This window comes from Azospirillum agricola, assembly GCF_017876095.1.
Classification (GTDB): Bacteria; Pseudomonadota; Alphaproteobacteria; order Azospirillales; family Azospirillaceae; genus Azospirillum; species Azospirillum agricola.
The window spans coordinates 56905-111413 of the sequence record NZ_JAGINM010000008.1 but is presented as its reverse complement, the minus strand read 5'-3'; the positions used below and the strand labels follow the sequence as shown (position 1 = coordinate 111413).

Annotated in this window: 57 protein-coding genes (2 of these 57 only partly in view); 37 read left to right on the top strand and 20 right to left on the bottom strand. The window is 71.7% G+C overall.

Annotation, left to right across the window (positions count from 1 at the left end; all coding sequences use genetic code 11):
* Positions 1–147, top strand: partial view of a ferritin-like domain-containing protein gene (locus J2847_RS13855; RefSeq protein WP_209779527.1) — the end only. It extends 762 nt beyond the left edge of the window; the window shows 147 of its 909 coding nt (coding positions 763–909); the start codon falls outside the window, past its left edge; it ends in the stop codon at positions 145–147.
* Positions 148–160: 13 nt separating this feature from the next.
* Complete coding sequence (gene mog, locus J2847_RS13850; RefSeq protein WP_209779526.1) at positions 161–706, top strand: molybdopterin adenylyltransferase; 546 nt, start codon at positions 161–163, stop codon at positions 704–706.
* A gap of 15 nt (positions 707–721) precedes the next feature.
* Here mog and ubiV read toward each other — a convergent pair whose 3' ends face one another.
* The 4 genes from ubiV to J2847_RS13830 all read right to left on the bottom strand — a co-directional run bounded on the left by ubiV (position 722) and on the right by J2847_RS13830 (position 4041).
* Positions 722–1645, bottom strand: a complete 924-nt coding sequence (ubiV, locus tag J2847_RS13845; protein ID WP_209779525.1) for a ubiquinone anaerobic biosynthesis protein UbiV — start codon at positions 1643–1645, stop codon at positions 722–724.
* Between the two features lie 15 nt (positions 1646–1660).
* A complete protein-coding gene (ubiU, locus tag J2847_RS13840) occupies positions 1661–2647 on the bottom strand; it encodes a ubiquinone anaerobic biosynthesis protein UbiU (RefSeq protein WP_209779524.1) in 987 nt (328 codons plus the stop codon).
* 4 nt (positions 2648–2651) lie between these two features.
* Positions 2652–3329 (bottom strand): ubiquinone anaerobic biosynthesis accessory factor UbiT, encoded by a 678-nt coding sequence (gene ubiT / locus J2847_RS13835; protein WP_233474509.1) that lies wholly within the window; start codon positions 3327–3329, stop codon positions 2652–2654.
* A 163-nt stretch (positions 3330–3492) separates the two neighbouring features.
* Positions 3493–4041 (bottom strand): DUF2249 domain-containing protein, encoded by a 549-nt coding sequence (locus J2847_RS13830; RefSeq protein WP_233474508.1) that lies wholly within the window; start codon positions 4039–4041, stop codon positions 3493–3495.
* Between the two features lie 173 nt (positions 4042–4214).
* Between J2847_RS13830 and J2847_RS13825 the strand changes: the two genes are divergently transcribed.
* Complete coding sequence (locus J2847_RS13825) at positions 4215–4937, top strand: Crp/Fnr family transcriptional regulator (protein ID WP_209779523.1); 723 nt, start codon at positions 4215–4217, stop codon at positions 4935–4937.
* Between the two features lie 9 nt (positions 4938–4946).
* Here the strand turns inward: J2847_RS13825 and J2847_RS13820 are convergent, their stop codons facing one another.
* A complete protein-coding gene (locus J2847_RS13820) occupies positions 4947–5942 on the bottom strand; it encodes a 3-hydroxyacyl-CoA dehydrogenase family protein (protein WP_209779522.1) in 996 nt (331 codons plus the stop codon).
* Between the two features lie 325 nt (positions 5943–6267).
* Between J2847_RS13820 and J2847_RS13815 the strand changes: the two genes are divergently transcribed.
* The 10 genes from J2847_RS13815 to J2847_RS13770 all read left to right on the top strand — a co-directional run bounded on the left by J2847_RS13815 (position 6268) and on the right by J2847_RS13770 (position 15572).
* The gene (locus J2847_RS13815) at positions 6268–7002 is read left to right on the top strand and encodes an SDR family NAD(P)-dependent oxidoreductase (protein ID WP_209779521.1); all 735 of its coding nucleotides are present in this window, start codon (positions 6268–6270) and stop codon (positions 7000–7002) included.
* Between the two features lie 24 nt (positions 7003–7026).
* Positions 7027–7887, top strand: coding sequence for a branched-chain amino acid ABC transporter permease (locus J2847_RS13810; RefSeq protein ID WP_209779520.1), 861 nt, complete (start codon positions 7027–7029; stop codon positions 7885–7887).
* Complete coding sequence (locus tag J2847_RS13805; protein ID WP_209779519.1) at positions 7884–8897, top strand: branched-chain amino acid ABC transporter permease; 1014 nt, start codon at positions 7884–7886, stop codon at positions 8895–8897. The genes J2847_RS13810 and J2847_RS13805 overlap by 4 nt, the downstream gene beginning before the upstream one ends.
* Positions 8894–9604, top strand: a complete 711-nt coding sequence (locus J2847_RS13800; RefSeq protein ID WP_209779518.1) for an ABC transporter ATP-binding protein — start codon at positions 8894–8896, stop codon at positions 9602–9604. Before J2847_RS13805 ends, J2847_RS13800 begins: the two co-directional genes overlap by 4 nt.
* Positions 9601–10299 carry an ABC transporter ATP-binding protein gene (locus J2847_RS13795; protein ID WP_209779517.1) on the top strand — a complete coding sequence of 233 codons (699 nt, stop codon included), beginning with the start codon at positions 9601–9603 and terminating at the stop codon, positions 10297–10299. Before J2847_RS13800 ends, J2847_RS13795 begins: the two co-directional genes overlap by 4 nt.
* A 106-nt stretch (positions 10300–10405) precedes the next feature.
* On the top strand, positions 10406–11617 hold the full coding sequence (locus J2847_RS13790; protein ID WP_209779516.1) for an ABC transporter substrate-binding protein: 1212 nt from the start codon (positions 10406–10408) through the stop codon (positions 11615–11617).
* 35 nt (positions 11618–11652) lie between these two features.
* Complete coding sequence (locus J2847_RS13785; protein ID WP_209779515.1) at positions 11653–12435, top strand: SDR family NAD(P)-dependent oxidoreductase; 783 nt, start codon at positions 11653–11655, stop codon at positions 12433–12435.
* A gap of 32 nt (positions 12436–12467) precedes the next feature.
* On the top strand, positions 12468–13658 hold the full coding sequence (locus tag J2847_RS13780; RefSeq protein WP_209779514.1) for a 3-hydroxybenzoate 6-monooxygenase: 1191 nt from the start codon (positions 12468–12470) through the stop codon (positions 13656–13658).
* 33 nt (positions 13659–13691) lie between these two features.
* Positions 13692–14750: a gentisate 1,2-dioxygenase gene (gtdA, locus tag J2847_RS13775; RefSeq protein WP_209779513.1), complete on the top strand. Its 1059-nt coding sequence runs from the start codon at positions 13692–13694 to the stop codon at positions 14748–14750.
* A gap of 111 nt (positions 14751–14861) precedes the next feature.
* A complete protein-coding gene (locus J2847_RS13770; protein ID WP_209779512.1) occupies positions 14862–15572 on the top strand; it encodes a fumarylacetoacetate hydrolase family protein in 711 nt (236 codons plus the stop codon).
* 21 nt (positions 15573–15593) lie between these two features.
* Here the strand turns inward: J2847_RS13770 and putA are convergent, their stop codons facing one another.
* Both putA and proC read right to left on the bottom strand, forming a co-directional pair.
* On the bottom strand, positions 15594–19370 hold the full coding sequence (gene putA / locus J2847_RS13765) for a trifunctional transcriptional regulator/proline dehydrogenase/L-glutamate gamma-semialdehyde dehydrogenase (protein WP_209779511.1): 3777 nt from the start codon (positions 19368–19370) through the stop codon (positions 15594–15596).
* Positions 19371–19470: 100 nt separating this feature from the next.
* The gene (proC, locus tag J2847_RS13760) at positions 19471–20331 is read right to left on the bottom strand and encodes a pyrroline-5-carboxylate reductase (RefSeq protein ID WP_209779510.1); all 861 of its coding nucleotides are present in this window, start codon (positions 20329–20331) and stop codon (positions 19471–19473) included.
* A gap of 758 nt (positions 20332–21089) precedes the next feature.
* Between proC and J2847_RS13755 the strand changes: the two genes are divergently transcribed.
* On the top strand, positions 21090–21335 hold the full coding sequence (locus J2847_RS13755; RefSeq protein WP_209779509.1) for a DUF1178 family protein: 246 nt from the start codon (positions 21090–21092) through the stop codon (positions 21333–21335).
* Between the two features lies 1 nt (position 21336).
* Here J2847_RS13755 and J2847_RS13750 read toward each other — a convergent pair whose 3' ends face one another.
* Positions 21337–22251, bottom strand: a complete 915-nt coding sequence (locus J2847_RS13750) for a peptidoglycan-binding domain-containing protein (protein WP_209779508.1) — start codon at positions 22249–22251, stop codon at positions 21337–21339.
* Positions 22252–22471: 220 nt separating this feature from the next.
* Between J2847_RS13750 and J2847_RS13745 the strand changes: the two genes are divergently transcribed.
* Positions 22472–22729: a hypothetical protein gene (locus J2847_RS13745; RefSeq protein ID WP_209779507.1), complete on the top strand. Its 258-nt coding sequence runs from the start codon at positions 22472–22474 to the stop codon at positions 22727–22729.
* Between the two features lie 6 nt (positions 22730–22735).
* On the opposite strand, the gene J2847_RS13740 is transcribed toward J2847_RS13745, so the two are convergent.
* Positions 22736–23158: a hypothetical protein gene (locus tag J2847_RS13740; protein WP_209779506.1), complete on the bottom strand. Its 423-nt coding sequence runs from the start codon at positions 23156–23158 to the stop codon at positions 22736–22738.
* Positions 23159–23267: 109 nt separating this feature from the next.
* Positions 23268–24725, bottom strand: a complete 1458-nt coding sequence (locus J2847_RS13735; protein WP_209779505.1) for a GH1 family beta-glucosidase — start codon at positions 24723–24725, stop codon at positions 23268–23270.
* Positions 24726–24945: 220 nt separating this feature from the next.
* Between J2847_RS13735 and J2847_RS13730 the strand changes: the two genes are divergently transcribed.
* From J2847_RS13730 to J2847_RS13690, 10 genes are all read left to right on the top strand, one after another.
* Complete coding sequence (locus J2847_RS13730) at positions 24946–25287, top strand: hypothetical protein (RefSeq protein ID WP_209779504.1); 342 nt, start codon at positions 24946–24948, stop codon at positions 25285–25287.
* A gap of 5 nt (positions 25288–25292) precedes the next feature.
* On the top strand, positions 25293–25424 hold the full coding sequence (locus J2847_RS34635) for a hypothetical protein (protein ID WP_263300730.1): 132 nt from the start codon (positions 25293–25295) through the stop codon (positions 25422–25424).
* A gap of 15 nt (positions 25425–25439) precedes the next feature.
* Positions 25440–26147, top strand: a complete 708-nt coding sequence (locus J2847_RS13725; RefSeq protein ID WP_209779503.1) for a hypothetical protein — start codon at positions 25440–25442, stop codon at positions 26145–26147.
* Positions 26148–26208: 61 nt separating this feature from the next.
* On the top strand, positions 26209–26403 hold the full coding sequence (locus J2847_RS13720; RefSeq protein WP_085552966.1) for a twin transmembrane helix small protein: 195 nt from the start codon (positions 26209–26211) through the stop codon (positions 26401–26403).
* Between the two features lie 7 nt (positions 26404–26410).
* Positions 26411–27007 (top strand): cob(I)yrinic acid a,c-diamide adenosyltransferase, encoded by a 597-nt coding sequence (locus tag J2847_RS13715; RefSeq protein ID WP_209779502.1) that lies wholly within the window; start codon positions 26411–26413, stop codon positions 27005–27007.
* A gap of 138 nt (positions 27008–27145) precedes the next feature.
* A complete protein-coding gene (locus J2847_RS13710; protein ID WP_209779501.1) occupies positions 27146–27895 on the top strand; it encodes an electron transfer flavoprotein subunit beta/FixA family protein in 750 nt (249 codons plus the stop codon).
* Between the two features lie 17 nt (positions 27896–27912).
* Positions 27913–28860, top strand: coding sequence for an electron transfer flavoprotein subunit alpha/FixB family protein (locus J2847_RS13705; RefSeq protein WP_209779500.1), 948 nt, complete (start codon positions 27913–27915; stop codon positions 28858–28860).
* Positions 28861–28920: 60 nt separating this feature from the next.
* Entirely contained in the window at positions 28921–29799 is an 879-nt protein-coding gene (locus J2847_RS13700) for a 3-hydroxybutyryl-CoA dehydrogenase (RefSeq protein ID WP_209779499.1), read from the top strand.
* A gap of 209 nt (positions 29800–30008) precedes the next feature.
* A complete protein-coding gene (locus J2847_RS13695) occupies positions 30009–31394 on the top strand; it encodes a tyrosinase family protein (protein WP_209779498.1) in 1386 nt (461 codons plus the stop codon).
* Positions 31395–31478: 84 nt separating this feature from the next.
* Entirely contained in the window at positions 31479–31937 is a 459-nt protein-coding gene (locus J2847_RS13690; protein ID WP_209779497.1) for a hypothetical protein, read from the top strand.
* 37 nt (positions 31938–31974) lie between these two features.
* Here the strand turns inward: J2847_RS13690 and J2847_RS13685 are convergent, their stop codons facing one another.
* Entirely contained in the window at positions 31975–32352 is a 378-nt protein-coding gene (locus J2847_RS13685) for a hypothetical protein (RefSeq protein ID WP_209779496.1), read from the bottom strand.
* A gap of 203 nt (positions 32353–32555) precedes the next feature.
* On the opposite strand from J2847_RS13685, the gene J2847_RS13680 reads away from it, so the two are divergent.
* The 3 genes from J2847_RS13680 to J2847_RS13670 are packed head-to-tail and all read left to right on the top strand — an operon-like array spanning position 32556 to position 34968.
* Positions 32556–32885 carry a PepSY domain-containing protein gene (locus J2847_RS13680; RefSeq protein WP_209779495.1) on the top strand — a complete coding sequence of 110 codons (330 nt, stop codon included), beginning with the start codon at positions 32556–32558 and terminating at the stop codon, positions 32883–32885.
* A gap of 5 nt (positions 32886–32890) precedes the next feature.
* A complete protein-coding gene (locus J2847_RS13675; RefSeq protein WP_085552975.1) occupies positions 32891–33550 on the top strand; it encodes a response regulator in 660 nt (219 codons plus the stop codon).
* The gene (locus tag J2847_RS13670; protein ID WP_209779494.1) at positions 33547–34968 is read left to right on the top strand and encodes a sensor histidine kinase; all 1422 of its coding nucleotides are present in this window, start codon (positions 33547–33549) and stop codon (positions 34966–34968) included. The genes J2847_RS13675 and J2847_RS13670 overlap by 4 nt, the downstream gene beginning before the upstream one ends.
* A gap of 21 nt (positions 34969–34989) precedes the next feature.
* On the opposite strand, the gene J2847_RS13665 is transcribed toward J2847_RS13670, so the two are convergent.
* Positions 34990–35610 carry a response regulator transcription factor gene (locus J2847_RS13665; RefSeq protein ID WP_209779493.1) on the bottom strand — a complete coding sequence of 207 codons (621 nt, stop codon included), beginning with the start codon at positions 35608–35610 and terminating at the stop codon, positions 34990–34992.
* Positions 35600–37369: an MASE1 domain-containing protein gene (locus J2847_RS13660; RefSeq protein ID WP_233474507.1), complete on the bottom strand. Its 1770-nt coding sequence runs from the start codon at positions 37367–37369 to the stop codon at positions 35600–35602. The genes J2847_RS13665 and J2847_RS13660 overlap by 11 nt, the downstream gene beginning before the upstream one ends.
* Before the next feature lie 226 nt (positions 37370–37595).
* Here J2847_RS13660 and J2847_RS13655 point away from each other — a divergent pair, with 226 nt between their 5' ends.
* The 8 genes from J2847_RS13655 (at position 37596) to mnhG (ending at position 45344) form a co-directional block, all read left to right on the top strand.
* The gene (locus tag J2847_RS13655) at positions 37596–38432 is read left to right on the top strand and encodes a universal stress protein (protein ID WP_209779492.1); all 837 of its coding nucleotides are present in this window, start codon (positions 37596–37598) and stop codon (positions 38430–38432) included.
* 136 nt (positions 38433–38568) lie between these two features.
* On the top strand, positions 38569–39057 hold the full coding sequence (locus J2847_RS13650; RefSeq protein ID WP_209779491.1) for a PTS sugar transporter subunit IIA: 489 nt from the start codon (positions 38569–38571) through the stop codon (positions 39055–39057).
* A 151-nt stretch (positions 39058–39208) separates the two neighbouring features.
* Positions 39209–42196 carry a monovalent cation/H+ antiporter subunit A gene (locus tag J2847_RS13645; protein WP_209779490.1) on the top strand — a complete coding sequence of 996 codons (2988 nt, stop codon included), beginning with the start codon at positions 39209–39211 and terminating at the stop codon, positions 42194–42196.
* A complete protein-coding gene (locus J2847_RS13640; RefSeq protein WP_085552981.1) occupies positions 42196–42540 on the top strand; it encodes a Na+/H+ antiporter subunit C in 345 nt (114 codons plus the stop codon). Before J2847_RS13645 ends, J2847_RS13640 begins: the two co-directional genes overlap by 1 nt.
* The gene (locus J2847_RS13635; protein ID WP_233474506.1) at positions 42537–44177 is read left to right on the top strand and encodes a monovalent cation/H+ antiporter subunit D; all 1641 of its coding nucleotides are present in this window, start codon (positions 42537–42539) and stop codon (positions 44175–44177) included. The genes J2847_RS13640 and J2847_RS13635 overlap by 4 nt, the downstream gene beginning before the upstream one ends.
* Entirely contained in the window at positions 44174–44662 is a 489-nt protein-coding gene (locus J2847_RS13630; RefSeq protein ID WP_209779489.1) for a Na+/H+ antiporter subunit E, read from the top strand. Before J2847_RS13635 ends, J2847_RS13630 begins: the two co-directional genes overlap by 4 nt.
* Entirely contained in the window at positions 44659–44940 is a 282-nt protein-coding gene (locus J2847_RS13625) for a K+/H+ antiporter subunit F (protein WP_209779488.1), read from the top strand. Before J2847_RS13630 ends, J2847_RS13625 begins: the two co-directional genes overlap by 4 nt.
* Positions 44937–45344: a monovalent cation/H(+) antiporter subunit G gene (gene mnhG, locus J2847_RS13620; RefSeq protein ID WP_209779487.1), complete on the top strand. Its 408-nt coding sequence runs from the start codon at positions 44937–44939 to the stop codon at positions 45342–45344. Before J2847_RS13625 ends, mnhG begins: the two co-directional genes overlap by 4 nt.
* On the opposite strand, the gene J2847_RS13615 is transcribed toward mnhG, so the two are convergent.
* From J2847_RS13615 to J2847_RS13585, 7 genes are all read right to left on the bottom strand, one after another.
* Positions 45304–46461: a CaiB/BaiF CoA transferase family protein gene (locus tag J2847_RS13615; RefSeq protein WP_209779486.1), complete on the bottom strand. Its 1158-nt coding sequence runs from the start codon at positions 46459–46461 to the stop codon at positions 45304–45306. The two genes, mnhG and J2847_RS13615, sit on opposite strands and share 41 nt — an antisense overlap.
* A 14-nt stretch (positions 46462–46475) precedes the next feature.
* Positions 46476–46811 carry a hypothetical protein gene (locus J2847_RS13610; RefSeq protein WP_209779485.1) on the bottom strand — a complete coding sequence of 112 codons (336 nt, stop codon included), beginning with the start codon at positions 46809–46811 and terminating at the stop codon, positions 46476–46478.
* 17 nt (positions 46812–46828) lie between these two features.
* Positions 46829–47818: an NADPH:quinone oxidoreductase family protein gene (locus J2847_RS13605; RefSeq protein ID WP_209779484.1), complete on the bottom strand. Its 990-nt coding sequence runs from the start codon at positions 47816–47818 to the stop codon at positions 46829–46831.
* Positions 47815–48675, bottom strand: coding sequence for a MaoC/PaaZ C-terminal domain-containing protein (locus J2847_RS13600; protein WP_209779483.1), 861 nt, complete (start codon positions 48673–48675; stop codon positions 47815–47817). Before J2847_RS13600 ends, J2847_RS13605 begins: the two co-directional genes overlap by 4 nt.
* Before the next feature lie 3 nt (positions 48676–48678).
* Positions 48679–50244, bottom strand: a complete 1566-nt coding sequence (locus tag J2847_RS13595) for an AMP-binding protein (protein ID WP_209779482.1) — start codon at positions 50242–50244, stop codon at positions 48679–48681.
* A 107-nt stretch (positions 50245–50351) separates the two neighbouring features.
* On the bottom strand, positions 50352–51593 hold the full coding sequence (locus J2847_RS13590; RefSeq protein ID WP_209779481.1) for an ABC transporter substrate-binding protein: 1242 nt from the start codon (positions 51591–51593) through the stop codon (positions 50352–50354).
* Positions 51594–51640: 47 nt separating this feature from the next.
* A complete protein-coding gene (locus J2847_RS13585) occupies positions 51641–52699 on the bottom strand; it encodes an amidohydrolase family protein (RefSeq protein ID WP_211114724.1) in 1059 nt (352 codons plus the stop codon).
* Between the two features lie 450 nt (positions 52700–53149).
* On the opposite strand from J2847_RS13585, the gene J2847_RS13580 reads away from it, so the two are divergent.
* Positions 53150–54509 carry the 5' portion of an AMP-binding protein gene (locus tag J2847_RS13580; protein WP_209779480.1) on the top strand. It continues 269 nt past the right edge of the window, so 1360 of the gene's 1629 nt are visible here — the first part of the coding sequence; it begins with the start codon at positions 53150–53152; the stop codon falls past the right edge of the window.

The following is a 54509-nucleotide window of genomic DNA, read 5'->3' as shown; positions in this document are numbered from 1 at the left end:
ATCGCCATCACCGAGCGGCTGGCCGAAAGCTTCGCCGACGTCGCCGCGACGGCGACCGACGAGGCGGTGCTCGGCCGCGCCCTCACGCTCCAGGAGACCAGCATCCGCCACCTCGCGCGGCTGGCGTCTCCCCATCATTCCTCCTGAAGGACAACGCAGCATGAGCATCACCCCGACCGGCCCCGTGCGGATCGGAATCGTCACCGTCTCCGACCGCGCCAGCCGGGGCGTCTACGAGGACAAGGGCGGCCCCGCCATCCGCGACGAGCTGACGCGCATCATCGCCTCCCCCTGGGTCGCCGAGGCGCGCGTCATTCCCGACGACCGCGACGGCATCGCCGCCACCCTGACGGAGCTGTGCGACGTCGCCGGCTGCGCTCTGGTCGTCACCACCGGCGGCACCGGCCCGGCCCCGCGCGACGTCACGCCGGAGGCGACCGAGCAGGTCTGCGAAAAGATGATGCCGGGCTTCGGCGAGCTGATGCGCAAGGTCAGCCTGGAGGTGGTGCCGACCGCCATCCTGTCGCGCCAGACGGCGGGGATCCGCGGCTCCAGCCTGATCGTCAACCTGCCGGGCAAGCCCTCGGCGATCCACGACTGCCTGATGGCGGTGTTCCCCGCCATCCCCTATTGCCTGGACCTGATCGGCGCCGGCCGGATCGAAACCGACCCGGCGGTCTGCCGCGCCTTCCGTCCCGGCGGCTGAGGGGGGACGGACCGGTCAAACCGCCGCCCCCGTGACATAGGACGCGCCGACCGTGTCGTGGAAGAAGCCGTTCGCCACCGGGGCGTCGACCAGCGCGCGGATCTCCGCCGCCGCGTCGGCGCCGTCGCGCTGCCCGTCGAGGACGCCGCGGAACGCGTCGATCACCCGCACCATGTCGGTGTCGTGCGGCGACAGCCGGAAGCGGCCGACGCCCATCGCCGCCAGCCGCTCCAGCTCCGCCGTCAGGCACAGATAGCCGTGCGAGAGCGTCTGCGTGCCGTTGACGGTCAGGAAGGACTGACCGTCCAGCGTCTCGACGGCCAGCCCGTTCGAATCGTTGCCGCAGACGAACTGGCAGCCGTCCTTGTGCAGCCCGTGCGCCCGCGCGTGGTAGCAGCGGGCCGAGATGGCGAGCGGGGCGCGGCCGAACACCTGCACCTCGACCTCGACCCCCAGCTCCCGCCCGGCCCCGGCCAGCGCCGCCACCGAGGCCGCCGGCAGTTCGGCCGGCAGCGACACCGACACCGCGCCCCGCCCGGCCAGCCACGCCAAGGTCGCCTCGTTGTAGAGGTTGATGAAGGGGCCGACCGCGTGGCGCCGGCCGTCGAGCAGAGCCAGCGCCCCCATGTCGTTGGCCTCGACCGTCAGCGGCGCGTCGGCCACGAGGTCGCGCATCGCCGCGCGCTCGCGGTCGCCGCCGACCAGGATCGGGCTGGCGAGCCAGACCTCCTTGCCGGCGGCCAGCAGCCGGGCGACGGACTCCTCCAGCGCGTCGGCGATGAAAGGCGCCCGCTTGAAGCAGACGATCTCGCCGAGGATGACGGTGTCGACCGCCGCCTCGTCGGCGATGCGGGCGTAGAAGTCGCGCCAGCGCTCGGCCGGCCAGTTGAACAGCACCGGGCCCAGGGTCAGGTGGGGGGAAGCGGCGGGAGACGTCATGATGCGGATCCTCTCTCAGCGCCACGCGCGCGTGTAGGCGCCGGTGGTCTGGGCGCCGCCCTCGACCATCGCGTCGAGGTCCGGCCTCGGCACCGGCCGGCCGGCCGCGAAGGCGTCGAGCGCCGCGCGGTAGGCGCCGACGACGGCGGCGATGTAGGCCTTGCTGCGCTGCCGGCCCTCGATCTTCAGGGCGCGCACCCCGGCCTTCTTCAGATCCGGCAGCAGTTCCATCGCGTTGAGGCTGGTCGGTTCCTCGAACAGGTAGCCGGCGCCGCCGCCGGCGACGAAGCGGCCCTTGCACAGGGTCGGGTAGCCGGCCGGCTCGCCCTCCGCGAAGAGGTTGATGGTGAAGTCGCCGAGCCGCGAGGCCAGCGCGCCGTCGCGCGGCTCGTAACGGACATGGCTGGCCGGCGAGCAGACGCCCTGCTTGTTGGGCGACAGCCCGGTCGCGTAGGAGGACAGCGAGCAGCGCCCCTCCGCCATCGGACAGAGCCCGCCGAAGACGAAGACCTCGGTCTCGACGTCGGTCTCGGCGTTCAGCCGGGCGATCTCCGGCACGGTCAGCACGCGCGGCAGCACGACGCGGCGGACGCCGAAGGCGTCGCGGTAGAGCCGGATCGCCTCGGCGTTGGCCGCCGACGCCTGCACCGACAGATGCAGCCGCAACTCCGGATGATGCCGCGCCGCGTGGTCGAGCAGCCCGAGGTCGGCGAGGATGACCGCGTCGGCCCCCAGCCGCGCCGCGTCGTCGACGGCGCGCCGCCAGGGCTCGGGGTTGCCGGCCTGCGGGTAGGTGTTGATGGCGACATAGACCTCGACCTTGCGCGCGTGGGCGTAGGCCAGCCCGGCGGCGAGGTCGTCGCGCGAAAAGTTCAGTCCGGGGAAGTTCCGCGCGTTGGTCGCGTCGCGGAAGCCGAGATAGACGGCGTCGGCCCCAGAATCCACGGCGGCCCGCAGCGCGGCCGGGTTGCCGGCCGGGCAGATCAGTTCGAAGCTGTCCATGGCCTCACGCCCCCCCGAGCCGGCCGGAGAGCCGGCCGGAGAGCCGCCGTTCCAGCGCGGCCAGCCCGCGCTCCAGCGGTTCCGGCAGGGCACGATGCACGCCGTCCATCAGGCCGAGCAGCCGTCCGGCCGCCCGGCGCGCCGGTGGCAACGCGCGGCCCAGCGGCCCCGCCATGCCGGCGGCGGCGGCGAACAGGTCGATCTCCTCGCCGTCCAGCGTGTTGCGCAGGGCCAGGATCAGGGCGGTGTCGCCCTCGATGACCAGCTCGCGGCGGAAGAACAGCGCGTCGCCGTCGATCCGTCCCTCGAACAGGTCGAGCAGCCGGGCGCAGGGGCTGCGCACCGCCGCCTCGGCCGGTTCGTTCCGTTCGCAGAGGCGGAGCGACAGGCTCGGCCCGACCCGCAGCATCAGCGCGGCGGGCGCGTCCTGCGGGTCGATCAGCAGCCGCGCCTCCGGCAGCTCGGCCAGCGCCGCGAAGGCGCGCGGGTGGCGCTCCGCGAGGCTCCGCATCAGCCGGTCGAACAGGACGCCCTCGGCCTCCCGGCCCAGCCGGTTCCCTCCCAGCCGGTGGGCGAGGCCCAACCCCAGCCGGGTCATTCCCGCCTCGATCCGGCGGAGGCGGTCCTCCGCCACTTGGCCGTCCATTGACCGGCCATCCGTCGTGAAGGTGGGATCATTCATGCGCCGTTCCTCCCGCTGCCGCGTGGGGAGGACGTTCGCCCTCCCTGTTGGCGGCAACTTGAGCGGCCCGGCGCGAGCGTGGCCTTGACGGTCGTCAAGCGGCGCCCGTCGAAGGGCGGCTATCAAGGCGCCATCACGACCACGGCGATGGTCCGCCGCACGCTCAGCCGCCGCACATGCCGCCGCAGCAGGAGCCGTTGCGGCGGGCGACCAGCCGCTCGAAGGGAATGCGCCATTGGCCGGCCGGCGGCACGACGCCCCGCATCAGGTCGATCACCGTCTCCGGCGACATCGCCGGCGGACAGTCGGTCACGTCGCACACCAGCGCCCCGCCGGCCGCCGGCCCGATCTGCGCGTCCGCAGCGGCGAGCGTCACCCCGCCGTCCTGGGCGATGCGCAGACGGAAGGCGGCGGGCGGCACGGGCTGCAAGGGACGGCTGATGCGGACGCGCCACACCGCCGGACCGCGCTCCAGATACTCCCAGGCGATGGCCTCGCCGAACAGCGTCTCGAGCTGGCGGTGCAGCGGGCGCGGGTCGTGGTCGTTCACCAGGGAGAAGCCGGCGCCGGGGGCCAGCGCCTGCACGCGCTGGAAGATCAGCGGGTGGCGCTCGTAGGGCGGGATGGACTGAACGTCGACGACCGGCTCGTCGGCGACGGAAGACGCGTCGACGGTGGACATGGCAACGGAGGACGGGAGGGTGCTGTGCATGATGGTCCGGGGTCCCATGCGATGGAGGGGGCGTTGAACCCGCGATCCATAGCGGTCCGCAGGGCGGCGAACGTTGTCGCCGCGCAAACTCCGCGACGGTCCGGCGCTTGGCGGTTGCGCGGCGGGCGGCGGGCCGACAGGATGGCGGGACGCCCACGGGGGACGCCGGTCCGATGACACACGCGCTCGATCCCGCCGCCCTGCGCGGCCTGCGGCTGTTCGCCGGGCTGGACGAGCCGGCGCTCGCCGACGTGGCGGCGGGCGCGCAGAGCCGGCGCGTGGCGCGTGGATCCCGCGTCTTCGCCCAGGGCGACCCGGCCGACGCCTGCCACGCGCTGATCGACGGGCGGATCAAGATCGTCCAGACCGGCCCCGACGGGCAGCAGATCGTCGTCCGCTTCATCGGCCCCGGCGAGATGTTCGGGACGGTTCCCATGTTCACCGGCGGCGGTTATCCCGGCGACGCGGTGGCGATGGCCGACTGCGTGGCCCTCCTGTGGCCGGCCCCGGCGATGACCGCCCTGATGCTGCGCCATCCCCGGATCGGGCTGAACGCGCTGGGCATCGTCGGCGGGCGGTTGCAGGAGATCCAGAACCGGCTGCGCGAGGTGTCGACCGAGCGCGTCGAGCGCCGCATCGCCCACGCGCTGCTGCGCCTCGTCCGGCAGGCCGGACGGCGGATCGAGGGCGGGGTGGAGATCGCCTTCCCGCTGTCGCGCCAGGATGTCGCCGAGATGACCGGCACCACGCTGCACACGGTCAGCCGCATCCTGAGCGGCTGGGAGGGCCAGGGCATCATCGAGAGCGGCCGTCTCCAGGTGACGATCCGCAAGCCCAGCGCGCTGCTCGCCATCGCCGAGGATCTGCCGCAGGCGGAGGAGAACGGCGAAACCTGACGCACACTCTCAGCCGGCCCCGCCCTCCCCGCCCCGCCCCGGCGCGAGCGGACCCGGCGCCAACGGCCCCGGCGCGCGCAGCACCGCCAGCAGGGCCTCGTTGCGCATGCGCAGCAGCGCCTCGCGCCCGCCGACCGACTCCTCCAGCGCCTCGGCCCCGGCGACCAGCCTGCGCTTGCTGGCCTCGTCGAAGACCGGGGTGCCGAGATCGTCCCACCAGGAGCGGATCGGCGCGTCGAACACGTCGAGAAAGCGTCCCAGCCCGCCCGCGCCGCCGCCGAGATGGTAGGACAGCCCCTGCCCCAGCACCGCCCAGCGCGGCCCCGGCCCGGCGGCGATGGCGCGGTCGATGTCGTCGAGGTCGCACACCCCCTGCTCCACCAGATAGACCGCCTCGCGCCACAGCGCCGCCACCAGCCGCGTCGCCAGATGGCCGGCGATCTCGCGGCGCAGCACCACCGGCACCTTGCCGACCGCGCGGTAGACGGCCTCGGCCGCCGCCACCGCGTCGGGCGCGGTCAACCGTCCCGGCACGATCTCGACCAGCGGCAGCAGGTGCGGCGGGTTGAAGGGGTGGCCGATCAGGATGCGCTCCGGATGGCGTGCCCCCTCCTGGAGGTCGCTCGGCATCAGGCCCGACGTGCTGGAGGCGATCAGGGTCTCCGGCCCCACCACCGCCTCGATCGACGCGTAGATTCCGCGCTTGGCGGCCAGCGATTCCGGCCCGTTCTCCTGCACCAGATCGACGCCGGCCAACGCGCCCCAGTCGCCGCCGGCGGCGGTCAGCCCGTCCCAATGGTCGCGCGGGTCGCCGGCGCCGAGCGCCGCCAGATCGCCGGCCACCGCCTCGATGGAGAGGCGCAGGCGCGCCATCGCCTGCGGGTCGGGATCGACCACCGTCACCCGCCGGCCGGTGGCGAGGAACAGCGCGGCCCAGCTCGCCCCGATGGTGCCGGCCCCGACGACGCCGACCGACGCGGCCTCCCGGCTGAACGCGCGCTGCATGGGGGATCTCCTGTCGTGTTGGGGATGCGTCGATCCTAAACGCCGCAGGGTCGATCCGCCGCATTGACAATTCGCGTTGCCGATCTTCGAAAAAGCTGATTGACAGTACACATACTGACAGATAGCTTTTTGACAGCGTACTTACAAAACAAGCCGACAAGGCACGGCGGCCGAAAGGCGGCCGGGAACGGCGCAACAGAGACAAGCGGACGGACGAAAAGGAAGAACGGGGCCGTTTCCCCGAGCGCGCCGGCACGGCCGGACGCCGGTGGTCCGCACCCGTCCCGCGTCCGGATCCCGCCAAAAAACGGAGAGAGGGAGGGACATGACCACTCCATTCGATTTGACCGGCAAGCGCGTCCTTATCACTGGTGCTGCCGGCGGCATCGGTTCGGCCACGGCACGGGCCTGCGCCCGGCTGGGCGCCGAACTGGTGCTGACCGACATCCGCGACTGCTCCGCCCTGGCCGAGGAGCTGACGGCCGGCGGCGCCAAGGCCGCCGCCCACGCCTGCGACGTCCGCGACCGCGCCGCCATCGACGCGCTGGCCGAAACGGTCGGCGGCGTCGACGGGCTGGTGCTGAACGCCGGGGCCATCGCCTTCGACGATTGGGATTCGCTGGAGTGGGAGGATTCCTTCCACGAGATCATCCACGTCAACCTGCTGGCGCCGATGCAGTTCGCCCGCGCCTTCCTGCCGGGCATGCGGACGCGCGGCGGCGCGCGGATCGTGCTGGTCGGCTCGGTCGCCGGCTGGACCGGCGGCACCATGTCGACGACGGGCGCGCATTACGTCGTCTCCAAGGGCGGCGTCCACGCCTTCACCCGCTGGCTGGCGCGCCGCGCCGCGCCCGACGTCGGCGTCAACGCGGTCGCCCCCAGCGCCACGGCGACGGCGATGATCGCCGGCCAGCCGGCCCCGGCGGTGGCGGCGCAGCTGGTGCCGCGCGTCGCCTCGCCGGACGAGATCGCCTGGCCGATCGCCTTCCTCTGTTCGCCCGCCGCCTCCTTCCTCAGCGGGGTGGTGCTCGACATCAACGGCGGCGCGTACCTGCGCTGACCGGCATCGAAGGGATCCCCCAAGATGGCGAACGCATTGCTGATCCAGATTCTCAACGGCCTCGTCTACGGGGGCCTGCTCTTCATCGTGTCGGTCGGGCTGGTGCTGATCTTCGGGCTGCGGCGGGTGGTCAACTTCGCCCATGGCAGCCTGTTCATGATCGGCGCCTATGTCGGCTTCAGCATCGCCACCGTCGCCGGATTCTGGGCCGGGCTGGTCGGGGCGGCCGTGGTGCTGGCGGTGGCCGGCGCCCTGCTCGACGTGACGGTGTTCCGGCCGCTGCGCCGCCAGGATCCGATCACCACCGTGCTGGTCACCTTCGGGCTGCTGCTGATCCTGGAGGATCTCGCCCACACCGTCTGGGGCAAGGAGACCCGTTCCCTGCCGCTGCCGGAGATGCTGTCGGGCAGCGTCGACATCCTGGGCGAGCCCTTCCCGGCCTACCGGCTGCTGGTGATCGCGGTCGCGGCGGCGGTCGGCATCGGGCTGGCGCTGTGGCTGCGCTTCAGCCGGGTCGGGCTGTTCGTCCGCGCCTCCAGCGTCGATCCGGTGACGACGGCGGTGCAGGGCGTCAACACCGACCGGGTCAGCGCGCTGGTCGTCGCCGTCGGCACCGCGCTGGCCGGCCTGTCGGGCACCATCGCCGCCCCGCTGCTGGCGCTGTCGCCGTCGATGGGCGGGTCGATCCTGATCGAATCCTTCATCGTCGTCGTGGTCGGCGGCCTCGGCAGCTTCTCCGGCGCGCTGATCGCGGCGCTCGCCATCGGCCAGATCCACAATCTCGGCATCATCTACGTCCCCTGGGCGGCGACGATGATCCCCTTCCTCCTGATGGTCGCGGTCCTGGTGTGGCGGCCGACCGGTTTCGCAGGGAGCCACGTATGAGCCGCGCGACCATGAACCTCGCCCCCACCCGCGTCGCGGCGCCACGGCTGTCGCACCTGTCCTGGCTCCTGCTCGCCGTGGCCTTGGCCGCCGGCTTCGGTTTGCCGGGCGTGGTCGCCTCGGTGCTGGTGCTGACGCTGCTGACGCAGGCGGTGATCGGCGGGATGCTGGCGGTCGGCGTCGGCTTCCTGATGCGGCAGAACGGCGTCGTCAGCTTCGGCCACGCCGCCTGGTACGGGGTGTCGGCCTATTGCCTGGGGCTGCTGCTGCGCCACGAGGTGGTGCCGGCGGAACTGGCGCTGCTGCTGGCGCTCGGCGTGCCGACGCTGATGGCCTTCCTGCTCGGGCTGGTCATCGTGCGGGTTCCGGGCGTCGCCTTCTCGATGCTGACGCTGGCGGTCGGGCAGGCCTTCCACGAATTCTCGATGAAGGCGCAGGGGCTGACCAACGGCGACGACGGCTTCGCCATCCCGCTGCCCGACAGCCTGTTCGGCCTGCCGATCTCGGTCGTGCAGCAGCCGGAGACGATGTTCGTCCTGTGCTGGAGCCTGCTGGCGCTGGTGATCTTCGGCCTCTACGTCACCGTGCGCAGCCCCTTCGGCCGGCTGACCGAGGCGATCCGCGAGAACGAGGAGCGCGCCCGCTTCATCGGCTACAAGACCGTGCTGCCGCGCGCCGCGACCTACGCCATCTCGGCCTTCGTGGCGGCGCTCGCCGGGCTTCTCTTCGCGCTCTACAACGGCTTCGTCTCGCCCGAGGTGCTGCATTGGAGCCTGTCCGGCTCGGCGCTGATCATGGCGGTCATCGGCGGCTCGCGGCTGCTGTGGGGGCCGGCGCTGGGGGCGGTGATCTTCTTCTTCCTCAAGGATCTGGCCGGGAACCTGACCGAGCATTGGCCGGCGATGATCGGCGTCACCGTGATCGTGGTGACGGTGCTGATGCCGGCCGGCATCGCCGGCACGCTGGCCGAACTCTTCGGACGCCTGCGCAAGGCGGGAGGTGGAGCATGAACGGCGCCTACGCCATCGAGGGGACCGCGCTGACCCGGCCCTATGGCGGCTTCTTCGCGGTGAACAAGGTCGACATCGCGGTGCCGCACGGCGAGATCCGCGGCCTGATCGGCCCGAACGGGGCCGGCAAATCGACGCTGATCGACGTGCTGTCGGGCCGCGCCGCCGTCTGGTCGGGGCAGGTCAGGATGGACGGCCGCGACATCGGCGCGCTCGGCGCGCAGGAGCGCCGCCGCCAGGGCATGGCCCGCTCCTTCCAGAAGACCAACATCTTCCCCGAGCTGTCGGTGCGCGAGCAGCTCGACATCGCCGCCCGCAAGGCCGAGAAGCCGAACGTCGAGGAGGTGATGGACGAGCTGGGCCTCGGCAGCCTCGGCCAGGCGCGGGCGCGCGACATCGCCTATGGCGAGCAGCGGCGGCTCGATCTGGCGCTGGCGCTGATCGGGCGGCCGCGCGTGCTGCTGCTCGACGAGCCGGCGGCGGGTCTGTCGATGCGGGAATCGCTGGGGCTCGCCACTTTGCTGCGCGATCTGGCGCAGCGCTGGAAGGTCACGGTGCTGCTGGTCGAGCACGACATGGAGGTCGTCTTCTCCATCTGCGACCGCATCACCGTCCTGCAACTGGGCCGCGTCCTGGCCGAGGGCACGCCGGACGAGATCCGGCGCTCGCCCGAGGTCGTCACCGCCTATCTCGGGAGCGCGGCATGAGCGAACTTCTGGCCTTCCGCGACGTCGTCGCCGGCTATGGCGGCGCCCGCATCCTGCACAACCTCGACGTCCGGGTCGAGGCGGGGGAACGGGTCGCCGTGCTGGGCCGCAACGGCGTCGGCAAGACGACCATCGTCAACGCCTTCCTCGGCATCGCCCGGCGCATGCAGGGGGAGATCCGCTTGGCCGGCAAGGCGGTCGGCGACATCCGCCACTTCACCGCGGCGCGCGCCGGCATCTCGGTGGTGCCGCAGGGGCGCTGCATCATCCCCAACCTGACGGTGCGCGAGAACCTGATCCTCGGCGCCGCCGTCCGCCGCAAGGGCGCCTGGACCATCGAGAAGGTCTTCGCGATGTTCCCGATCCTGGAGGAGCGGGCCGACACGCCGGGCACCGCGCTGTCGGGCGGGCAGCAGCAGATGCTGGCGATCGGCCGCGCCCTGATGGCCAACCCGCACCTGCTGGTGCTCGACGAGCCGAGCGAGGGGCTGGCCCCGGTGATCGTGGATGAACTCGCCGAAAACCTGCGCCACGTCGCGGCCGGCGGCACCAGCCTGCTGATCATCGAGCAGAACTACAGCCTCGTCCGCCGGGTGGCCGAACGCTACTACGTGCTGTCCAAGGGCGAGGTGGCGGAACAGGGCGCCATGAGCGGCCTGACCAAGGAAAGCCTGAAGAAGCACATCGCGGTGTAGCTCTCCTTCCCCGTCTCTCCCGCGTTCTTCCCCCTCTCCCCGGGGGGGAGAGGGGGAAGAACGCGGGAGAGACGGGGCATCAACGAACAAAACCATGGAGGAAACGATGACCAGGACGAACAGCCTCAAGCTCCGCGCCCTCGGCGCCGCCAGCGCGCTGGCCCTCTCCTTCACCCTTCCCGCTCTCGCCCAGGCACAGGAGGTGCTGAAGATCGGCGTGCCGACCGCCATGTCCGGCACCTACGCCGACCTCGGCAACCAGGCCAAGCGCGCCATCGAGTTCGCCATCGCCGAGGCCAACGCCAAGGGCGGCGTCGCCGGCCACAAGGTCGAGGCCAAGATCCTCGACACCGAGGCCAAGCCCGACCTCGCCCGCAAGCAGTCCGAGCGGCTGGCGCTGGAGGGCTACAAGGTGCTGACCGGCGTCATCGCGTCGGGCGAGGCGCTGGCCATCGCGCCGATGCTCGACCGCTGGGACGCGCTCTACGTCGCCACCGTCACCAAGAGCGACAAGATCACCGGTGATTCCTGCGTCCGCCGCGCCTTCCGCGTCAACCACCAGGACGCGCAGGACGCGGCGGTGGTCAAGCCCTGGCTGGCCGGGCGCAAGGAACAGAAATGGGCGATCATCGGCATGGACGGCGCCTGGGGCCGCGGCTCGGGCGCCGGCTTCAAGGAGGCCGCCACCGCGCACGGCAAGACGGTCGTCGCCGAACTCTACCCGCCGCTCGGCGCCACCGACTACGCCGCCTACATCCAGCAGATCAAGGCGTCGGGCGCCGAGGGGCTGTGGGTGGCGCTGGCCGGGCGCGACGCCGTCAGCTTCGCCACCCAGGCGCACCAGTTCGGCCTGCTCGCCAACGTCTTCACCGCCGGGGTCAGCTTCGTCACCGACAACACGGTGCAGGCGATGGGCGAGACCGCCAAGGGCATCCACGGCATCATCAACTACAGCTCGACCCTCGACACGCCGGAGAACAAGAGCTTCGCCGCCGCCTGGGCCAAGCACTACAACGGCGACCAGCCGTCGAACTTCGAGGGCGAGACCTACCTCGGCATGCAGGTGATCTTCCAGGCGGTCGAGAAGGCCAAGAGCGTCAAGCCGATCGACATCGCCCGCGCGATGAGCGGCGGCAGCTTCGAGACCATCCTCGGCAAGCTCGCCTTCCGGCCGGAGGACAACCAGCTGATCCTGCCCAACTACTTCGGCCACGTCGCCGAGGCGGACGGCAAGCTGCGCCCGGTGGTGACGATGTCCTTCCCGGCCGAGCAGGCGACCCCGGCCCCGACGGGCGCCTGCAAGCTCCAGAAGCTCTGATCCCCTCCCCATCCCCCACCGACAGGAGCCGGCGCATGTCCGCTCAGGCCTTTCTGGAACGCCGCTTCGGGCTCGGCGGCTCCGTCTTCCTCGTGACCGGCGGGGCCGGCGGCATCGGCTTCGCCGCCGCCCGTGCCGCCGCCGAGGCCGGCGCCCGCGTCGCCATAAACGACCTCGACGCCGACCGCGCCGAACAGGCCGCCGCCACCCTGCGCGACGAGGGGCTGGAGGCGATGGCCGTGCCCTTCAGCGTCACCGACACGCAAGCCGTGCGGGCCGGCGTCGCCGCCATCCTCGACCGCTGGGGCCGAATCGACAGCCTGTTCAGCAACGCCGGCAACCAGAACCGCAAGCCGTTCCTGGATTACCGGCCGGAGGAATGGGCCTCGCTGTGGCGGACCCACGTCGACGGCGCCTTCAACCTCTGCCAGGCGGTGCTGCCGTCGATGGTGGAGCGGCGCAGCGGGCGCATCGTGCTGATGTCGTCGGTCTCGGCCTTCGGGTCGCGCGGCACCATCAGCGCCTACGCCACCGCCAAGGGCGGGCTCGCCGCCATGACGCGGGCGCTGGCGGTCGAATACGGGCCGCAGGGCATCGCCTGCAACGCCATCGCCCCCGGCTTCGTCGCCACCGGCTTCACCACGGCGATGCAGGAGAACGAGGCGTTCCAGCGCTACATCGAGAGCGACGTGCCGGCCCGCCGCTGGGGGACGCCGGAGGACATCGCCGGGGTGGCGGTCTTCCTGGCCGGGCCGGCCAGCGGCTTCATCAACGGGCAGGTCATCCCGGTGGACGGCGGGCTGCTCGCCACCCTGTGACCGACCGATTTGCCAAAAGGAACACCCAATCCATGCCTGACCGTCCCATCCTGATCGCCGGAGGCGGCATCGGCGGTTTGGCCGCCGCGCTGGGGCTGGCCCGCAAGGGCTTCCGCTCGATCGTGCTCGAACAGGCCCCCGAGCTGGGGGAGATCGGCGCCGGCATCCAGATCGGCCCGAACGCCTTCCATGCCTTCGATTACCTCGGCGTCGGCGACGCCGCGCGGGCCAAGGCCGTCTACATCGACCATCTGGTGCTGATGGACGCCATCCGCGACGAGCGCGTCGCCGCCATCCCGCTCGACGAGCCGTTCCGCCAGCGCTTCAAGAATCCCTACGCCGTCGTCCACCGCGCCGACCTGCACATGGTGCTGCTCGACGCCTGCCGGGCCAGCGACCTCATCGAGCTGCGCACCAGCGCGTCGGTGGAGCGCTACGAGCAGGACGGCCTGACCGTCACCGTCACGCTCGGCAACGGCGAGCGGCTGACCGGCTCCGCCCTGATCGGCGCCGACGGGCTGCGGTCGAAGGTGCGGGCGCAGGTGGTCGGCGACGCGCAGCCGCGCGTGTCCGGCCACACCACCTTCCGCTCGGTCATCCCGACCGAACAGATGCCCGAGGATCTGCGCTGGAACGCGGCGACGCTGTGGGCCGGGCCGAAATGCCACATCGTCCATTACCCGCTGAAGGGCGGCAAGGTCTTCAACCTCGTCGTGACCTGCCACAACGACGCCGCCGAGGCGGTGGCCGGCGTGCCGGTGACCAAGGACGTGGTCTACAAGGGCTTCGAGCACATCGCCGACCGCCCGAAACAGATCATCGAGCGCGGCGAGAACTGGAAGCTGTGGGTGCTGTGCGACCGCGACCCGACGCCCAACTGGATCGACGGCCGCGTCGTGCTGCTCGGCGACGCCGCGCACCCGATGCTGCAATATCTCGCGCAGGGCGCCTGCATGGCGCTGGAGGACGCGGTCAACCTCTCCCACCACATGGCCGAGGCCGGCGGCAATCTTGAGACCGCCTTCCCCGCCTACAACCGCGACCGCTTCGCCCGCACCGGCCGGGTCCAGCTCAATTCCCGCCTGATGGGCGAATACGTCTACCACCCGGCCGGCGGACAGGCTGCCCTGCGCAACGCCATCCTCGGCCACTCGACCCGCGAGCAGCATTACGACCGCGTGGCGTGGCTCTACGGCGTGACCGGCCTCGGCGCCGCCGTCTGACACGCGGCCGTCTGACAGAAAGGATCGAATCCCATGTCCATCTCCGGACCGCCCGCCGACACGCCGGAGCGGCAGGCCTATTACGACAAGATCAGCAAGCGCAACCTGAACCCGCTGTGGTCGGTGATGAGCGCCATCATCACCCGCGAGCCGCGCAGCGCCTGCGTCCCCCATCTGTGGAACTTCGCCGAGATGAAGGAGCTGCTGCTGGAGGCGGGCTCCCTCATCACCGCCAAGGAGGCCGAGCGCCGCGTGCTGATGCTGGAGAATCCGGGCATGCCCGGCCAGAACCGCATCACCACCTCGCTCTACGCCGGGCTTCAGTTGGTGTTGCCGGGCGAGGTCGCGCCGGCCCACCGCCACAGCCAGTCGGCGGTGCGCTTCGTGCTCGACGGGGCCGGCGCCCACACGGCGGTGGACGGCGAGCGCACGATCATGCAGGTCGGCGATTTCGTCATCACGCCGCCGCGCGCCTGGCACGACCACGGCAACCACAGCGACGAGCCGATGATCTGGCTCGACGGGCTCGACATCCCGACCGTGTCCTTCTACGACGCGTCCTTCGCCGAATCCTACCCGGAGGACGAGCAGCCGGTGACCCGCCCGGTCGGCCATTCGCTGGCCCGCTTCGGCGCCAACATGCTGCCGGTCGATTACGAGCCGGCCGAGCACGCCTATCCGATCTTCAGCTACCCCTACGCCCGCACCCGCGAGGCGCTGGAGGCGATGCGCCGCCAGCAGGAGTGGGATCCCTGCCACGGGCTGAAGATGCGCTTCGTCAACCCGGTGGACGGCGGCTCGCCGATGCCGACCATGTCGGCCTTCATGCAGCTTCTGCCGAAGGATTTCCAGACCAGCGCCTACCGCAGCACCGACGCCACCATCTTCGCGGTGGTCGAGGGGCGCGGCACCACGACCATCGACGGCCAGCCCTTCGCCTGGGGGCCGAAGGACGTCTTCGTCGCGCCGAGCTGGAAATGGGTGACGCACCACGCCGACGAGGATTCGGTGATCTTCAGCTACTCCGACCGGGTGGCCCAGCAGAAGCTCGGCCTGTGGCGGGAGGACCGGGGGAACCGGGTGCGGGAGTGACCTTCTCCACCCCTACCGTCTTCCCTCTCTCCCCCCGGGGAGAGGGGACGGAGACCGGAAGCGGTGGGCGCCACCCCCAAAAAAACCATGTCAGAACCAAGGAACCGCATCATGCCGAGCTGGGTCTTCCCGCCATCCCCCACCGTCGCCGTGCCCGTCGCTGGCAGCGACGCCGCCTTCCCCGTGCGCCGGGTGTTCTGCGTCGGGCGCAACTACGCCGCCCACGCGCGCGAGATGGGGCGCGATCCCGACCGCGAGGCGCCCTTCTTCTTCACCAAGCCGGCCGACGCCGTCATCCCCGACGGCAGCGCCGTCCCCTACCCGCCGGAGACCGCCAACTTCCAGTACGAGATCGAGCTGGTCGTCGCCATCGGCAAGGACGGAACCGACATCCCGGCCGAGCGCGCGCTCGACCATGTCTTCGGCTACGCCGTCGGCAACGACCTGACCCGCCGCGACCTCCAGTTGGAGGCGCGCGACAAGGGCCGCCCGTGGGACTGGGGCAAGGCGTTCGACAACTCGGCCGTGATCGGCCCGATCCGCCCCGTCAGCGAGATCGGCCATCCGGAGAAGGGCCGCGTCTGGCTGGCGGTCAACGGCGCGGTCAAGCAGGACCAGGACATCGCCGACCTGATCTGGAGCGTGCCGGAGATCATCGCCATCCTGTCGCGCTCGATGACCATCCGGGCCGGCGACCTGATCTACACCGGCACCCCGGCGGGCGTCGGCCCGATCGTTCCCGGCGACCGGGTGACCGGCGGCGTCGACGGAATCGGCGGCCACGCGATCACCATAACCGATCCGCGCGCCGCCGACCTGTAGGCCGCCGGCATCCGACCGGCCTCAGCTCACCGCCACCAGGCTGGCGTTGCCGCCGGCCGCCGTGGTGTTGACGCTGACCGAGCGCTCGTTCAGCAGCCACGCGATCTCGATCGCCTCGCGGCCGCTGGTCAACCCCTCGCTCGACAGGCCCTGGGTCAGGACCAGCGGGCCGGGAAGCTCGGCGATGCGGCGGTTGATGGCGGTCAGCCGCTCGGCGTCGCCCTCCACCAGCGCGCCGGCCAGCGCGCCGCCCGACAGCCAGTCCGGCGTCACGCGGACACGGGCGGCGAGGTCGGCCGGCAGCGAGCCGAGACGGCCGACGAGATGGGCCGGCGCATCGACCAGCGCGTCGTTGCCGGTGGCGAACACCGCGCCCAGCATCAGCAGCAAGCCCTGCTCGGTCTGCGGCAGCAGCAGGATCCGGCCGCGCCGGTGCAGGCTGTAGAGGTTGCGCTCGCCGACCGGGCCGGCCAGCTCGGCGCAGCCGCCCAGCGGCGACCGGTCGGTCAGCGCGCGGCACCAGGCCGCCTCGGCGGTCCGGCCCTGCCCCTTCAGCCAGTCGGCGAAGGCGCGGCCGGACACCCGGTCGCCGTCGGAGCCGCGCAGGTCGGTCCCGCCGACGTCCGACGACAGCGGCGGACGCCGGCTGAGCAGCCGCGTCATGTAGAGCGGCCCGCCGGCCTTCGGCCCGGTGCCCGACAGGCCGTGGCCGCCGAAGGGCTGCACGCCGACCACGGCGCCGATGGTGTTGCGGTTGACGTAGAGGTTGCCGGCCTCGACGCGGCCGGTCACGCGCTCGATGGTGGCGTCGATGCGGGTGTGCAGGCCGAAGGTCAGCCCGTAGCCGGTGCCGTTGATGGCGTCGACCAGCCCGTCGAGATCGTCGCGGCGGTAGCGCAGGACGTGCAGCACCGGGCCGAACACCTCGCGCTCCAGATCGGCGATGCCGTCGATCTCGATGATCGTCGGCGCCACGAAGGTGCCGTGGGCGGTCTCCGGCGGCAGGGCCAGCGAATCGACCCGGCGGCCCTTGGCGCGCATCGCCTCGATGTGGCGGTCGATGCCGGCGCGCGCCTCCTCGGTGATGACCGGGCCGACGTCGGTGGCCAGACGGTCGGGGTTGCCGATGCGCAGCTCGTGCAGCGCCCCCTTCAGCATGGTCAGCGTGCGGTCGGCGACATCCTCCTGGAGACACAGGACGCGCAGCGCCGAGCAGCGCTGGCCGGCGCTGTCGAAGGCGGACGCGATGACGTCGCCCACCACCTGCTCGGCCAGCGCCGAGCTGTCGACGATCATGGCGTTCTGGCCGCCGGTCTCGGCGATCAGCGGGATCGGCGCGCCATCCGGCGACAGCCGGTCGGCGAGCTGGCGCTGGATCAGCCGCGCCACCTCGGTCGAGCCGGTGAACATCACCGCCCGCGTCGCCGCGTCGCCGACCAGCGCCGCGCCGACCGCGCCGGCGCCGGGCAGCAGCTGCACCGCCGCCGCCGGCACGCCGGCCTCGCGCAGGATGCGGACCGCCTCGGCGGCGACCAGCGGGGTCTCCTCGGCCGGCTTGGCCAGCACCGGGTTGCCGGCGGCGAGCGCCGCCGCGACCTGACCGGTGAAGATGGCGAGCGGGAAGTTCCACGGGCTGATGCAGACCACCGGCCCCAGCGGGACGTGGGTGCCGTTGGCGAAGCGGTCGCGGGCCTGGGCGCCGTAGTAGCGCAGGAAGTCGATGGCCTCGCGCACCTCGGCGATGGCGTTGGACGCCGACTTGCCGGCCTCGCGGATGATCAGGCCGAGCAGGGTCGGCAGCCGCGCCTGCATGGCGTCGGCGGCGCGGAACAGGCAGGCGGCGCGCTCGGCCGGCGCGGTGGCGGCCCAGGCGGCGGCCCCGGCCTCGGCGAAGCGGACGGCCTCGGCGACGATGTCCGGCGTGGCGTCGGTGGCGTGACCGACGACGTCGCGCCGGTCGGCCGGGTTCAGCACCGGCTGTGTCCGGCCCGACCGCTCGCCGTCGGCCAGCAGCGGGGCGGCCGTCCAGTTCCGCCGGGCGCTGTCGCGCAGCGCCTCGGACAGGGCGAGCAGCGCGTGCTCGTTGGCGAGGTCGAGGCCGGCCGAGTTGGGCCGCTCGGCCCCGAACAGATCCTTGGGCAGCGCGATCAGCGGATTCGGCGCGCCGACCGGCAGGGTGGCGCGGGCGATCTCCACCGGGTCGGCGACGAGGCTGTCGATCGACACGCTCTTGTCGGCGATGCGGTTGACGAAGGAGCTGTTGGCCCCGTTCTCCAGCAGGCGGCGGACCAGATAGGCCAGCAGCGTCTCGTGCGTGCCGACCGGGGCGTAGACGCGGCAGGGCCGCTTCAGCGGGCCGACCACCTCCTTGTAGAGCGGCTCGCCCATGCCGTGCAGGCACTGGAACTCGTACTTGCCGACCTGGAAGTCGTCGCCGGCCATGCTGTGAATGGTGGCGAGCGTCTGGGCGTTGTGGGTGGCGAACTGCGGGAACACCGCGTCGGGGGCGGCCAGCAGCTTGCGCGCGCAGGCGACGTAGGAGACGTCGGTGTGGAGCTTGCGGGTGTAGACCGGGAAATCCTCCAGCCCGTCGACCTGGGCGCGCTTGATCTCCGAATCCCAGTAGGCGCCCTTGACCAGCCGGATCATCAGCCGGTGGCCGCTGCGCCGGGCGAGGTCGACCACGAAGTCGATCACGTAGGGACAGCGCTTGCCGTAGGCCTGGATGACGAAGCCGATGCCGTCCCAACCCGCCAGATCGCGGTCGAAGCACAGCGCTTCCAGCAGGTCGAGCGACAGCTCCAGCCGGTCGGACTCCTCGGCGTCGATGTTCAGGCCGATGTCGTAGCCGCGCGCCAGCTTGGCCAGCGCGGTCACGCGCGGCAGCAGCTCGGCCATCACGCGGTCGGCCTGGGCACGGCTGTAGCGCGGGTGCAGGGCCGACAGCTTGATCGAGATGCCCGGCCCGTCATGGATGCCGCGCCCGGCCGAGGCCTTGCCGATGGCGTGGATCGCCGTTTCATAATCAGCGAAGTAGCGGTCGGCGTCGGCCGCCGTGGTCGCCGCCTCTCCCAGCATGTCGTAGGAGTAGCGGAAGCCCTCGGCCTCCATCTTGCGGCTGTTGGCCAGCGCCTCGTCGATGGTCTGGCCGGTGACGAACTGCTCGCCCATCATCCGCATGGCGAAATCGACGCCGCGGCGGATCAGCGGCTCGCCGCCGCGCAGGATCAGCCGGGTCAGCGCCGAGGACAGCGCCCGCTCGCTGAGCGCCCCGCCGCCCAGGACACCCGCCAGGGCGTTGTTGCCGAGCACGCCCGTCACCTTGCCGGTGACAAGCAGGCCCCAGGTCGCGGCGTTGACGAACAGCGACGGGCTGTTGCCGAGATGCGCACGCCAGTCGCCGCCGGCGATCTTGTCGCGGATCAGCGCGTCGCGGGTGGCGCGGTCGGGGATGCGCAGCAGCGCCTCCGCCAAGCACATCAGAGCGACGCCCTCCTGGCTGGACAGGCTGTATTCGTGGATCAGCCCCTCGACCCCACGCCCCTGCGGCTTGGCGCGCAGGGCGGCGATCAGCGTGCGCGCCGTCGCCTCGGCGGCGGTCGTCACCGAGGCCGGCAGGGTCGCCTGCCCGACCAGCCACGCCACGCACTCCGGCTCCGGCCGGCGGTAGGCGGCGGTGATCGCCTGCCGCAGATCCGTCGGCGGACGGACCGGCGTGGCGAAGGCCGAAAAGGGGCCGGCGCCCGTCCGGTTGGCCGTTTCAACGGTGGTGGCGGTCGAAGCGCTCGGGCCGATCATGGGATCCGTCCTGTGGTTCATCGGGGGTTGGGGCTCTGTTCGGTCGGCCCGAGCGATCCGGGCGCTGGGTGAAAGGGTCGTGGTCGAACGTCCGCGCCGCTCAGGCGCCGGTGGAGGGAGCGGCGACGGCCGGAGCGGCCGGGGCGGTGCCGCCCAGTTCGCGCGCCCGCGCCGCCGCCGCCCGCACGGTGTCCGACAGCAGCGCCTGCATCGTCCCGCCGGCCATCAGCACCGACAGGCCGGCCTGGGTGGTGCCGCCCGGCGAGGTCACGTTGCCGCGCAGGTCCGCCGCCGGCTGGCCGGTGGCGCCGAGCATGGCGCCGGCCCCCTCGACCGTGGCGCGCGCCAGGCGCTCGGCGATCCCCGGCGGCAGGCCGGCCTCGGTGCCGGCGCGGGTCAGGCATTCCACCATGTAGAAGACATAGGCCGGGCCGGAGCCGGAAACAGCGGTCGCCGCGTCGACCAGCGCCTCGTCCTCCAGCCATTCCAGCCCGCCGACGGCGGTCAGCAGCCGGTGGCTGCGCTCGATCGCGGCGCCGGGGGTGCCGGGAGGGGCGACGGCCACCGTCGCGCCGCGCCCGACCGCCGCCGGCAGGTTGGGCATGGCGCGGACGTGCGAACCGGCTGTCGGGAACAGCGCCCGCAGATCGGCCAACGTCTTGCCGGCCATGATCGAGACGACGAGGGTGTCCGCCGACAGCCACGGCTGGACGGCGGGCGCCGCCTGGGCGACGAGCTGCGGCTTGACCGCCACCACCAGGATGTCGGCGGCGCCCGTCTCCGCCGGGTTCAGGCGGACGCCGGCGTCCCCGGCCAGGGCCAGCAGGTCGGGCGCCGGGTTGGGATCGAGGACGGTGATCGAGCGGCCCGCCACCCCCTGCGCCAGCCAGCCGCGCAGCAGGGCGGCGCCCATGCGGCCGGCGCCGAGGAGAAGGATCGCGTCGTCGCGGGAGGGTGTCATGGGCGCACCTGTGGGACGGAAGGACGGGATGACGGAAACAGCGATGCCGGCCGGCAGACGAGGCCATGCCGGACCATTGGCGCGTCAAGACGGCGCGCGTTCGCCGCGAACCATGTCTTGCGCACGCCAAGGACATTGCCCGTGTGGATCGTCACGACCGCCGCCGGTTGTTTGGTGATGAGCGCGCCGTTTCTTGGACCGGGTAGGAACGGTTCAACGACGCAACATTCGAAGACTAACCGATAGCGTCACCATATTTCCACAGCTAATTTTAAAGAAATTCAGAATATAATTCTGAGTTTTATGAATATATATGAATTTTTCACGGCCATTTTCCCATTTCACCAACGTATCGCCTTGATTGAACATGGGGACGGCCGCGACAGGGGCCGGGTGGTGGAAAGGGATGGGCGGCGGGATGGGCCCGGCGTGGCCGAACCAGCTCGGTCGCAGCTTCCGTCGGCGAATCGTCGCGTGCTCCCGCCGACCCGATCTCGCCGGCCGGCACGGGATGACCCCGATCCACCGCCGGAAGCTGCGGCTGCGGATCCTCTTCGCCAAGGATCGGGTGCCGGTCGCCGACGACCAGCACCGCAAGATCCCCGGCGCACCGGTCAGCCGCCGGGAGGGCGCGCCGGACGGCTTCGCCCGAGGCTCGGCCTCCCACGAATTGATGCAGATCCTGGCGGGCCGGGGACTCCGGCGGCTAGAAGGAGCGATCCGGGCGCCGCCCTCCGCCATCCGCCAAAGGAGCCGCAATGATCGTCTACGCCCTGAACTGCGCCTGCGGCCATTCGTTCAATGAATGGTTCGACAACATGGCCGATTACGACGCGAAGAGGCAGGCGGGCATCCCCTGCCCGTCCTGCGGCGGCACCCAGGTCGCCAAGGCGATCATGGCCCCGCGCGTGGCGAAGGCGCAGGCCGCCGCTCCGGCGCCGGCCTGCGCGCCGGGCGGCTGCGGCGGAAGCGGGATGTGCCCGATGATGGCCCAGATGGGCTGAGTCAGCGCCGCCGCGCCCCGGCGGTCAGGCGCGGGCCGGGGGTCAGCTCCTCGCGGCGGCGCGGAGAGCCGAAGCTCGGCTCGACGCGGGTGTCGCGCGGAGCGCCGTCGCCGGGCACGCCGGCCGGAACGGCGCCGCGCCCGCTGCGCCACCACGCGAAGCCGATGCCGCCCAGGGTCGCCGCGACCAGCCCCATCACGCCATAGCGCAGGCCGTTGGTCATCCAGCCAGGAGCGCCGCCGGCCGTCGACGCCTCGACCAGCGGGGCGGGATCGCCGGCCGGCGTGGCGGCGGTGACGGCGCCGCGCGGCGCCGCCTGGGGCGCCGGCCCGTCCGACCCGTGCGCCGCCGCGCGCGGCGGCGACGGCACGGCCGGGGCGGCCGCCGGGGAGGAATGCGCGGGCGCGGCGGGCGCCGACGGCGCGGAGGCCGTCCTGGCCGGCGCATGGCCGGCCGGGCTGCCCGAGGCGGACGCGGATGGCGCCGAGCCGAACTGCGCCATGCCGCCGACGGATTCGTTGCCGCTGTCGATGCGGGCGGTGGGGGCCGCGCGCGGCGCCACCTCGCGGTCGCGCGGGGTCTGACCGACCTGGCTCCTGGACAGGCTGCCCATGGTGGGAGAGGCCTTCTTCTCCCGCTCGCCCATGATCCTGGCGGTGGTGGCGGAATCGAGCTGCCCGGTCGCCGGCAGACCGACCGATTTCTGGTAGGCGCCGAGCGCCGCGCGGGTCTGCGCGGTCATCTGGCCGTTGGCGCGGCCGCCGATGTCGAAGCCCTTTTCCTTCAGGAAAATCTGCGCCCACTGGATGTCCGCCGCCGCCGGCTCGGCCCGCGCCGTCATCGGCATGGCCGCCAGCACCGACACCACAACCGCCACAGCCGCGCCGCACCGCGTCCGCCGCGCAATCCCAGACATGCCCTTCCCTCCGTCCGTGACGCCCTGCCACGAAAGATACGCCGCGACCGTGTTACCAGATTGCGGCGGCTTTCCGGTCGCGATTTTTGTGCGCCGGCCCTGTCCGTCGCGCAGCGTTGCCAAAAAAGCGCGCCCGAAAATGGATGGGCGGGGCGCGGCCGTGCTAGCCTGCGCTCCGGGAATCTCCGCTCCGGGGATGGCAACGAGGACCAGCATGGACATGACCCGATTCAGGACCGCCGGGGCGCTGGCCGGTCTTCTGCTGATGGCCGGCTGCGGCGGCGGCCCGTCCTACCGGGAATGGGAGGCCGGCAAGGAGGTGCCCGTCGTCGCCTACGACGAATGCACCGAGGAGGTGGACGCCACCATGCGCCTGCGCGGCTATCCCAACCGCCCGCTGCCGGAAACGCCACAGTTCCGCTACCGCAAGGAAATCTTCGGGCAATGCATGCGCCGGAAAGGGTACAGCGCCGAGTGACGCCGCTCAGCGCCCCGGCCCGGCGAAATGCAGGTAGACCAGCCCGCCCACCAGCGCGCCGATCAGGACCACCGCCAGATAGACGCGGAACGGCAGGGCCACCGCCTCCCTGCGCCGGGTTGGAGCGTCCGGTACCGGCCGGCGGGCCGGCCTGGGACGCGGCCGGGGCGGCGGCCTCGGCCCCGACTGCCGCGTCGGGTCGTGAAGCTCGATCAGGGTCCAGTTGAACTCCATGCCCTCGTAGCCGGAGTCGGCGTTGTAATCGAGCTGGATCAGCCGGAAATAGGCGCGCGGGTTCACCCCGACCATGACGTCGAAGCGCGCCTTGGCGTGGTCCAGGTCCTCCCCCACCTCCAGGGTCTTCCAACCCTTGCCGCGCGCCTTCTGGATGGCGAAGCGGGTCGGCTGCGGCGGGCGTTTCGCGGTCATCGGGGGCGCTTGCGGGAACGGGAAGGAGTGGCGCCACTCTAGCACGGGCGCCAGCTTGTGGCAGCCTCGCCGCATCCGTCCAGCGCGCCGCCGTCCGGGCGACGCCCCCTCAGGCCTGCGGAACCCCGTTCCTGCGGATGACCTTGGCGTACCAGTCATAGCTGGCCTTGGGCGTGCGGACCATCGTCTTGCGGTCGACCTGGACCATCCCGAAGCGGCGGCGGTAGCCCTCCGCCCATTCGAAATTGTCGAGCAGCGTCCACACCATCCAGCCCTTGACGTTGCAGCCCTCCTCGATGGCGTTGCGGGCGGCGAGCATGTGGCCGCGCAGATAGGCGATGCGGTCGTTGTCCTCCACCCGCCCCGACGGGCCGACGACGTCCTCGTAGTCGGCGCCGTTCTCGGCGATGTAGACGGGCGGGTTGCCGTAGCTCTCCTGCAACTCCACCAGGATCTCGGTCAGCCCGTCCGGCTCGACCGGCCATTCCATGGCGGTGCGCCGCGTCCCCTCCGGCGCCGAGCCGTAGCCGGTGCCGAACAGCCCCTGCGGATCGACCTGCTGGTGCATGCGGCTGTAGTAGTTGACGCCGAGGAAATCGACCGGCTGCTGGATGACCGCCAGATCGCCGGGTTTGGCGATGGCGGCGAAGTCGGCCTGGAGCTGCTCCGGGAAGCGCCCCTTGAACAGCGGGTCGAGGCAGGAGCGGTTCCACACCGCGTCCCACATCAGCGAGGCCGGGTAGTTCGAATCGAGCCCGCCGACCGGCCAGGACGGTTGAAGCGACAGCACGGTGCCGAGCTGCCAGCCCTTCCCGGCGGCGGCCGGGCGCAGCGCCGCCAGCGCCCGGCCCTGCGCCAGATTCTGGTGGTGGATCGCCGTCAGGCAGTTGACCCGCCCGGTCAGGCCCGGCGCGTGGCCGCCGGTGCCGTGGCCGAAGATGGCGACCACCGACGGCTCGTTCAGCATCACCCAGCGCTTGGCGCGGTCGCCGAGCCGCGCCGTCACCGCCAGCGCGTAGTCGGTGAACCAGGAGGCGATGTCGCGGTTCAGCCAGCCGCCCCTGTCCTGCAAGGCCTGCGGCAGATCCCAATGGTACAGGCAGGGCCAGGGCTCGATCCCGCGCTCCAGCAGCGAGTCGGTCAGCCGGTCGTAGAAGTCCAGCCCCCTGGCGTTGACCGTTCCCGTCCCCTGCGGCAGCACGCGCGGCCAGGCGATGGAGAAGCGGTAGGCCTTCATGCCGGCCCGCGCCATCAGCTCGACGTCCTCGCGGTAGCGGTTGTAATGGTCGCAGGCGACGTCGCCGGTGTCGCCGTTGGCGATGCGGCCGTAGGAATGGCTGAACGTGTCCCAGACGCTGGGGCCGCGCCCGTCCTCGGCGACGGCGCCCTCGATCTGGTAGGCGGAGGTCGAGACACCCCACAGGAAGCCTTCCGGGAAGGGCGCGATGGCCGCCGCGCCGGGAGCCGCCAGCGCCCCGGCGCCGCCGCCCGCCGTCAGGGCCGCGCCCAGCGTCCCCCCCAGAGTCGCTGTTGCCGCCGCCGCCTTCAGGAACGTCCGCCGCCGCATCGCCCGCCTCTCCGCCTTGCCTTCAAGCCCCCTTAGGTGGCCCGTCACCGGCCGCACTGTAAGACCACCCATGGCTTTCGCAACGAATGGATTGACCCCGCCCATGAAATAGGACTATATACTTATTCATCGACTGCCGAACCACGCCCGCCGGATTTCCATCCGGCGGGCTTTTTGTTTCGGATTCGTTACAATTTGTCCTCCGCGGAGTGCACCGACGATGCCGACCTTCCTTCCCCGTGACGAAGATTTACATCCTATTCCGGCGCTGCGCCTGAAACCCGGTGGCGCCCACGCCGTCCCGGTGGGCGACGGCAGCGCGCGCAACGCCGCCGCCTTCGCCGCCGACACCCGCGTGATCGCCGTCCACAGCGACGTGCCGGCCTATCTGCGCACCGGCGATTCGGCGGTCAGCGCCACGGCGGCGGACCATTTCCTGCCGGCCGGCACCTACCTCTACCTCTCGGTCGGCGACGGCCGGAAGATGGGGCGCCACAGCCACATCGCGGCGCTGGCCGCCGATTCCCTGCCGGGCACGCTGCGCGTGTCCGAGATGGAGTGACCGCCATGCTCGCCCGTCTCGGACGCGGGCTGGCCCCGCTGGCCGCCCGCCTGTGGCGCGTGACCGCCCTGACCACCGGGTCGGGCCTCCCGCTCACCACCGAATCCGGCGATCCGCTGATTCTCGGCCCTCTCTGACCCGGAGTGACGTCCATGCCCGCCGTCTCCATCAGCCAGCTTCCGGCCGGCGCCGCGCTCGCCGGCCCCGAGCAGCTTCCCGCCGTGCAGGACGGCGCCACCGTGCGCACGACGGTGGCGGATCTGCGCGCCGGTCTCGCCGAATCCGGCCACGGCCACGGCCCGGCCGACATTGCCGGCCTGCCGGCGGCCCTCGCCGCCACGCGCCGTCTCGGCCGCCGCAGCCTGTGGCTTCCGGCCGCAGCCCTGGCGGCGCCCTCCACCGGCGGCGCCGCGCCGGGAACGCTCGAAACCCCGGATCATGGCGTGGTCCTTCCCACGCTCGACTTCGACGCGGAGACCGGGGAGCGGGCGCAGGCCCTGGTCGCCCTGCCCAAGGCGTGGGACGGCGGCGCGCTGGCCGTCCAGCCGGTCTGGACGGCGGGGGGCGGAAGCGGCGACGTGCTGTGGTCGGTCGCCGGCGTGGCGCTCGGCGACGGCGAGGGACTCGACGCGGCGGCCGGCGCCCCGGTGACGGTCGCCGACACGCTGACCGCCGCCGACTCCCTCCACGCCGCCGGGGAAGGCGCCCCGCTGGTCCCGGCCGGCGCGGCGGTGCCGGGCGGGCTGCTCGTGCTGACCGTCGCCCGCGCGGCGGCCGACCCCGCCGACACGCTGGACGCCGACGCCCGGCTGCTCGGCCTGCGCCTGCTCTACACGGTGGACGCGGCCAGCGACGACTGACCGGGGGCGAACGGGCGCCGTCGCCATAGGCGGCGCCCACGGACCGCGCTATATTGGTGTCATGAGCGCACTTTTCCCCACACTCATGATCATGGCGATGCTGACGGTGGTCGGCTCGCTGTTCATCGGCCTCTTCTTCATGGCGCGCGGCGGCGGCGGCGACGCCCGGCGCTCCAACAAGGCGATGCGGCTGCGCGTGATCCTCCAGGGACTCGCCCTGCTGTTCTTCCTCGCCGCCCTTCTGACCCAGGCGTGACCCGGCCATGGTGAAGCTGACCCGGATCTACACGCGCGGCGGCGACGCCGGGGAAACCTCGCTCGGCGACGGATCCCGCGTGCCCAAGCACGACCGGCGCGTCGCCGCCTACGGCACGGTGGACGAGGCGAACGCCGCCGTCGGCCTCGCACGCCTTTACACCGGCACCGGCTCGATGGGGAACCGGCCGGAGATCGCCCCCGGAATCGACGCGATGCTCGGCCGCATCCAGAACGACCTGTTCGACCTGGGCGCCGATCTCTGCACGCCGGAGGAGCCGGACCCGAAACACCCGCCGCTGCGCGTTCTCCAGTCGCAGGTCGACCGGCTGGAGGCCGAGATCGACGCGATGAACGCCGATCTGGCCCCGCTGACCTCCTTCATCCTGCCGGGCGGCTCGCCCGCCGCCGCCCATCTGCATCTGGCGCGCACCGTCGCCCGCCGGGCCGAGCGGCTGATGACCGACCTGGCGGGGCACGAGCCGGTGAACCCGGCCGCGCTGAAATACATCAACCGCCTGTCCGATCATCTCTTCGTGCTCGGACGGGTCGTCAACGGCAACGGGGCGGGCGACGTGCTGTGGGTGCCCGGCGCCAACCGCTGACGGCGTTTTCGCATTTCTGCGTAAGGGCTGGGCGCCGTTGACAGTGGAAACGGCAAATCCTATGGTCCGTTCGCAACCACAGCAATTTTTCGCGGTGTTCGCCGTAACGGCACGCACCCCAGACAGTCAGGATGGGTTATGAAAGTTCTCGTCCCCGTTAAGCGAGTGGTCGACTACAACGTCAAGATCCGCGTGAAGGCGGACGGCAGCGGCGTCGAGACCGCCAACGTGAAGATGAGCATGAACCCCTTCGACGAGATCGCCGTCGAGGAAGCGGTTCGCCTCAAGGAAGCCGGCAAGGCGACCGAGATCGTCGCCGTGTCGGTCGGCCCGGCCCAGGCGCAGGAGACGCTGCGCACGGCGCTCGCCATGGGGGCCGACCGCGCCATCCTGGTGCAGACCGACGCCGAGACCCAGCCGCTGGCCGTCGCCAAGGTCCTCAAGGCGCTGGTCGAGAAGGAGGGGCCGCAGCTGGTCATCCTCGGCAAGCAGGCCATCGACGACGACTGCAACCAGACCGGCCAGATGCTCGCCGCGCTGCTCGGCTGGGGCCAGGGCACCTTCGCCTCGAAGCTCGTGCCCGGCGAGGGCTCGGTCGCCGTCACCCGCGAGATCGACGGCGGGCTGGAGACGGTGGACCTCACGCTTCCCGCCATCGTGACCGCCGACCTGCGGCTGAACGAGCCGCGCTACGCCTCGCTGCCCAACATCATGAAGGCGAAGAAGAAGCCGCTGGAGACCGTCACCCCGGACAGCCTGGGCGTCGATGTCGCCCCGCGCCTGACGACGCTGAAGGTGGTCGAGCCGGCCAAGCGCAAGGCCGGCGTCAAGGTGGCCGACGTGGCGACCCTGGTCGACAAGCTGAAGACCGAAGCGCGGGTGATCTGAGAGGGGATGATCTGACCATGGCCAACATTCTCGTCGTCGCCGAGCACGACAACGCGACGCTCAAGCCCGCCACGCTGAACGCCGTCACCGCCGCCGGCACGATCGGCGGCGACATCCACGTCCTGGTCGCCGGCAAGGGGGCCCAGGCCGCCGCCGAGGCCGCCTCCAAGGTCGCCGGCGTCGCCAAGGTCCTGCTGGCCGACGATTCGGCTTACGAGCACCAACTCCCCGAGGACGTCGCCCCGCTGGTGGTGTCCATCGCCAAGGGCGGTTACGGCCATGTGCTGGCCGGCGCCACCTCGGTCGGCAAGAACCTGCTGCCGCGCGTCGCGGCCCTGCTCGACGTCGCCGCCATCTCGGACATCACCGGGGTGGTCTCGGCCGACACCTTCGAGCGGCCGATCTACGCCGGCAACGCCATCGCCACCGTCCAGTCGAAGGACGCGGTGAAGGTCGTGACCGTGCGGACCACCGCCTTCGAGACCGCCGCCGCGACCGGCGGCTCGGCCCCGGTCGAGCCGGTGTCGGGCGCCGGGGCCGCCGGCCTGTCGCGCTTCGTCTCGGCCGAGCTGACCAAGTCGGAGCGTCCAGAGCTGACCGCCGCCCGCGTGGTGGTGTCGGGCGGGCGCGGCATGCAGTCGGGCGAGAACTTCCCGCTGCTGGAGGCGCTGGCCGACAAGCTGGGGGCCGCCGTCGGCGCCTCGCGCGCCGCCGTGGACGCCGGCTTCGTGCCCAACGATTACCAGGTCGGGCAAACCGGCAAGATCGTGGCGCCCGAGCTGTACATCGCCGTCGGCATTTCCGGTGCCATCCAGCACCTCGCCGGCATGAAGGACAGCAAGGTCATCGTCGCCATCAACAAGGACGAGGAAGCGCCCATCTTCCAGGTCGCCGATTACGGCCTCGTCGCCGACCTCTTCAAGGCGGTGCCGGAGCTGACGGCCGAACTGGACAAAGCGCGGTAAGACACCGGGCGGGTTCGCCCGCCCGGTTCCCGTCCCACTCCATCCCCGCGGAACTGCTTCATGTCCACGATCAAGACGATTGGTATCATCGGTGCCGGCCAGATGGGCAGCGGCATCGCCCAGGTCTGCGCGCAGGCGGGCTATGACGTCGTCATCTCCGACATCAGCGACGAGGTGATCGCCAAATCCCTCGCCGCCGTCGGCCGGAACCTGGACCGCCAGGTGCAGAAGGGCAAGCTGGCCGAGGCCGACAAGGCCGCGGCGCTCGCCCGCATCACGACGGGCACCGATCTGTCGGTCTTCACCGACGCCGATCTCGTGATCGAGGCCGCGACCGAGAATGAGGCGCTCAAGCGCGACATTCTGAAGAAGCTGGTCCCCCACCTGAAGCCCGAGGCGCTGATCGCGACGAACACCTCGTCGATCTCGATCACGCGCCTCGCGGCGGCGACGGACCGGCCGGCCAAGTTCATCGGCATGCATTTCATGAACCCGGTGCCGGTGATGCAGCTCGTCGAGCTGATCCGCGGCATCGCAACCGACGAACCGACCTTCACCGCCGTCAGGGAACTGACCCAGGCGATCGGCAAGACCGCGGCGGTGGCGGAGGATTTCCCCGCCTTCATCGTCAACCGCATCCTGCTGCCGATGATCAACGAAGCGGTCTACACCCTCTATGAGGGCGTCGGCGGCGTCGAGGCCATCGACACGGCGCTGAAGCTGGGCGCCAACCACCCGATGGGCCCGCTGGAGTTGGCGGACTTCATCGGCCTCGACACCTGCCTCGCCGTCATGCAGGTCCTCTACGAGGGGCTGGCCGACAGCAAGTACCGCCCCTGCCCGCTGCTGGTGAAGTATGTCGAGGCCGGCTGGATCGGCAAGAAGTTTGGCCGTGGCTTCTACGATTACTCGCAGACGCCGCCGGTCCCGACCCGCTGACCCCTCCGTCACGACCCGGATTTTTTCGGCCCGCCCGGCCTTGCCGGAGCGGGCCTTTTCCTGTCCGCCTTCTTTCGAGACAATGCGGGAATTGATTACAAAAATATCAACTTCCGAGTCATATCGATGCAATTTCGCTCGCCATATAAATTGTTATCTTGAGCAAAATATCCCGCATCGAGTGCAATCATTGTCCGGAGACGCATCCCATGGACCGTCGTCAGTTCATCGTCGGAACCCTGGCCGCCGGGACGGCCGCCAGCCTGCTCCCCACCGCCCTTCCCGCCGCTGTCTCCACTGGCGACAAGCCACGGGTGCGCCGCAGCGTGATGACGATGAAGGCCGACGACCCGTTCTTCGCGGACTACGCGAAGGCCGTCACGGCGATGCACGAGCTGGAGAAGACCTCCCCGAGCGATCCCCGCACCTGGCGCAACCAGGCGCTGGTCCACTTGCAGCATTGCCCGCACGGCGCCGAGGATTTCGTGCACTGGCACCGCTACTACCTGACCTATTTCGAGCAGATCTGTGCCCAGTTCAGCGGGAATCCCGACTTCACCCTGCCCTATTGGGACTGGTCCTACGGCACCGGCATCATTCCCGACCCCTTCTACGACGTGCCGGCGCTGAACGTCACCTACTGGAAGGACCGCTCGGACGCCCAGTCGGACAACTGGGGTCCCGACGAGGTGACGACGGTCGGCATCCGCATCCTGCCGCGCGGGTCGGGCGTCCAGGAAGGCCCCAAGGGCGGGGCGTTCACCGCCACGACGCTTGAGGGCATCCTCGCCAACACGGTCTTCGACAACTTCACCAAATCGCTGGAAGGGACGCCGCACAACACCGGCCATGTGGTCGTCGGCGGCACGCAGGGGCACATGGGCGACGGCATGTCGCCGCTCGACCCGATCTTCTGGCTGCATCACTGCATGGTCGACCGGATGTGGGCGGCCTGGCAGGCGCGCGGCAACGCCACGCCGCCGCTCGACAAGAACTACAGCAACCAGTTCGTCGACGGCCAGGGCAAGCCGGTCACCGGCATCACCTCCGCCGGCTCGCTGAACTACCCGGCGCTGGGCTACATCTACGACGGCATCACGCCGCCCGCCCAGTCCGTCCTGACGGCGTCGGCCAGGCGCCTGTCGGGCAGCGCCGCCTCGAAGCCGGTCGCCGCCTCCACCCAGCCGGTCGCCTTCAACGGGTCCGCCGTGACCACCATCGGGCTCGACACGCCGGCCGGCGCGCCCCGCTCGCTGGAGGCCGCGGCGCCGGGCGGCCGCCTGCTGGCGGACGTCGCGGTCGGCAGCGCGCCGACCCTGTCGCCGCTGCTGGTCAACGTCTTCGTCAACAAGCCCGACGCCACGGCCGAGACGCCCTACACCGACCCGCATTTCGTCGGCACCTTCAGCTTCTTCGGCGGCCACCGCAACCACGCCATGCCGCTGAACTTCGTGCTGGACCTGACCAAGGTGGCCGGGCAACTGACGGCGGAGGGCTCCGACCCCACGCTCCAGTTCGTTCCGGTCTATGTCCAGCCGGTGGCCGGGACGCCGCCGGCCTTCACCATCCGCAGCGTCCGCATCCTGCGCGGCTGACGCAGCGGCGCCGGGCCGGCGGAGACGGTTGCGCCGGCATCCGGGCGATCCCACCTCTTGCTGATGAACCGGAGGAGGGATCGCATGGCCGTGCCGAACATCATGATGGCGCTGGCGGTGGCGTTCGGCCTGTCGGCGGGCTCCGCCGGCCCGTCCCTCGCGGCCGGGCCGGTCGCCACCGTCACCGCCAAGGCCCCGGCGGATCTGCGCGTTCCCCTGCCGCCCGGCCGGGGAAGCGGCCCCCCCGTGCTGACCCTGACCCTGGCCCCGACACAGGTCGACCGCGACGAGGCCTTCGTCGTCGCGGTCTACCGGGCCGACGACGCGGCGGACGCCCAGCCGTTGGCGGTCTTCAGTTTCTTCCCGCCGCCACGGGTCGGCAGGACCGCCGATTTCGTGGCCCCGGCCCCGGCCGAGGCCGTCGCGGCGGCTGGCGCCGACGGCGCCCTGCGCCTGCGCATCGCCCTGCTGCCCGCCGCCAAGGACGGGCGCCTCGAGCGCAGCGCACTCGACGTGCTGTCCGCCCGGCTGGGCTGGGAGTGACGCCCCGCCCCGGGCGTCCGGGGTGAGGCGTCCACGATCAATCGTCGTCGTGATCGGCCTCGACGCGGCCGAAGGCGGTGCCGTCCTGGCGGATGATCTGGCGCGGCCGCAGGACGCCGTCGTCGAATTTTCCGACCACGGTGATTGGATCGCCGGCGTTCAGCCCCTCGGGCAGCGGCGCGCGGCTGGCGACGTCGATCTCGTCGCGCCCGTCGTTCAGCACGAAACGGTTGGCGGCAAGGCTGCCGATGGTCCCGCTGACGGTGCCGCCGCCGGCCTTCAGCACCTCGATGACCGGCTGCGGGCCGCCCGGCTGGCGTGCCCGCCGATCGTCGTCGGCGCGGGCCGCCGCCGACAGCGTCAGGGCGGCGAGGGCGGCGAGCAGGGCGGCGGTTTTCGGCGTGATGTGCGGCATGGTCGTGTGTCCCCGTGCTTTCTGTGGATGGAGGCTGTGGATGGAGGCTGTGGCGTCGCGCCGCCCCGATGACCCGCAGCCTGCCGCCTCCCACCTGAGCCGATGCTGAACGGGCCGTTCATCCGCCGTTCAGGAAGCCGGGGCTAGGCTGGCAGTCCGATCCCACCACGGCCTCACGCACGGCCCCCAAGCCGGAAGCCCCCATGCGCGCACCCCTTTCCCTCCTGTCCGGCCTGCTGCTCGCCGCCGCCCTTCTGGCCGGCGCGCCGGCGCGGGCCGGCGACGACCACGACCGCGCGCGCGAGGCGCTGCGCGACGGCCGCATCCTGCCGCTGGAACGCATCGCCGCCCTGGCGAAGCAGCGGTTCGGCGGCGACATCCTCGACGTCGAGCTTGAGGACGAGGACGATGGTTTCCGCTATGAACTGAAGCTGATCGCGGGCGACGGCCGCATCATGAAGCTGGAATACGACGCGGCGACCGGCGAGCTGCTGCGCGCCAAGGCGCGCGACCGCAAGCCGGAGCGGAGATAGGCCCGATGCGCATCCTGGTGGTGGAGGACAACGCCGAGCTGGCCCGGCAGCTGGCCCAGCGGCTGGAGGCGGAGGGCTACGCCGTCGACCGCGCGGCCGACGGCGAGGACGGCCAGTTCCTGGGGGAGACCGAGCCCTACGACGCCGCCATCCTCGACCTCGGCCTGCCGAAGGTCGACGGGCTGTCGGTGCTGCGGTCGTGGCGGCGCAACGCGGTGACGGTGCCGGTGCTGATCCTGACGGCGCGCGACGCCTGGCACGAGAAGGTGCAGGGCATCGACGCCGGGGCCGACGATTATCTCGCCAAGCCCTTCAACATGGAGGAGCTTCTGGCCCGCGTCCGCGCGCTGATCCGCCGCGCCAAGGGCCACGCGACGGCCGACATCGCCTGCGGCGGCGTCGTGCTCGACACCCGCTCCGGCCGGGTCACGGTCGACGGCGCGCCGGTCGAGCTGACCGCCTACGAATACCGTGTGCTCTCTTACCTGATGCACCGCAAGGGCCGCACGGTGTCGCGCAGCGAGCTGATCGAGCATGTCTACACCCAGGATTTCGACCGCGATTCCAACACGGTCGAGGTCTTCGTCGGGCGGCTGCGCCGCAAGATCGGCGCCGACATGATCAAGACCGTGCGCGGGCTCGGCTACCGGCTGGACGAACCGTGAGGCGGCCGGGAGGCTGGCCGGTAACGGGCTGGCTGGCGGCTGGCTGGCCGGATTCGCTGCGCTTCCGCCTGCTCGCCGGGGCGGCGGTGTGGATCGCCCTCGCCCTGGCCGCCGCCGGCATCGTCCTGTCCGGCCTGTTCCAGGACCATGTCGAACGCCGCTTCCGGGCCGAGATGACCAATCATCTGGAGCAGCTCGCCGCCGGGCTGGAGCTGGACCCGGCGGGGCGGCCGGTGCTCCGCGCGCCCCTGAGCGACCCGCGCTTCCGCCGTCCGCTGTCCGGCCTCTACTGGCAGGTCGGCGGGCCGGAGGGGACGATCCTGCGCTCCCGCTCGCTGTGGGATGGCGCGCTGGCCCTGCCGGCGGCGGGCGGACCGGGCGCGGCCGACGACGGCGGCATCCACCACCACGATATCGCCGGCCCCTCCGGCCAGCCGCTGGCGGTCGTCGAACGCTCCATCCTGCTGCCCGAGCGGCCCGATCCGATCCGCATCGCCGTCGCCGCCGACCGCGCCGAGATGGCGGCGGTGACCGACGCCTTCGACCGCACGCTGGCGCTGTCGCTCGGCGCGCTGGCGCTCGCCCTGATCGCGGCGGCGCTGGTCCAGGTGAAGGTCGGGCTGGAACCGCTGGCGCGGCTGCGCCGCGAGCTGACCGAGCTGCGGGCCGGACGGCGGAAGCGCTTCGCCGGGGCGATGCCGGCCGAGGTCACGCCCCTGGTCGAGGATCTGAACGCCCTGCTCGCCCACGCCGAGGAGGTCGTCGGGCGCGGGCGGTTGCAGGCCGGCAACCTCGCCCACGCATTGAAGACCAACCTTGCCGTGCTCGCCAACGAGGCCCGCGCGCTGGAGGATCAGCAGGCCCCGGCCGACGCCGCCAGCGCCCGGCGGATCGCCCAGGGCATTGCGGCGATGCGCCGCCACGTCGACCATCACATGGCCCGCGCGCGCGCCGCCGCCTCGCGCGGGGTGCCGGGCATCAGCACGCCGGTGGCCGACAGCGCGGCCGGGCTGGTCCGCGTCATGGGCAAGCTGCACGCCGCGGCGGGGCTGGCCCTGGAGCTGGATGTCGCCCCCGGCCATCTCTTCGCCGGGGAACGCGAGGATCTCGACGAGATGCTCGGCAATCTGGTGGACAACGCCTGCGCCTGGGCCGTCGGCCGCGTCGCCATCGCCTGCCGGGCCGAGACGGGGATGCTGGTCGTCACCATCGACGACGACGGCCCCGGCCTGCCGGAGGAGCGCCGCGAGGAGGTGCTGCTGCCCGGCATCCGGCTGGACGAGAGCGTTCCCGGCACCGGGCTCGGGCTGGCGGTGTCGCGCGACCTGGCGCGGCTCTACGGCGGCGACCTGCGGCTGACCGACTCCGCCCTGGGCGGCCTGCGCGCCGAGCTGCGGCTCCCCGCGGCGGGAGGCTGAGCGCCGCCCCGGAAATGGCGCTCAGCCGCGCCCCGGCTCCAGCCGCGTCAGCATGCGGACCAGTTCGGAGGCGTTGCGCGCGCCCATCTTCTCCAGCACGCGGCCCCGGTGGGTCTCCACCGTGCGGATACCGATGTCGAGCCGGCGGGCGATGGTCTTGTTGGGCAGCCCCTCGGCCACCAGCTCCATCACCTCGCGCTCGCGCGGGCTGAGCAGGGCCGTCCGCTCGCGGATCTCGGCGGCCTCGATGCCGGCCTGCCGGGCGTTGCGGTCGCGCTCGCAGGCCTCGTGGACCCGTTCGATCAGCAGATCCTCGTCGAACGGCTTCTGGAGGAAATCCACCGCGCCGGCCCGGAAGGCGCGGACGGCGGCCGGCACGTCGCCGTGCCCGGTCATGACGATCACCGGCAGGGTCAGGCCGCGCTGGACCATCTCCTGCTGCAAGGTCAGCCCGTCCATGCCGGGCATCCGGATGTCGAGCACCGCGCAGCCCGGCTGGCCGGGGTCGGCCACCGCCAGGAACTCGGCGGCCGAGGCGCAGGGGCGCACGGTCAGCCCGGCCAGCTCCAGATGCAGCGCCAGCGCGTCGCGGACGGCCTCGTCGTCGTCGACGATGAAGATGACGGGGGCCTCAGGCGTCATGGCGGCCGGCCTCGGCTCCGTGGACGGGAAGGGTGAAGCGGAACATCGTCTCTCCCTGGGGCAGACGCTCGGCGGTCATGGTGCCGCCGTGGCTCTCGACGATGCTGCGGGCGATCGACAGCCCCAGCCCCATGCCGGTCGCCTTGGTGGTGACGAAGGGGGCGAACAGGTTGCGCTCGACCACCCCGGCCAGCCCCGGCCCGCTGTCGCGCACGCCGAGCGCCACGAATCCGGGCTCGGCCGCCCGCGCGGCGAAGACGACGATGCGCCGGCGGCGGGGGGCGGCGCCCTGGGCGGACGCGGATGCGGACGCAGGGCCGGCCGACGCGGAGGCGGAATCGTCCATCGCCTCGGCGGCGTTGCGCACGAGGTTGAGGATCACCTGCTGCAACTGGATCGCGTCGCCGCTGACCGGCGGCAGGCCGGGCGCCACCTCGGGCTGGATCGACACGGCGTGCTGGCCGGCGAGCGGGGCGGCGAGCGTCAGGCAGTCGGCGATCAGCGCGCCGGGCGGCAGCGGCGCGCGGTCGCTGCGCCCCTTGCGCACGAAGTCGCGCAGGCTGCGGATCACCCGGTCGGACCGCTCGGCCTGGGCCACCGTCTTGTCGATGATCTCGCTGAGCCGGGGCGAGGCCTGCTCCAGCTTGGCGAGCTTGCGGGCGGCCCGCGCGTAGCTCATCGTCGCCGCCAGCGGCTGGTTCAGCTCGTGGGCCAGCGCCGCCGCCATCTCGCCGGCCTCGGTCAGGCGGGAGGCGCGGGCGAGGTCCGACTGCCGCTCGCGGATCGCCGCCTCGACCCGGCGGCGCTCGCTGACCACGGCGCCCAGCAGCAGAGCCGTCACCGCCAGAGTCAGCATGAGAAGCTGGAAATGGGTGGTGCGCGCCGTCTCCGCCCCGGTCGCCTGGATGGCGACGATCAGCCCGGCCTGGATGGCGGCCGAGGCGAAGGCCGCCCCCGCCAGCCCGTACCGCACGGCGACCGCCACCGCCGGCAGGAACAGCAGGTAGAAATGCTCGTACTGGGCCGGGGCCAGCGGGCCGAAATCCAGCCACAGGGTGACGGCGATGATCAGCCCGTAGCCCGCCAGCTCGGCGGCCACTCTCCAGGACGGTGTCCAGGAGGGCGGCCAGGAGGGCGGCCAGGAGGGCGGCCAGGAGGATCGCGGGAACGGCCACCAGGACGCGCTCCGGAACGGACGGGCCGCCGCGCCGCGCAGGACGACCAGCACCACCGGGGTCAGCACCGCGATGCCGATGACCTCGCCCACCCAATAGCGCAGCAGCACCCCGGCGAAGTCCGACCAGGGGAACAGGCCGGCCAGCGTGTGCAGCGCGATGTAGCCGATCCCCACCGCCAGCGGCGTCGCCGCGGCGCCGGCGAGCAGCAGCACGACGTCGCGCAGCCGCGACAGCCGGGGGTCGAGCCCGAGCCGCCGGCGCAACCCCCAGGCCGCCCCGCCGTAGCCGGCGGCGACGGCGGCGTTCGCCGCCATCGTCACCCAGACGGCGACCGGCAGGTCCCGCACCATCAGGTCGGCCGCCATCAGCCCGAGCCACGCCAGCGGAACGGCGCGGAGGCCGAAGACGATCAGCGTCCCCATCATCAGCCCGGCCGGCGGGTTCCAGGGGGTGACGTTGAGCGGCGAGATCTCGTGGATGAAGCTGACCCAGTCGAGCGCCAGATGGGCGCCCAGATAGGCCGCGACGAGGCTCCAGCGGCTGAGCGGAATCTTCGGCATCTCCTCCCGTTCCATCGGCATCGGCACCGGCTCCACCGCGAGCCCCACCCTGCCGGCACCGCGCTGGAAACACGGCCGGGGCGGGGGCGGATGCAGGGGGATGCTAGCCCAGCCGGCCGGCGCCCGCAGCAACCGGGCTTCGGCATCCGTGGTAATACGGACATTTTCGCCCCGCCAGTCCGTAAAAGCCGGCATAGACAGGGGCGCTCCCCTCTTCCGATCATGACGGGGAAAGGGGGGAACGGCCATGGCGAGCCTTCGACGAATCCTGCTGGCGACCGACCTCGAACCGAAATCGGATCGGGCGATGGAACGCGCGGTTCAGCTTGCCCGCCAGTCCGGCGCCGAGCTGACGACGCTCCACGTCGTCCACGGAACGGACGGCCCCTATGCCCATCTGCCCCTCCATCACGTCGAGATGGAGCTCCGCCGCCACCTGCTGGCGATTCCCGGCGCCGCCGGGCTGACGACCCAGGAAGTCGCGGTGCGGGGCGGGGCGGTCGATTCGCGGATCGCCGGCTATGCCGGGCTGTGGCAGCCCGATCTGGTGGTGGCCGGCGCCCACGCGCGCGACCAGCTCGCGGATCTGTTCCTGCCCGCCACCGTCGAGCGGATCGCCGTCGCCGACGAAACGCCGCTGCTGGTGGTGCGCGACAAGCCGCTCGGCCCCTACACCCGCGCGCTGGTTCCGGTCGATTTCTCCGAACGCTCGCGCGCCTCGATCGAGGCGGCGCGCCGGCTGCTGCCGGCCGGCGGCCTGCATCTGCTGCATCTTCTCGACCTGCCCCCGGTGACCTCCGCCGGGGCGAACCTCGCCGCCGAGTTCGCCGCCGACTTCGACCGGCTGCTGGGGGCGGACGCGCCCGGCGATCTGGCCGTCACCCGCGAGGTGCGAATCGGCGCCCTGGTCCCGGAGATCGTCCGCGCGGCGCGGCTGGGCCGCTACGATCTGGTGGCGATGGGGTCGGCGCGGCGCGACGGGCTGATCCGCGTGCTGCTGGGCAGCGTCGCCCAGGACGTGCTGGCGGAGCTTCCCTGCGACGCCCTGATAACGGGGGCGCTGAGCGGCGTCCGGCGGCGCTAGATGGGTCTTGCGGCAAGGCAGGGGGTTTCCTCCGCTTCAGGCGATTGCCCCGGCGTTCCGGGCAGCCCACTTGACGTTCCGGACGCGAACACCATCCAATGCAGAACGCAGACGGTTCGCCCACAAGGAGACGGGAATGAGCATTTCGGACCTTTTTTCGACGGCCGACGTCATTCTCGGCGCAAGCCCGGCCAACAAGGCCGGGCTGCTCGACCTGCTGGCGGACGAGGCGGCGAACCGGCTGGGGCTTCCCAAGCCGGACGTGCTGGCGGCGCTCCAGGCGCGCGAGAAGATCGGCTCCACCGCGCTCGGCCGCGGCGTGGCGCTTCCCCATGCGGAGCTGCGCGACGCCCAGGCTCCGGTCGTGCTGTTCGCCCGGCTCGGCCGCGGCGTCAACTTCGACGCGCGGGACGAGGAGCCGGTCGACCTGGCCTTCCTGGTTCTGTGGCCCACGGCGGCCCGCAAGGGGCTGCTGCCCGCCATGTCGGAAATCTGCCGGGCGCTGCGCGACCCGCAGACGCTGCGCCGGCTGCGCGCCGCGGAGACGTCCGAGGAGGTCGTGCAGCTCATCCAGCAGGCGACGGTTCCCGACCCCGACGAGGATGTGGTGCCGGAAGGCCCATGAGCCCCGACCCCGATCCCCCGGCCATGCCCCGCCGACACGCCTGAACGGGCGCCGCGCCGGTCTCCGGAACGCCCGCCGCCCCACCGATGGCCACGGTCCCGCCCCACGGTTCCGCCCACGCCGTCACCAAGCCGCTTGATTGTTGGAGAGCATGCCCGACGCCCTGTTGCTCCTGACCGCCGTCGGTCTTCCCTTCGTCGGCGCCATCGCCGCCGGCCTCCTGCCGACGCACGCGCGCAACGCCGCGGCGTGGATGGCCGGCGGGGTCGCGCTGGTCGGACTCGCCCTGCTGTGGGCCGCCTATTCGACGGTGGCGGCCGGCGGCGTGCTCCGCCACGAGATCGACTGGATGCCGTCGGTCGGGCTGAACTTCATCCTGCGGATGGACGGCTTCGCCTGGCTGTTCGCCGGGCTGATCTCGGGCGTCGGCGCGCTGGTGATCCTCTACGCGCGCTACTACATGTCGGCCGAGGATCCGGTCCCCCGGTTCTTCGCCTTCCTGCTCGCCTTCATGGGCTCCATGATGGGGGTGGTGCTCTCCGGCAACCTGATCCAGATCGCCTTCTTCTGGGAGCTGACCAGCCTCTTCTCCTTCCTGCTGATCGGCTACTGGCACCATCTGGCGGCGGCGCGCGACGGGGCGCGGATGGCGCTGACCATCACCGCCACCGGGGGCCTGTGCCTGTTCGCCGGCATGCTGGTGCTCGGCCACATCGTCGGCAGCTACAACCTCGACGTCGTGCTGGCCTCGGGCGACCGCATCCGGGCGCATCCCCTCTACCTGCCGGCCCTGATCCTCATCCTGCTGGGCGCCCTGACCAAGAGCGCGCAGTTCCCCTTCCATTTCTGGCTGCCGCACGCGATGGCGGCGCCAACCCCGGTCTCGGCCTACCTGCACTCGGCGACGCTGGTGAAGGTCGGCATCTTCCTGATGGCGCGGCTGTGGCCGGTGATGGCCGGGACCGAGGCCTGGTTCTGGATCGTCAGCTCGGCCGGCATCGCCACGCTGCTGCTCGGCGCCTACGCCGCGATCTTCCAGCACGACCTGAAGGGGCTTCTGGCCTATTCGACCATCAGCCATCTCGGGCTTATCACGCTGCTGCTCGGCCTCAACAGCCGGCTCGCCATGGTCGCGGCGATCTTCCACATCATCAACCACGCGACCTTCAAGGCGTCGCTGTTCATGGCCGCCGGCATCATCGACCACGAGACCGGGACCCGCGACATCCGGCGCCTGTCCGGCCTGAACCGCTTCATGCCCTTCACCGCGCGGCTGGCGCTGGTCGCCGCCGCCGCGATGGCCGGCGTGCCGCTGCTCAACGGCTTCATCTCCAAGGAGATGTTCTTCGCCGAGGCGCTGTCGGCCGAGGGGCCGCTGCCGCCGCTGATCGACATCCTGCCGGTCGCCGCCACGGTGGCGAGCGCCTTCAGCGTCGCCTACTCGCTGCGCTTCATCCACGGCGCCTTCTTCGGCCCCGATCCGGTCGACCTGCCGCGCAAGCCGCACGAGCCGCCCTCCTGGATGCGCTTCCCGGTCGAGATCCTGGTGCTGGCCTGCATCATCGTCGGCCTGCTGCCGGCGGCCACCGTCGGGCCGTACCTGGACATGGCGGCGCACGCCGCCCTGGGGACCGCGACGCCCGAATACAGCCTCGCGGTCTGGCACGGCTTCAACCGGCCGCTGCTGATGAGCCTGCTGGCCCTGACGGCCGGCGTCGTGCTCTACCTGCTGCTCCAGGAGTATCTGGCCAAGGGGGTCGAGGGGGCGCCGCTGATCCGCCGGCTGGACAGCCAGCGCCTGTTCGAGCGCGCCCTGGTCTTCCTGTCCTGGCGGCTGGCGCGGACGGCGGAGGGGCTGCTCGGCACCCGCCGCCTGCAACCCCAGCTCCGCCTCGTGGTCTGCGTCGCCGTCCTGGCGGCGGGCTGGGCCGCCCTGCTGCGCTGGCCCGGCCCCGGCAACCTGATCCCCGCCGGCATCGACCCGGTGCTGGCGCTGATCTGGGCGATCGGCGCGGGCTGCGCGCTGGGCGCGGCGTGGCAGGCGAAGTTCCACCGGCTCGCGGCCCTCATCCTGCTGGGCGGCACCGGGCTGGTCACCTGCATCACCTTCGTCTGGTTCTCCGCCCCCGACCTCGCGCTGACGCAGCTGCTGGTCGAGGTCGTCACCACCGTCCTGCTGCTGCTGGGCCTGCGCTGGCTGCCCAAGCGGCTGGACCTGCCCGGCACCCGCGCGGCGGAGGTGCTGACCCGGACGCGCCGCCTGCGCGACCTCGGCATCGCCGTCGCCGCCGGCGCCGGCATGGCGGCGCTCGCCTTCGCGGTGATGACCCGCGTCCCGCCGGAGCTGCTGGCCGAGCATTTCCTGGAACGCGCCTACACGGAAGGCGGCGGCACCAACGTCGTCAACGTGATCCTGGTGGATTTCCGCGGCTTCGACACGCTGGGCGAGATCACCGTGCTCGGCGCGGTGGCGCTGACCGCCTACGCGCTGCTGCGCCGCTTCCGCCCGGCGCCCGACAGCGTCGACGTGCCCGAGCAGCAGCGCGCCCAGAGCGCCTACGACATCGCCCAGCCGGAGCGGCGCGACGGCGACACGGTGGCCGACTGGCTGCTGATCCCGTCGCTGATCGCGCGGCTGCTCTTCCCGATCATCTGCCTGGTCGCGATGTTCCTGCTGCTGCGCGGCCACGACCAGCCCGGCGGCGGCTTCGCGGCGGGGCTCACCGCCTCGATCGCCATGATCCTGCAATACATGCTGGGCGGAACGCAGTGGGTCGAGGCGCGGCTGCGGGTGCTGCCGCTGCGCTGGATGGGCATCGGGCTGCTGCTGGCCGCCGGCACCGGCCTGGGCGCCTGGGCGTTCGGCCGGCCCTTCCTGACCTCCTATTTCGCCTACGCGGATCTGCCCGTGCTCGGCAAGCTCCCGATGGCGAGCGCCCTGATCTTCGACGTCGGGGTCTTCGCCCTGGTGGTCGGCGCCACGATGCTGACGCTGATCGCGCTGGCCCGCCAGTCGCTGCGCGGCCACCGCGCCTCGGCGCCGCGCCCCGCCGACCCGCCGGCCCTGCCGCCGCCGGTATCGGCGCCGACGCCGCCCCCGACCCCGACGCCGGCACAGACGACGATGGGAGACGACTGATGGAACTCATCCTCGCCCTCGGGATCGGCGTGCTGACGGGATCGGGCGTCTGGCTGCTGCTGCGGCCCCGCACCTTCCAGGTGATCATCGGCCTCTCGCTGCTGTCCTACGCCGTGAACCTCTTCATCTTCTCCACCGGCGGGCTGCGCACGGGCGCCGCGCCGGTGCTGCAACAGGGAACCGCGGGTGACCTCTCCACCTACGCCGACCCGGTGCCCCAGGCCCTGGTCCTCACCGCCATCGTCATCGGCTTCGCCACGACGGCCCTCTTCCTCGTCCTTCTGCTGGCCGCGCGCGGCCTGACGGGGACCGATCACGTGGACGGCCGGGAGAAGGACCGATGACAGGCTGGATGGACCATCTGACGATCGCCCCCATCGTCATCCCCCTGCTGGCCGGGGCGATGATGATGCTGATCGACGAGCGGCGGCGTCCGCTGAAGGCGGCGCTCGGCCTCGCCTCCACGGTGGCGCTGCTGGTGGTGGCGGTGACGCTGCTGCGGATCGCCGACGGCGCGCCGCCGGAGGCGGGGGCCGCCGCGGTGCGCATGTACCGGCTGGGCGACTGGCCGTCCTTCCTCGGCATCGTGCTGGTGCTCGACCGGCTGGCCGCGCTGATGCTGGTGCTGACCGCCATCCTGGGCCTCGCCGCCCTGGTCTTCTCGCTGGCGCGCTGGCAGAAGGCGGGGGCGCATTTCCACCCGCTGTTCCAGTTCCAGCTGATGGGGCTGAACGGCGCCTTCCTGACCGGCGACCTGTTCAACCTCTTCGTCTTCTTCGAGATCATGCTGGCCGCCTCCTATGGGCTGGCCCTGCACGGCTCCGGGCTGGCCCGCGTCCGCGCCGGGCTGCACTACGTCGCCATCAACCTGGCGGCCTCCCTGCTGTTCCTGATCGGGGTCAGCGTGATCTACGGCATCGCCGGCACGCTCAACATGGCCGAGCTGGCGAACCGCATCGCCACCGTCGCGCCCGAGGACCGGGCGCTGCTGGAGGCGGGGGCCGCCATCCTCGGCATCGCCTTCCTGACCAAGGCGGGGATGTGGCCGATCGGCTTCTGGCTGCCCAACACCTATTCCACCGTCAGCGCGCCCTCGGCGGCGATCATGTCGATCCTCAGCAAGGTGGGGATCTACGCCGTGCTGCGGCTGTGGTTGCTGATGTTCGGCGGCAGCGCCGGCGCCTCGGCCGGCTTCGCCGGCAACTGGCTGCTGATCGGCGGCGTGCTGACCATCGTCTTCGGATCGGTGGCGGTGCTGGCGACGCAGAGCATGGCGCGGCTGGCCGGCGCCTGCGTGCTGGTCTCCTCCGGCACGCTGCTGGCGGCGGTCGGCATGGGGCAGGTCGCGGTGACCGGCGGGGCGCTGTTCTATCTGACCAGTTCGGTCCTGGCGATCGCCGGCTTCTTCCTGCTGATCGAGCCGCTGGAGCGCAGCCGCGAGGTCGGCGCCGACGTTCTGGCGGTGACCCGCGCGGCCTTCGGCGAGGACGACGAGGAGCCCGACGAGGACGACGAGGTCGGCATCGCCATCCCGGCGATCATGGCGATCCTCGGCGTCAGCTTCGGCGCCTGCGCCCTGCTGCTGGCCGGCCTGCCGCCGCTGTCCGGCTTCCTCGCCAAGTTCGCCATGCTGGCCCCCCTGCTGGCGCTCGACACCAGCGGCGACGCCGGCGTGTCGGTCACCGCCTGGGTGCTGCTGGCGGCGCTGATCCTGTCCGGTCTGGCGACGGTGGTCGCCATGACCCGCACCGGCATCGACGTCTTCTGGGCCTCGCCGGGCAACGAGCTGCCGCGCGTGCGCGTGGTCGAGATCGCGCCGGTCGTGCTGCTGCTGTCGCTGTGCGTGGCGCTTTCCGTCGGGGCCGGGCCGGTGATGCGCTACATGGAGGCGACGGCCCAGTCGCTGCACGTGCCGCAGGACTATGTCCGGATGGTGCTGCCGCCGCCCCCGGCGGAACCGGGTGCTGGAGACGGCCGATGAGACGCTGGATGCCCTTCCCCGTCCTGACCGCGACGCTGCTCGCCGTCTGGCTGATCCTGAACGAGAGCGTGACGCCGGGCGGCGTCCTGCTGGGCGGGGTTCTGTCGGTCATCGCCGTCCGCATGCTGCTGGCGCTCGATCCTCCGAAGGGGCGGATCCGGCGGGTGCAGGTGGCGGTGAAGCTGGCGTTCCTGGTCCTGGCCGACATCATCCGCTCCAACCGCGCGGTCGCCACCATCATCCTGCGGCCGGACAGCGGCAAGCGGACGGCCGGCTTCGTGCTGATCCCGCTCGACATGCGGTCGCCCTACGGGCTGGCGGCGCTCGCCTGCATCATCACGGCGACGCCCGGCACGATCTGGGTGGAGTATGATTCGGTCAAGCACACGATCCTTCTCCACATCCTCGATCTGGTCGAGGAGGAGGTGTGGATCGACACCATCAAGGGTCGGTACGAGAAGCGCCTGATGGAGGTGTTCGAATGATCGCGGAAATCCTGGTCTGGTCGATCCTGGTGGCGCAGATCCTGCTGGTTCTCGCCATGGGCTGCGCGGTCTACCGGATGCTGAAGGGGCCGCGCGCGCAGGACCGGGTGCTCGGGCTCGACACGCTCTACGTCAACGCCACCATGCTGCTGCTGACCTTCGGCATCCGCACGGCGAGCATCCTGTATTTCGAAGCCGCCCTGATCATCGCCCTGCTCGGGTTCGTCTCGACGGCGGCGCTGGCGAAGTTCCTCATGCGGGGAGAGGTGATCGAATGACGCATCTGGCCGAGGTTCCCGCGTGGGTGGCGCTGCTCACCGCCCTGTTCCTGCTGATCGGCGCCGGCCTGACCCTGATCGGGTCGTTCGGACTGCTGCGGTTCGACACCTTCTACGCGCGGATCCACGCCCCGACCCTGGGATCGACCCTGGGCGTCGGCTTCGTGCTGATCGCGTCCATGCTGTTCTTCACGGTGCTGGAATCGCGGCTCGTGATCCACGAGGTGCTGATCACCGCGCTGATGATCGTCACCACGCCGATCACGCTGATGCTGCTGGGCCGCGCCGCGCTGTACCGCGACCGCACGGAGGGAAACGACGACGTGCCGCCCTCCCAGGCCACCGTCGTGAAACCGGACGTCGTCATCCCCGAGGCGACAGGCGATCAACCTCCTCCGGCGTGAAGCCCCAGTCGGCCAGGATGTCCCGCGTGTGCTCCCCCGGCGCCGGCGGCGGCCCCTGGACCGCCGGCCGGCTGCGGCTGAAGCGCGGCGCCGGGGCCGGCTGGACCACGCCGCCGACCGCGACGAAGCCCTCGCGCGCCACCGTGTGCGGGTGGTGCGGCGCCTCCGCCATCGACAGGACCGGGGCGAAGCAGACGTCGGTCCCCTCCAGCCGCGCGCACCAGTCGTCGCGCGTCCGCGTCCGGAAGATGCCGGCGAGGGCGGCGCGCAGGCGGGGCCAGTTCGCCTCACTCCGGTCGCGCAGGGTGGCGCGCAGGGTGTCGTCGGTCACGCCGAGCAGCTCCAGCATCGCGTCGTAGAAGCGCGGCTCCAGCGGGCCAATGGCGATGTGCTTCCCGTCGCTGGTCTCGTAGCTGTCGTACCAGGGCACGCCGCCGTCGAGCAGGTTGCCGGCCCGCCGGTCGCGCCACAGCCCGGCGTCGAGCAGCCCGTAGAGCGCCGCCCCCAGCGAGGCGGCGCCGTCGACCATCGCCGCGTCCACCACCTGTCCCTTGCCGGATTTGGCCCGTTCCAGCAGGGCGCAGACCATGCCGAAGGCGAGATACATGGCGCCGCCGCCGTAATCGCCGATCAGGTTCAGCGGCGGCAGCGGCCGGTCGGCCGGGCCGATGGCGTGCAGCATGCCGCTGAGCGCGATGTAGTTCAGATCGTGCCCGGCGGCCTTGGCCAGCGGCCCCTCCTGCCCCCAGCCGGTGATCCGGCCATAGACCAGCCCCGGGTTGACCGCCAGCAGCTCGTCCGGCCCGAGGCCGAGCCGCTCCATCACGCCGGGGCGGAAGCCCTCGATCAGGGCGTCGGCCCGCGCCACCAGCCGCTTCAGCGCCTCCACCCCCTCCGGGCTCTTGAGGTCGAGCACCGCCGAGCGCCGGCCACGGTTGGTCACGTTGCTGAGCACCGGGATGTCGATTCCCTGGTCGGGCGGCGCGGCGCGGTCGATGCGGATGACCTCGGCCCCCATGTCCGACAGCATCATGGCGCAGAAGGGGCCGGGCCCGATGCCGGCGATCTCGATGACGCGCAGCCCCGCCAGGGGGCCCGTCGGTTGCTTGCTGTCCATCACATCCCGCTCCCTCACACTCTTTCCCCCATGGGCTGACACCGGCTTTCCGGACGCCGGCGGCGCAAGGCCGGGCCTGACGACGCCGGGCAAACCCAGGTCTTCCCGACGAAGGAGCGGGTGCTTTCCGACGGCGGCTGGAACGCCCCCTTGCCGGGAACCACGCGCTTCGGGTTGCAGCAGTCCCAGGCGTGCCCGCTCTCGGCCGGGGCCATGACCTGGAACCGGTCGAGGTCGTGCTCCATCGGCCCGTCCTCGCGCAGCGTGCCGTTCCGGACGAACATGTCGCGCACCGGCGTCGCGCGCATCCTGGCGACGACCGCCTTGGCGCCCGGAGACCCGCAAGGCATGGCGGTTGTCCTCCCGGTTATTGCGCGGCCTCGAAATCGGGCCGGATGACGGGCTTGCCGACGCTGCGCCGGTTCCGGAAATCGTCCAGCAGGGAAACCAGCGCGGACAGCGGGTGGATGGTGGGTCGCTCGGGCCGCAGGACGCCGCTGTCGAACAGGTCGCGCAGACGCGCCAGCAGCGCCCGGTTGGCCACCGGCTCCTGCCGCATGAAGCCGCCCCAATCGACCCCGACGATGCTCGCCCGCTTCAGGAGCGGCAGGTTGAGGGGGATGCGCGGGATGTCCCCGGCGGCGAAGCCGACGACCAGATGCCGCCCGCCGGGGGCGAGGCTGCGGAAGGCCGTCTCCGACAGGGCGCCGCCCACCGGGTCGAGCACCAGATCGATCCCGCCGCCCAGCGTTTCCGTCATTGCGCGGCGCCAGTTCGGGTCGCCGTAATCGACCGCCAGATCGGCTCCGCACGCCCGGCAATGGTCCAGCTTCTCCGCCGAGGAGGCCGCCGCGACCACCCGCCCGCCGAGCCCGCGCGCGATGTCGATGGCCGCCGCCCCAACGGTTCCCGCACCGCCCAGCACCAGCACCGTCTCGCCGGCTTTCATCCGCCCGCAGACCTCCAGCGCGTAGAGGCTGGTCGCGTAGGCGCTGAGAATCGAGGCGGCGGTGGCGGGGTCCATGTCCGGCGGCGTCGCCAGGCAATGGTCGCACAGCGCCACCGTGCGCTCGGCCAGCGCGCCCTTGAAGGCGATGGCGGCGACCCGCACGCCGACCAGCGACGGGTCGCCGCCCTCCCCCACCGCCAGCACCCGCCCGGCCAGCTCGCGGCCCGGCACGAAGGGCGGCTCGGGACGCTCCTGGTAGCGGCCGCCCAGCAGCACCGCGTCGAAACCGCCGAGCCCGACCGCCTCCACGGCGATCAGCGCCTCGCCGGGGCCGGGCCGGGGCTCGGCGATCTCGGCGACGCGCAGCTCCGGCGGCTCGCCGTAGGACAGGCAGTGCAGCGCCTTCATCGGATGGCCTCCTTGCGCAGCCGGCTCAGGCCGTTCCTCACCACCACGACGTCGCGCGCCTTGACCCGCGCCTGGAAGGACACCGCGTCGCCATCGACCCACAGATCGACGGTGATCGTCTCGCCCGGAAAGACCGGGGCCGAGAAGCGCGCCTGATGGTGGAGCATGCGCTCCGGCTGGAAATCGCAGCAGGCGGCCAGCACGGCGCGGGCGGTGATCGCGTAGGTGCAGAGCCCGTGCAGGATCGGGCGCGGGAAGCCGGCAACGCGCGCCGCCTCCGGGTCGGCGTGCAGCGGGTTGAGGTCGCCGGAATGCCGGTAGAGCAGAGCCTGCGACGGCATGGTCGGCACATCCACCGACCGGTCCGGCGCGCGGTCCGGCACCCGGTGCGGCGCCGGCTGGCCCTCCGTCGGGCCGCCGAAGCCGCCCTCGGCCCGGCCGAAGGCGGTGGTGACGACGGTCGCCAGCGGCTCGGGGTCGCCGTCGAGGCGCAGGATCTTCTCCTGCGCGAACACGGCCCCCTTCCCCGCCCCCTTGTCCCAGGCACCGACCATGCGCCCTTCGACGGTGCCGGTGCCGCTCGCCGGCATCGGCCGGTGCAGGGTGACCGCCTGCTCGCCGTGCAGCAGGTAGCGGGTGTCGAGACCGATCCGGAACAGCGGCCCGCCGGCGAAGGTCGGCACGATCGCGAAGGTCGGCAGCGCCTTCAGGCCGCGCTCATAGACGAAGGGCAGTTCGTTCCCGTCCATCGGGTCGGCGCCCATCCCGACGCCCAGCGCGTAGAGCATCGCGTCGCGTTCGCTCCAGGACGTGTCGTCCCGCGTCCGCAGCTCCATGATCGCCGCATGGTCCAGCATGATTCAGTTCACTCCGCGTGTCCGGTCGCGCCAGTAAGGCTCGCGCAACGCCTTGCGGTCCACCTTGCCGAGCCCGGTCAGCGGCATCTCGGCGACGATGTCGATGGATTTCGGCGACCAGGGGGCGCCGCGCAGCGCCTTCACATGGGCCTGGAGGTCGGCGGCCTCGGCGCTGGCGCCGGGGCGCAGGGTGACGAAGCCCTTCACCGCCTCGCCCCATTTGGCGTCGGGGATGCCGATCACGCCGGCCAGCGACACCGCCGGGTGCGCCATCAGCGCGTCCTCGACCTCGCGCGGGTAGATGTTGAAGCCGCCGGAGATGATCATGTCCTTGGTGCGGTCGACGATGTGCAGGAAGCCCTCGGCGTCGCGCCGGGCGACGTCGCCGGTGTGCAGCCAGCCGCCGTGGAAGGCCTGCCCGGTCAGTTCCGGCTGGCGCCAGTAGCCGGTCATCACCAGCGGCCCGCGCACGCACAGCTCGCCCGGCTCGCCGATCCCGACCTCGCGCATGTCGGCGTCGAACAGCTTCACGTCGCACAGCGCGGTCGGCCGCCCGCAGGAGCCGAAGCGCTCCGGCCTGGACAGGTCGTGGTCGACCTTGCGCAGCGTGGTGACGCATTGCGGCGCCTCCGACTGGCCGTAGAGCTGGAGGAAGACCGGGCCGAAGGCGTCGATGGCGCGGCGCAGCAGGTCCGGCGCCATCGGGGCGGCGCCGTAGACGATCAGACCCAGCGACGACAGGTCGTGCCGCGCCAGGAGAGCCGGATCCTCGACCAGCGTGTTGATGATGGTCGGCACCAGGAAGGCGGCGGTGACGCGCTCGTCGGCCACCGTGCGGCAGAACTCCTCCCTGTCGAAGCCGGGCAGCAGCAGGGCCGAGCCGCCCATCAGCATGATCGGGTAGAGCATGATGCCGCCGGCGTGGCTGATCGGCGTGACGGCGGCGTAGCGCAGCTCGGCCGGCCATTCCCATTCGGCGGCGATGGTCGAGGCCATGGCGGCGATGGTCCGGTGCGGCAGCATGATGCCCTTCGACCGTCCGGTGGTGCCGCCGGTGTAGCAGAGCAGCGAGGTGTCCTCCGCCTCCACCTGCGGATCGAGCGGGGCGGGCTCCAGACGCGGCAGTTCCTCCAGCAGGTCGGGAACGCCGTCGAGCGGACCGATGGCGAGCAGATGCTCCAGGCTCGGCACCCGCGCGCGGATCGCCAGGGCGCGGGCCCCGAAGCGCTCGGAATCGACGATCAGGGCGCGCGCCCCGGAATCGGCGAGGATGAAGGCGTGGTCGTCCTCGCCGGCCAGCGGGTGCAGCGGCGTGTAGCGGATGCCGAGAATGTTGGCGGCGCAGATGGCGGCCCAGGGCTCCACCCGGTTGCCGGTCAGGATGGCGACGCCGTCGCCCTTGCCGAGCCCGAGGGCGCGGAAGCGGGTGACGAAGCGGCCGATCCAGTCGCCCAGCTCGGCGTAGGTCCAGCGCGTCCGCCGGTCGGCCAGGGCCGGGCGGTCGGCGAAGCGGACGACGGCGTCGGCGATCAGCCGCCCGGCCGTGCCGCCGGTGTGCAGGGATGGCATGGGGATCCTCGCGTGGGGGAGGCGGGGCGGATGGAGGGACACGTGCCCCCACCCCAACCCTCCCCCGCTCAGCGGGGGAGGATGGGTGGGGGCAAGCCAGGCCAGACCTACTTCTTCACCAGCGCGCACTTGCTCTCCGACAGCGGCGCGAAGGCCTCCTCGCCCGGAATGGTCTTCAGCAGCGTGTAGTAGTCCCAGGGCTGCTTGCTCTCCGACGGCGCCTTCACCTTGAACAGGTACATGTCGCGCAGCACGATGTTGTCGGCGCGCAGGCGCGACGGCTTGGTCACCGGGTCGCTGATCGTCGTCTCCTTCATCGCCGCCAGCACCGGGGCGGTGTCGGTGCTGTTGGTCGCCTTGACCGCCTTAAGGTAATGGTTCACCGCCGAATAGAGACCGGCCTGCACCATGGTCGGCATCTTCCCGCGCTTGTCGAAGAAGCGCTTCGACCAGGCCCGCGTCTGGTCGTTCATGTCCCAGTAGAAGGATTCGGTGACGTACATCCCCTTCGCCATGTCCAGCCCCATGGCGTCGATGTCGGTGATCATCGCCAGCAGCGGGGTCAGGGCGACGCTGCTGCCCAGGCCGTACTCGTTGGCCTGCTTCACCGCGTTGATGGTGTCGGGGCCGGAGTTGCCGAAGCCGATGGCCTTGGCGCCGGAACTCTGCCCCATCAGGATCTGCGAGGAGAAGTCGTTGTTGTTGAACGGGTGCTTGACCGAGCCCAGCACCTTGCCGCCGCCCGCCAGCACGCCCTTGGTCGCGTCCTCCTCCAGCGAGCGGCCGCCCGCGTAGTCGGCGGTCACGAAATACCAGTTCTTGGCGCCGTCCATCGTCACCGCCTTCGCCGTCGTCGCGGCGACGGCGCGGGTGTTGTAGCTCCAGTGCAGGGTGGTCGGCTTGCAGTCCTCGCTCGACAGGCTGTTCTGGCCCGACGCGGTGGCGAGCACCAGCCGGTTCTTCTCCGCGCCGATGTTCGACACGGCCAGCGTCACCGAGGCGCCGGCCACGTCGGTCAGCACGTTGACGCCCTGCTCGTCGATCCATTTGCGCGCGATGCTGGAGGCGACGTCGGCCTTGCTGGTGTGGTCGGCCGACAGCAGCGAAATCTTGAAGCCGGGCTTCTCGGCGGCGATGAAATCGTCGATCGCCATCTGCGCCGCCAGCACCGAGCCGGGGCCGACCAGATCGGAGTAGATGCTGCTCATGTCGGTGAGCACGCCGATCTTCACCTCCTTCACCGGGGTCTCCGCCCTGGCCCCAGAGGGAACGGTGGCGGCGGCGGCGGACAGGGCGGCGGCGACCGCCAGACAGGACACGGCGCCACGGAGCGTCTTGGCGAACGGCATGGTTTCCTCCTCCCGGAACTTGACTTGTTGGTTGTGGCCCGCGCGGCTCAGCGCAGGACCTGCTCGATGCTGTAGACCCGCGCCGCCGTGCGGCTGAACAGCGCCGCCTTCTCGTCGGCCGAGGCCCCCGCCACGATCCGCTTGAAGCCGTTCCACAGGACGGCGTAGCTGCACGAGAGCTGATCGACCGGGAAGTTGCTCTCGAACATCGCGCGGTCGGGGCCGAACGCCTCGATGCAGGTCTCGATGTAGGGACGCCACGCGGCGGCCAGATCCTCCGAGGAAGGCGGCACCGGCCGTTCGTGGAAGCCGAAGCCGCCGAGCCGCATCGCCAGCCCGCCCAGCTTGACGCTGACGTTGGGGTGGCGCGCCACCTCCAGGATGCCGGCCTTCCACTGGGCGAAGACCTCGTCGCGCCGGCCGGCATAGGGGCCGATGCCGATGGGACCGCCGACATGGTCGAGGATGATCGCGGTTCCGGGGAAGGTGCCGGCCAGATCGGCGACGTCGGAGAGCTGGTGGTGGTAGACCCAGGCGTCGAAGGTCAGCCCCAGCGGTTCCAGGCAGGCGAAGCCGCGGCGGAGCTGTTCGTCGCGCAGCAACCCTTCCGGCGGGGTGCGCATGGTGGTGCGAATCTCCGGGTTCGGATCCCAGGAGGTCGATTGCCGGATGCCCTTGAAGCGGCCCTTGCCGGCGGCGATGTGCGCCTCCAGCACGGCGCGCACGCCCGCGCCCTCGCGCAGGTCGGCGTAGCTGATGATGCCGGCGCACAGGCCGGCCGGCCGGTAGTCCCCCGCCTCGACCCGCTCGGCGATGGCGGTGACGAACTCGGTCTCGCCGACCGGCCGCATGGTCTCGGGGCCGTCGGTGCGGTAGCCCTCGGTGCAGTCGGTGAAGATGGTGCCGACGATCTTGTGGCCCGCCTGGGCGTCGCGCTGAAGCTCCTCGGCGAGATAGCGCGGCGAGCGCGGCGCGTCCCACAGGTGATGATGGGGGTCGATGATCGGCAGATCCGGCTCCAGGATCGCCTCGTCCCGCAGGGCCAGCCAGTTCGGATCCGCCGAAGGCAGGATCGCGGTCTGCGTGCCGCTCTTGGTCTGCGTCATACCGTCCTCTCGTGAGCATCGGCTTGGGCGGCCGGGGTATGGCAGCCCGTCCGGCCGCCGCCTTCACCACCCCGGCGGGCGCCAGTCCCGGTGCGGTGAAACCCGCCCTTCGCGCGCCGCTTATTGCTGGATAAGTCAATCATAAGCCTGAGAAACATGGAACATAAAAAATCATGTGCGATTTATTTTTCGAGGCCACGCCATGTTTCGCCTCGCAGCGGGCCTGTGCGCGGTGCAGCGCAAGCAGGCGGTGTAACCCGCCTATCCCGAGAAGCCGGTTGACAGACAAAACAAATCGTGTGTGATTGTATTGAACCGACTCACAACCCCGGCCGGCGCGCCCGCGCTCCAGGCCGGTGCCAGCGTCCCCGCCGATCCGTCGCGGCCCCCGCGGTCATCATGAACCCGACCGCCGCCCGCCGACCGGCCCCGCCGTTTTGGAGCTTCCTGATGACCGACCACGGCATGGCCCCCCCGACCCGTCTCTTCGACATGCTGAACGGCGCGCCCGACAGCGCGACCATGCTGGTGGGGGCGGACGGCCCCGTCACCTACGGCCGGATGCGCGGCGAATCCGCCCGGCTCGCCGCCCGGCTGAAGGATCTCGGCCTGACGCGCGGCGACCGGCTGGCGCTATGGCTGCCCAACATCCCCGAATGGCTGGTGGTCGCGCTCGCCTGCTCGCGGCTCGGCGTCGCCGTGGTGCCGCTGAACGTGCGGCTGGGCAGCCACGAGGTCGGCTTCCTGATGTCGCGCGCCGGCTGCCGGGCGGTGGTGCTCGACCCCGCCTACCGCAACGGGGCCTGCGCCGAGGTGCTGCGCGGCGTCGACCCGGCCGAGCGCCCGGCGCTGGAGCTGGTCGTCACGCTGGGCGACGCCGACGGGACGCTGCTCGACGGCGTGCGCCAGACCCGCTTCGCCGACCTGATCGCCGAATCGCCCGAGCCGCTGCCCGACATCGCCGACGGCCGGCCGGAGGATGTCAGCCTGATCCTCGCCACGTCAGGCACCACCAGCGCGCCCAAGCTGGTGCAGCACACGCAGGGGCGCAACACGCGCCACGCCGGCGACGCGGCGGCGGCGGTGGGGCTGTCCGAGCCGGGAACCAGCCTCCTGCTCGGCATCCCGATGTGCGGCGCCTTCGGCTACACGCTGGCGATCACCGCCATCCGGGCGCGGCGCCCGCTGGTGCTGATGGAATCCTTCGTGCCGGAGGAGGCCGCCCGCCTGCTGGCCGCGCACGGCATCACCCACATGCTGGGCACCGACGACATGCTCGACAAGATCCTGTCGGTGGTGCCGGAGGGCAAGCCCTTCCCCGCGCTCCGCATGTTCGGCCACGCCAACTTCACCCCGGCGCTGACCACCATCCTGCCGCCCAAGGCGGAGGCGCACGGCGTGCTGCTGCGCGGCTTCTTCGGCATGACCGAGACGCTGGCGATGTTCGCCGCCCAGCCGGCCGACGCGCCGCTGGAGCGCCGGTCCCAGGGCGGCGGCCGGCCGGTCTGCCCCGACGCCAGCTTGCGCGTGCGCGACCCGGACAGCGGCGCCCTGCTGCCCGACGGCGAGATCGGCGAGGTCGAGGTGCTCACCCCCAACGCGATGATCGGTTACCTCGACAACCCGGGGGCGACGGCCGAGGTGTTCACGGAGGACGGCTATCTGCGGACCGGCGACTACGGCTACCGGCTGGCCGACGGCGGGATGATCTTCGTCTCGCGCATCAAGGACGTGCTGCGCATCGCCGGCTATCTGGTCAGCCCGACCGAGATCGAGGAGGTCATCCTGGCGCTCCCCGGCGTCACCGTCT

Excerpts from the sequence above, each read along its gene's own strand:
- mog (WP_209779526.1), top strand. The coding sequence starts at position 161 with ATGAGCATCACCCCGACCGGCCCCGTGCGGATCGGAATCGTCACCGTC.
- ubiV (WP_209779525.1), bottom strand. The coding sequence starts at position 1,645 with ATGACGTCTCCCGCCGCTTCCCCCCACCTGACCCTGGGCCCGGTGCTG.
- ubiU (WP_209779524.1), bottom strand. The coding sequence starts at position 2,647 with ATGGACAGCTTCGAACTGATCTGCCCGGCCGGCAACCCGGCCGCGCTG.
- ubiT (WP_233474509.1), bottom strand. The coding sequence starts at position 3,329 with ATGAATGATCCCACCTTCACGACGGATGGCCGGTCAATGGACGGCCAA.
- J2847_RS13830 (WP_233474508.1), bottom strand. The coding sequence starts at position 4,041 with ATGCACAGCACCCTCCCGTCCTCCGTTGCCATGTCCACCGTCGACGCG.
- J2847_RS13825 (WP_209779523.1), top strand. The coding sequence starts at position 4,215 with ATGACACACGCGCTCGATCCCGCCGCCCTGCGCGGCCTGCGGCTGTTC.
- J2847_RS13820 (WP_209779522.1), bottom strand. The coding sequence starts at position 5,942 with ATGCAGCGCGCGTTCAGCCGGGAGGCCGCGTCGGTCGGCGTCGTCGGG.
- J2847_RS13815 (WP_209779521.1), top strand. The coding sequence starts at position 6,268 with ATGACCACTCCATTCGATTTGACCGGCAAGCGCGTCCTTATCACTGGT.
- J2847_RS13810 (WP_209779520.1), top strand. The coding sequence starts at position 7,027 with ATGGCGAACGCATTGCTGATCCAGATTCTCAACGGCCTCGTCTACGGG.
- J2847_RS13805 (WP_209779519.1), top strand. The coding sequence starts at position 7,884 with ATGAGCCGCGCGACCATGAACCTCGCCCCCACCCGCGTCGCGGCGCCA.
- J2847_RS13800 (WP_209779518.1), top strand. The coding sequence starts at position 8,894 with ATGAACGGCGCCTACGCCATCGAGGGGACCGCGCTGACCCGGCCCTAT.
- J2847_RS13795 (WP_209779517.1), top strand. The coding sequence starts at position 9,601 with ATGAGCGAACTTCTGGCCTTCCGCGACGTCGTCGCCGGCTATGGCGGC.
- J2847_RS13790 (WP_209779516.1), top strand. The coding sequence starts at position 10,406 with ATGACCAGGACGAACAGCCTCAAGCTCCGCGCCCTCGGCGCCGCCAGC.
- J2847_RS13785 (WP_209779515.1), top strand. The coding sequence starts at position 11,653 with ATGTCCGCTCAGGCCTTTCTGGAACGCCGCTTCGGGCTCGGCGGCTCC.
- J2847_RS13780 (WP_209779514.1), top strand. The coding sequence starts at position 12,468 with ATGCCTGACCGTCCCATCCTGATCGCCGGAGGCGGCATCGGCGGTTTG.
- gtdA (WP_209779513.1), top strand. The coding sequence starts at position 13,692 with ATGTCCATCTCCGGACCGCCCGCCGACACGCCGGAGCGGCAGGCCTAT.
- J2847_RS13770 (WP_209779512.1), top strand. The coding sequence starts at position 14,862 with ATGCCGAGCTGGGTCTTCCCGCCATCCCCCACCGTCGCCGTGCCCGTC.
- putA (WP_209779511.1), bottom strand. The coding sequence starts at position 19,370 with ATGATCGGCCCGAGCGCTTCGACCGCCACCACCGTTGAAACGGCCAAC.
- proC (WP_209779510.1), bottom strand. The coding sequence starts at position 20,331 with ATGACACCCTCCCGCGACGACGCGATCCTTCTCCTCGGCGCCGGCCGC.
- J2847_RS13755 (WP_209779509.1), top strand. The coding sequence starts at position 21,090 with ATGATCGTCTACGCCCTGAACTGCGCCTGCGGCCATTCGTTCAATGAA.
- J2847_RS13750 (WP_209779508.1), bottom strand. The coding sequence starts at position 22,251 with ATGTCTGGGATTGCGCGGCGGACGCGGTGCGGCGCGGCTGTGGCGGTT.
- J2847_RS13745 (WP_209779507.1), top strand. The coding sequence starts at position 22,472 with ATGACCCGATTCAGGACCGCCGGGGCGCTGGCCGGTCTTCTGCTGATG.
- J2847_RS13740 (WP_209779506.1), bottom strand. The coding sequence starts at position 23,158 with ATGACCGCGAAACGCCCGCCGCAGCCGACCCGCTTCGCCATCCAGAAG.
- J2847_RS13735 (WP_209779505.1), bottom strand. The coding sequence starts at position 24,725 with ATGCGGCGGCGGACGTTCCTGAAGGCGGCGGCGGCAACAGCGACTCTG.
- J2847_RS13730 (WP_209779504.1), top strand. The coding sequence starts at position 24,946 with ATGCCGACCTTCCTTCCCCGTGACGAAGATTTACATCCTATTCCGGCG.
- J2847_RS34635 (WP_263300730.1), top strand. The coding sequence starts at position 25,293 with ATGCTCGCCCGTCTCGGACGCGGGCTGGCCCCGCTGGCCGCCCGCCTG.
- J2847_RS13725 (WP_209779503.1), top strand. The coding sequence starts at position 25,440 with ATGCCCGCCGTCTCCATCAGCCAGCTTCCGGCCGGCGCCGCGCTCGCC.
- J2847_RS13720 (WP_085552966.1), top strand. The coding sequence starts at position 26,209 with ATGAGCGCACTTTTCCCCACACTCATGATCATGGCGATGCTGACGGTG.
- J2847_RS13715 (WP_209779502.1), top strand. The coding sequence starts at position 26,411 with ATGGTGAAGCTGACCCGGATCTACACGCGCGGCGGCGACGCCGGGGAA.
- J2847_RS13710 (WP_209779501.1), top strand. The coding sequence starts at position 27,146 with ATGAAAGTTCTCGTCCCCGTTAAGCGAGTGGTCGACTACAACGTCAAG.
- J2847_RS13705 (WP_209779500.1), top strand. The coding sequence starts at position 27,913 with ATGGCCAACATTCTCGTCGTCGCCGAGCACGACAACGCGACGCTCAAG.
- J2847_RS13700 (WP_209779499.1), top strand. The coding sequence starts at position 28,921 with ATGTCCACGATCAAGACGATTGGTATCATCGGTGCCGGCCAGATGGGC.
- J2847_RS13695 (WP_209779498.1), top strand. The coding sequence starts at position 30,009 with ATGGACCGTCGTCAGTTCATCGTCGGAACCCTGGCCGCCGGGACGGCC.
- J2847_RS13690 (WP_209779497.1), top strand. The coding sequence starts at position 31,479 with ATGGCCGTGCCGAACATCATGATGGCGCTGGCGGTGGCGTTCGGCCTG.
- J2847_RS13685 (WP_209779496.1), bottom strand. The coding sequence starts at position 32,352 with ATGCCGCACATCACGCCGAAAACCGCCGCCCTGCTCGCCGCCCTCGCC.
- J2847_RS13680 (WP_209779495.1), top strand. The coding sequence starts at position 32,556 with ATGCGCGCACCCCTTTCCCTCCTGTCCGGCCTGCTGCTCGCCGCCGCC.
- J2847_RS13675 (WP_085552975.1), top strand. The coding sequence starts at position 32,891 with ATGCGCATCCTGGTGGTGGAGGACAACGCCGAGCTGGCCCGGCAGCTG.
- J2847_RS13665 (WP_209779493.1), bottom strand. The coding sequence starts at position 35,610 with ATGACGCCTGAGGCCCCCGTCATCTTCATCGTCGACGACGACGAGGCC.
- J2847_RS13660 (WP_233474507.1), bottom strand. The coding sequence starts at position 37,369 with ATGCCGATGGAACGGGAGGAGATGCCGAAGATTCCGCTCAGCCGCTGG.
- J2847_RS13655 (WP_209779492.1), top strand. The coding sequence starts at position 37,596 with ATGGCGAGCCTTCGACGAATCCTGCTGGCGACCGACCTCGAACCGAAA.
- J2847_RS13650 (WP_209779491.1), top strand. The coding sequence starts at position 38,569 with ATGAGCATTTCGGACCTTTTTTCGACGGCCGACGTCATTCTCGGCGCA.
- J2847_RS13645 (WP_209779490.1), top strand. The coding sequence starts at position 39,209 with ATGCCCGACGCCCTGTTGCTCCTGACCGCCGTCGGTCTTCCCTTCGTC.
- J2847_RS13640 (WP_085552981.1), top strand. The coding sequence starts at position 42,196 with ATGGAACTCATCCTCGCCCTCGGGATCGGCGTGCTGACGGGATCGGGC.
- J2847_RS13635 (WP_233474506.1), top strand. The coding sequence starts at position 42,537 with ATGACAGGCTGGATGGACCATCTGACGATCGCCCCCATCGTCATCCCC.
- J2847_RS13630 (WP_209779489.1), top strand. The coding sequence starts at position 44,174 with ATGAGACGCTGGATGCCCTTCCCCGTCCTGACCGCGACGCTGCTCGCC.
- J2847_RS13625 (WP_209779488.1), top strand. The coding sequence starts at position 44,659 with ATGATCGCGGAAATCCTGGTCTGGTCGATCCTGGTGGCGCAGATCCTG.
- mnhG (WP_209779487.1), top strand. The coding sequence starts at position 44,937 with ATGACGCATCTGGCCGAGGTTCCCGCGTGGGTGGCGCTGCTCACCGCC.
- J2847_RS13615 (WP_209779486.1), bottom strand. The coding sequence starts at position 46,461 with ATGGACAGCAAGCAACCGACGGGCCCCCTGGCGGGGCTGCGCGTCATC.
- J2847_RS13610 (WP_209779485.1), bottom strand. The coding sequence starts at position 46,811 with ATGCCTTGCGGGTCTCCGGGCGCCAAGGCGGTCGTCGCCAGGATGCGC.
- J2847_RS13605 (WP_209779484.1), bottom strand. The coding sequence starts at position 47,818 with ATGAAGGCGCTGCACTGCCTGTCCTACGGCGAGCCGCCGGAGCTGCGC.
- J2847_RS13600 (WP_209779483.1), bottom strand. The coding sequence starts at position 48,675 with ATGCTGGACCATGCGGCGATCATGGAGCTGCGGACGCGGGACGACACG.
- J2847_RS13595 (WP_209779482.1), bottom strand. The coding sequence starts at position 50,244 with ATGCCATCCCTGCACACCGGCGGCACGGCCGGGCGGCTGATCGCCGAC.
- J2847_RS13590 (WP_209779481.1), bottom strand. The coding sequence starts at position 51,593 with ATGCCGTTCGCCAAGACGCTCCGTGGCGCCGTGTCCTGTCTGGCGGTC.
- J2847_RS13585 (WP_211114724.1), bottom strand. The coding sequence starts at position 52,699 with ATGACGCAGACCAAGAGCGGCACGCAGACCGCGATCCTGCCTTCGGCG.